At 40.1% G+C, this 46,267-nt stretch carries 40 protein-coding genes and 3 tRNA genes; 17 read left to right on the top strand and 26 right to left on the bottom strand.

Going from position 1 to position 46,267, the window contains the following annotated elements:
- The 6 genes from HP439_RS03290 to HP439_RS03265 form a co-directional block, all read left to right on the top strand.
- A partial coding sequence (locus HP439_RS03290) for an L-arabinose isomerase family protein (RefSeq protein ID WP_425501304.1) occupies positions 1 to 922 on the top strand: 922 nt, incomplete at its 5' end.
- Between the two features lie 76 nt (positions 923 to 998).
- Positions 999 to 2,699 (top strand): sodium:solute symporter family transporter, encoded by a 1,701-nt coding sequence (locus HP439_RS03285; RefSeq protein ID WP_172388923.1) that lies wholly within the window; start codon positions 999 to 1,001, stop codon positions 2,697 to 2,699.
- Between the two features lie 31 nt (positions 2,700 to 2,730).
- Entirely contained in the window at positions 2,731 to 3,882 is a 1,152-nt protein-coding gene (locus tag HP439_RS03280) for an aldose epimerase family protein (RefSeq protein ID WP_172388922.1), read from the top strand.
- A gap of 22 nt (positions 3,883 to 3,904) precedes the next feature.
- Positions 3,905 to 5,449 (top strand): alpha-N-arabinofuranosidase, encoded by a 1,545-nt coding sequence (locus HP439_RS03275; protein ID WP_172388921.1) that lies wholly within the window; start codon positions 3,905 to 3,907, stop codon positions 5,447 to 5,449.
- A gap of 11 nt (positions 5,450 to 5,460) precedes the next feature.
- Positions 5,461 to 7,419 (top strand): alpha-L-arabinofuranosidase C-terminal domain-containing protein, encoded by a 1,959-nt coding sequence (locus HP439_RS03270; RefSeq protein WP_172388920.1) that lies wholly within the window; start codon positions 5,461 to 5,463, stop codon positions 7,417 to 7,419.
- A gap of 177 nt (positions 7,420 to 7,596) precedes the next feature.
- Positions 7,597 to 10,152, top strand: coding sequence for an alpha-L-arabinofuranosidase C-terminal domain-containing protein (locus HP439_RS03265; protein ID WP_172388919.1), 2,556 nt, complete (start codon positions 7,597 to 7,599; stop codon positions 10,150 to 10,152).
- Between the two features lie 146 nt (positions 10,153 to 10,298).
- On the opposite strand, the gene HP439_RS03260 is transcribed toward HP439_RS03265, so the two are convergent.
- Positions 10,299 to 12,689, bottom strand: a complete 2,391-nt coding sequence (locus HP439_RS03260) for a glycoside hydrolase family 127 protein (protein ID WP_172388918.1) — start codon at positions 12,687 to 12,689, stop codon at positions 10,299 to 10,301.
- A 287-nt stretch (positions 12,690 to 12,976) separates the two neighbouring features.
- Here HP439_RS03260 and HP439_RS03255 point away from each other — a divergent pair, with 287 nt between their 5' ends.
- Entirely contained in the window at positions 12,977 to 14,218 is a 1,242-nt protein-coding gene (locus tag HP439_RS03255) for a DUF2264 domain-containing protein (RefSeq protein ID WP_172388917.1), read from the top strand.
- A gap of 134 nt (positions 14,219 to 14,352) precedes the next feature.
- On the opposite strand, the gene HP439_RS03250 is transcribed toward HP439_RS03255, so the two are convergent.
- The 9 genes from HP439_RS03250 to panC all read right to left on the bottom strand — a co-directional run bounded on the left by HP439_RS03250 (position 14,353) and on the right by panC (position 23,111).
- Positions 14,353 to 14,916 (bottom strand): DUF4136 domain-containing protein, encoded by a 564-nt coding sequence (locus HP439_RS03250; RefSeq protein WP_172388916.1) that lies wholly within the window; start codon positions 14,914 to 14,916, stop codon positions 14,353 to 14,355.
- 52 nt (positions 14,917 to 14,968) lie between these two features.
- Entirely contained in the window at positions 14,969 to 16,603 is a 1,635-nt protein-coding gene (locus HP439_RS03245) for an NAD+ synthase (protein ID WP_172388915.1), read from the bottom strand.
- A 210-nt stretch (positions 16,604 to 16,813) separates the two neighbouring features.
- Complete coding sequence (locus HP439_RS03240; protein WP_172388914.1) at positions 16,814 to 17,461, bottom strand: FKBP-type peptidyl-prolyl cis-trans isomerase; 648 nt, start codon at positions 17,459 to 17,461, stop codon at positions 16,814 to 16,816.
- 111 nt (positions 17,462 to 17,572) lie between these two features.
- Positions 17,573 to 18,211, bottom strand: coding sequence for an FKBP-type peptidyl-prolyl cis-trans isomerase (locus HP439_RS03235; protein WP_172388913.1), 639 nt, complete (start codon positions 18,209 to 18,211; stop codon positions 17,573 to 17,575).
- A gap of 113 nt (positions 18,212 to 18,324) precedes the next feature.
- Positions 18,325 to 18,795, bottom strand: coding sequence for a thioredoxin family protein (locus HP439_RS03230; protein ID WP_172388912.1), 471 nt, complete (start codon positions 18,793 to 18,795; stop codon positions 18,325 to 18,327).
- A gap of 54 nt (positions 18,796 to 18,849) precedes the next feature.
- Positions 18,850 to 21,195 (bottom strand): TonB-dependent receptor, encoded by a 2,346-nt coding sequence (locus HP439_RS03225; protein ID WP_172388911.1) that lies wholly within the window; start codon positions 21,193 to 21,195, stop codon positions 18,850 to 18,852.
- 240 nt (positions 21,196 to 21,435) lie between these two features.
- On the bottom strand, positions 21,436 to 21,801 hold the full coding sequence (locus tag HP439_RS03220) for a hypothetical protein (RefSeq protein ID WP_172388910.1): 366 nt from the start codon (positions 21,799 to 21,801) through the stop codon (positions 21,436 to 21,438).
- A gap of 55 nt (positions 21,802 to 21,856) precedes the next feature.
- Positions 21,857 to 22,207: an aspartate 1-decarboxylase gene (gene panD, locus HP439_RS03215; RefSeq protein ID WP_172388909.1), complete on the bottom strand. Its 351-nt coding sequence runs from the start codon at positions 22,205 to 22,207 to the stop codon at positions 21,857 to 21,859.
- Between the two features lie 58 nt (positions 22,208 to 22,265).
- On the bottom strand, positions 22,266 to 23,111 hold the full coding sequence (gene panC, locus HP439_RS03210) for a pantoate--beta-alanine ligase (protein WP_172388908.1): 846 nt from the start codon (positions 23,109 to 23,111) through the stop codon (positions 22,266 to 22,268).
- A 146-nt stretch (positions 23,112 to 23,257) separates the two neighbouring features.
- On the opposite strand from panC, the gene HP439_RS03205 reads away from it, so the two are divergent.
- From HP439_RS03205 to HP439_RS03175, 7 genes are all read left to right on the top strand, one after another.
- Positions 23,258 to 24,085, top strand: a complete 828-nt coding sequence (locus HP439_RS03205) for a glycogen/starch synthase (protein WP_172388907.1) — start codon at positions 23,258 to 23,260, stop codon at positions 24,083 to 24,085.
- Positions 24,086 to 24,199: 114 nt separating this feature from the next.
- Positions 24,200 to 24,529 (top strand): DMT family transporter, encoded by a 330-nt coding sequence (locus HP439_RS03200; RefSeq protein ID WP_172388906.1) that lies wholly within the window; start codon positions 24,200 to 24,202, stop codon positions 24,527 to 24,529.
- A 77-nt stretch (positions 24,530 to 24,606) separates the two neighbouring features.
- The gene (prfA, locus tag HP439_RS03195) at positions 24,607 to 25,680 is read left to right on the top strand and encodes a peptide chain release factor 1 (protein ID WP_172388905.1); all 1,074 of its coding nucleotides are present in this window, start codon (positions 24,607 to 24,609) and stop codon (positions 25,678 to 25,680) included.
- Positions 25,681 to 25,751: 71 nt separating this feature from the next.
- Positions 25,752 to 25,825, top strand: a tRNA-Asp gene (locus tag HP439_RS03190).
- 60 nt (positions 25,826 to 25,885) lie between these two features.
- Positions 25,886 to 25,959 (top strand) — tRNA-Asp (locus HP439_RS03185).
- A 51-nt stretch (positions 25,960 to 26,010) separates the two neighbouring features.
- Positions 26,011 to 26,084 (top strand) — tRNA-Asp (locus tag HP439_RS03180).
- A gap of 196 nt (positions 26,085 to 26,280) precedes the next feature.
- On the top strand, positions 26,281 to 27,258 hold the full coding sequence (locus HP439_RS03175) for an alpha/beta fold hydrolase (RefSeq protein ID WP_172388904.1): 978 nt from the start codon (positions 26,281 to 26,283) through the stop codon (positions 27,256 to 27,258).
- On the opposite strand, the gene HP439_RS03170 is transcribed toward HP439_RS03175, so the two are convergent.
- Positions 27,242 to 27,805 carry a Crp/Fnr family transcriptional regulator gene (locus HP439_RS03170; RefSeq protein WP_172388903.1) on the bottom strand — a complete coding sequence of 188 codons (564 nt, stop codon included), beginning with the start codon at positions 27,803 to 27,805 and terminating at the stop codon, positions 27,242 to 27,244. The genes HP439_RS03175 and HP439_RS03170 overlap by 17 nt on opposite strands.
- Entirely contained in the window at positions 27,793 to 28,536 is a 744-nt protein-coding gene (locus HP439_RS03165; protein WP_172388902.1) for a UDP-2,3-diacylglucosamine diphosphatase, read from the bottom strand. The genes HP439_RS03170 and HP439_RS03165 overlap by 13 nt, the downstream gene beginning before the upstream one ends.
- Positions 28,537 to 28,708: 172 nt before the next feature.
- On the opposite strand from HP439_RS03165, the gene HP439_RS03160 reads away from it, so the two are divergent.
- The 3 genes from HP439_RS03160 (at position 28,709) to HP439_RS03150 (ending at position 33,701) form a co-directional block, all read left to right on the top strand.
- The gene (locus tag HP439_RS03160; protein WP_172388901.1) at positions 28,709 to 30,856 is read left to right on the top strand and encodes a prolyl oligopeptidase family serine peptidase; all 2,148 of its coding nucleotides are present in this window, start codon (positions 28,709 to 28,711) and stop codon (positions 30,854 to 30,856) included.
- A gap of 310 nt (positions 30,857 to 31,166) precedes the next feature.
- Positions 31,167 to 32,351, top strand: a complete 1,185-nt coding sequence (locus HP439_RS03155; RefSeq protein ID WP_172388900.1) for a C1 family peptidase — start codon at positions 31,167 to 31,169, stop codon at positions 32,349 to 32,351.
- Positions 32,352 to 32,462: 111 nt separating this feature from the next.
- A complete protein-coding gene (locus HP439_RS03150; RefSeq protein ID WP_172388899.1) occupies positions 32,463 to 33,701 on the top strand; it encodes a thioredoxin family protein in 1,239 nt (412 codons plus the stop codon).
- A gap of 112 nt (positions 33,702 to 33,813) precedes the next feature.
- On the opposite strand, the gene HP439_RS03145 is transcribed toward HP439_RS03150, so the two are convergent.
- The 14 genes from HP439_RS03145 to HP439_RS03080 all read right to left on the bottom strand — a co-directional run.
- On the bottom strand, positions 33,814 to 34,866 hold the full coding sequence (locus HP439_RS03145) for a TerC/Alx family metal homeostasis membrane protein (protein WP_172388898.1): 1,053 nt from the start codon (positions 34,864 to 34,866) through the stop codon (positions 33,814 to 33,816).
- Positions 34,867 to 34,878: 12 nt separating this feature from the next.
- A complete protein-coding gene (locus HP439_RS03140) occupies positions 34,879 to 35,850 on the bottom strand; it encodes a polyprenyl synthetase family protein (protein WP_172388897.1) in 972 nt (323 codons plus the stop codon).
- Positions 35,851 to 35,914: 64 nt separating this feature from the next.
- Positions 35,915 to 36,478 carry a DUF3109 family protein gene (locus HP439_RS03135; protein WP_172388896.1) on the bottom strand — a complete coding sequence of 188 codons (564 nt, stop codon included), beginning with the start codon at positions 36,476 to 36,478 and terminating at the stop codon, positions 35,915 to 35,917.
- A gap of 9 nt (positions 36,479 to 36,487) precedes the next feature.
- On the bottom strand, positions 36,488 to 37,279 hold the full coding sequence (locus HP439_RS03130) for a DUF3108 domain-containing protein (protein WP_172388895.1): 792 nt from the start codon (positions 37,277 to 37,279) through the stop codon (positions 36,488 to 36,490).
- 31 nt (positions 37,280 to 37,310) lie between these two features.
- The gene (locus HP439_RS03125; protein WP_172388894.1) at positions 37,311 to 37,826 is read right to left on the bottom strand and encodes a DUF2480 family protein; all 516 of its coding nucleotides are present in this window, start codon (positions 37,824 to 37,826) and stop codon (positions 37,311 to 37,313) included.
- Between the two features lie 61 nt (positions 37,827 to 37,887).
- Positions 37,888 to 39,996, bottom strand: a complete 2,109-nt coding sequence (locus HP439_RS03120) for a peptidylprolyl isomerase (RefSeq protein ID WP_172388893.1) — start codon at positions 39,994 to 39,996, stop codon at positions 37,888 to 37,890.
- A 152-nt stretch (positions 39,997 to 40,148) separates the two neighbouring features.
- Positions 40,149 to 40,718, bottom strand: a complete 570-nt coding sequence (lptC, locus tag HP439_RS03115) for an LPS export ABC transporter periplasmic protein LptC (RefSeq protein WP_343043505.1) — start codon at positions 40,716 to 40,718, stop codon at positions 40,149 to 40,151.
- A gap of 33 nt (positions 40,719 to 40,751) precedes the next feature.
- Entirely contained in the window at positions 40,752 to 42,059 is a 1,308-nt protein-coding gene (bamG, locus tag HP439_RS03110; protein ID WP_172388891.1) for a BamG family beta-barrel-assembly machinery protein, read from the bottom strand.
- A gap of 259 nt (positions 42,060 to 42,318) precedes the next feature.
- Positions 42,319 to 43,302 carry a DUF6427 family protein gene (locus tag HP439_RS03105; protein ID WP_172388890.1) on the bottom strand — a complete coding sequence of 328 codons (984 nt, stop codon included), beginning with the start codon at positions 43,300 to 43,302 and terminating at the stop codon, positions 42,319 to 42,321.
- A 15-nt stretch (positions 43,303 to 43,317) separates the two neighbouring features.
- On the bottom strand, positions 43,318 to 43,518 hold the full coding sequence (locus HP439_RS03100) for a CcmD family protein (protein ID WP_172388889.1): 201 nt from the start codon (positions 43,516 to 43,518) through the stop codon (positions 43,318 to 43,320).
- Positions 43,519 to 43,528: 10 nt separating this feature from the next.
- The gene (ccsA, locus tag HP439_RS03095) at positions 43,529 to 44,194 is read right to left on the bottom strand and encodes a cytochrome c biogenesis protein (protein ID WP_172388888.1); all 666 of its coding nucleotides are present in this window, start codon (positions 44,192 to 44,194) and stop codon (positions 43,529 to 43,531) included.
- 16 nt (positions 44,195 to 44,210) lie between these two features.
- Positions 44,211 to 44,870: a heme exporter protein CcmB gene (locus HP439_RS03090; protein WP_172388887.1), complete on the bottom strand. Its 660-nt coding sequence runs from the start codon at positions 44,868 to 44,870 to the stop codon at positions 44,211 to 44,213.
- A 57-nt stretch (positions 44,871 to 44,927) separates the two neighbouring features.
- On the bottom strand, positions 44,928 to 45,302 hold the full coding sequence (locus tag HP439_RS03085; RefSeq protein ID WP_172388886.1) for a hypothetical protein: 375 nt from the start codon (positions 45,300 to 45,302) through the stop codon (positions 44,928 to 44,930).
- A gap of 107 nt (positions 45,303 to 45,409) precedes the next feature.
- The coding region (locus tag HP439_RS03080; protein ID WP_172388885.1) for an ABC transporter ATP-binding protein at positions 45,410 to 46,267 on the bottom strand (858 nt) is incomplete at its 5' end.

Below are 46,267 nucleotides of genomic sequence, written 5' to 3'. Positions count from 1 at the left end.
AGATAAAGTGTCTGCCGAAACGCAATTTGGTTTCTCGGTAAATACATATGCTGTCGGGGACCTTGTAGAGATTATCAATGAAGTAACATCACACGAGATCGATGAATTAATTCGCGAGTATGAACAAACTTATGAATTAGCTGACAATGTGAAAATTGATGGTGATAAACGAGATAGTCTGAAAGAAGCTGCCCGCATAGAGATTGGACTTCGTAAATTTCTTGTAGCGGGTAATTATAAAGGATTCACTGATACGTTTGAAGATCTTCATGGAATTGTTCAATTACCTGGACTCGCGGTCCAACGTCTGATGGCAGAGGGGTTTGGGTTTGCGGGAGAAGGAGATTGGAAAACACCTGCGTTAGTTCGCGCTTGTAAAGTGATGGGAGCCGGTCTACAGGGAGCCTCTGCATTCATGGAAGATTATACGTACAATTTCAACCCAGATAGTGCAATGGTACTTGGTTCTCATATGCTTGAGGTTGATGCGGCTCTAGCTGCGAGTACTCCACGTGTCGAAGTTCACCCGTTAGGGATCGGCGGTAAGGCGGATCCAGCGCGACTAGTCTTTAATGGTATCAGTGGGGCAGCGTTAAATGCATCCCTTGTGGATATGGGCACGCGGTTCCGACTCATTGTAAATAAAGTGGAGGGTATTCCAGTGACAAATGATCTACCGAAACTACCTGTAGCCCGTGTGTTATGGAAACCGCTACCTGATATGAAGACAGGCTGCAGTGCTTGGATTTTGGCTGGAGGAGCACACCATACCGCTTATAGCTTAGCTTTAACCCCTGAATATCTTGAGGATTTTGCTCGTATTGCAGGCGTTGAATATGTTGTTATCGATGAGAATACGACGCTACCGAATTTGGAAAATCAACTTAGATGGAACGAGCTGTATTATCTGCTCAAAAAATAAATAATAAAAGACTTTCCTTGTTGTTCAACTCAGGACAGATTGAGGAAAGTCTTTTTTCTAACCTTTATAAATAACGATGGAAAAATTCGCGACAGTAGACTACGTAATCTTTGTAATCTATTTTTTCTTGGTAGCCGGATACGGTTATTGGATATACCGTAAAAAAACAAACTCAGCAGGGGGGAGCAAGGATTATTTCCTTGCGGAAGGATCATTAACATGGTGGGCTATTGGAGCCTCTTTAATTGCTTCAAACATCTCGGCTGAACAGTTTATTGGAATGAGTGGTAATGGTTTTGAGGTGGGAATTGCTGTTGCCGCTTATGAATTAATAGCAGCGATCGCACTTATTGTTGTTGCAGTTTGGTTCATACCGGTATATCTGAAGAACAAGATCTTTACGATGCCACAGTTTTTAAATAACCGCTATAATGAAACAACTAGTTTAATTATGGCTGTATTTTGGCTGTTTTTGTACGTGTTTGTAAACTTGACATCCATTTTATATTTAGGTGCTATTGCTATTTCCAGTATGGCTGGTGGTGGAGATAGTTTCCATATTATCATGGTCGCCCTAGCAATTTTCGCCGTGATTATCACGCTGGGAGGAATGCGCGTTATTGGGTTTACCGATGTAATCCAGGTCGTGGTGCTTATAGTTGGCGGTATCGCTACTACCTATGTGGCATTGACTTTGGTGAGTGAGCATTTTGGTTTAGGAAAAGATGTTATAGCAGGATTCAATAAGTTGATGGAAGATTCGCCGAGTCACTTTAATATGATCGTTGAAAAACCTGGGCCCGGGGCCTCTCAAGAAGAGATTAATAAATACCTTATGCTACCTGGAATTGGGATGTATCTCGCAGGGATTTGGATCGTGAATTTAAATTATTGGGGATGTAATCAATATATCACGCAACGTGCGTTAGGGGCGAATCTTAAAACGGCTCGTTTAGGAATTTTGTTTGCAGGTTTTTTGAAGCTTTTGATGCCAATCATAGTTATGCTTCCGGGGATTGCAGCTTATGTGCTTTATAAGAATGGAGCATTACAAGAAGAGATGGCACCAGGTGGTGTTTTCCATGCGGATAATGCCTATTCCGCAATTTTGGGCTATCTGCCTAATGGTATGAAGGGACTGGCACTCGCGGCCCTTACTGCAGCCATCGTTGCAGGTCTCGCTGGTAAAGCCAATAGCATAGCAACGATTTTCACGCTTGATATCTATAAGAAATATATTCGTAAAGATGCGAGTGAAGCAAAAATGGTTTGGATAGGGAAAATAACGATTGTAGTTTCTATCTTAGTGTCTGTACTTTTCACATGGAACGATACCCTCGGTATTGGCGGAGCAGGCGGATTTACTTTCATACAAAAATACACTGGCTTTATTAGTCCCGGAGTTTTTGCGATGTTTTTATTGGGGATGTTTTGGAAACGTACAACGGGAGCGGCTGCGATTACAGGCCTTGTCACAGGGTTTGGACTATCAGTATTCTTTAACGAATTTGCTACCAAAGTGTTTGGACCGGAAACCTGGATCTATACGGCCTATATAAATAGAAGTGGGGAATATGAAATCCCCTTTCAAATTTGTATGGGTCTAGCCTTTGCATTTACTATTGCATTGATGATCATTGTCAGTTTATTTGGACCAAAAGAAAATCCAAAAGCGTTTACGTTGGACAGCAAGATGTTCCGGGTGGAACCATCCATATTGGTGCTGATTGTTGTAACATTGCTCTTAGTGACTGCAATATACGTGCGCTTCTGGTAAGTAACTTGTACAATATAAACACTTAATTGATATGAAAACTAATATTTTAACAGTTGCCTTAATAGCCTCCGCGCTAACCTTTGGTTGCCAACAAGGGACTAATGATCAAAAAAATAATGCAACCTCGGATACCGTAGATACGACCTCTACGGGTTTTGATGGTCTCATTGATAAAAAAAATGTAAAACTTTATTCATTACAAAATGGCGGCGTTTCCTTAACGCTAACTAATTATGGAGCACGGTTAGTAAGTTTGAATGTTCCTGATAAATCAGGGGCGAGTAAAGATGTTATTTTGGGTTATGAAACTGCACAGGAATATAAAGATAACGCGAATAATTTCTATGGCGCCATCGTTGGACGTTATGGAAATAGGATTGGTGATGCCACGTTTACTTTAGACGGAGAGAAATATGACCTGGAGAAAAATGATGGAAAAAATTCATTACATGGTGGAACTAATGGGGTGTTCAATAAAGTCTGGGATGCTGCATCTAGCAACGATACATCGGTTACACTAACCTATGTATCTCCAGATAAAGAAGCAGGTTATCCCGGAACGGTAAATATGAGCGTAACCTATTCGATTGATGGGCAGGGAGGTTTAAATATTCAGTACAATGCTACGACGGATAAAAAAACGGTTCTTAATTTGACCAATCACGCTTATTTTAATTTGAACGGTGCGGGTGCATCCACCATCTTGGACCATCAGTTACAGGTGGACGCTGATGCTATTACGGCAGTTGATCAGACATTAATCCCGACAGGTGAAAGTTTAAAAGTCGCTGGAACACCTTTCGATTTCAGAGAGCCACGTACTATTGGTGAGCGCATTAATCAGGATCATGCTCAGTTGAAAATTGGAGGGGGATACGATCATAATTTTGAGCTTAATAAAACGGATGATTATCAGAAAGTTGCAACTGTATATGCCCCCGAAACGGGCATTGAGATGCAGATTTTTACAACCGAGCCGGGCTTACAATTTTACAGTGGAAATTTTATGAAGCAGGAAGATCCAAAAGGAAAGAAAGGTTTATCATATCCGTTTCGCGCTGCTTTTTGTTTAGAAACGCAACATTATCCTGATGCTCCGAACCATCCTACGTTTGCATCGACGGTACTAGAACCAAGTCAAGAGTATTCATCGAAAACGACGTATAGATTTTCCGTACGTTAAAAAGAAATTTTAATCTTAAATTATGAGAAATAGAGGATTGAAATTAGGCGCTATGCTTTTATTGGCTAGCGCCTCTTTATGCGGTCAAAATAAAGTAACTCTTCGACCATCAATTGACACAGTCACTATAAGTAAGCATATATATGGACATTTTGCAGAGCATTTAGGTCGTTGTATATATGATGGGTTTTATGTTGGTGAAGCAAACGACAGCATTGCCCATACCGAAGGCATACGCAACGATGTTGTTCAGGCACTTAAAAAATTACAGATACCAAATTTACGTTGGCCCGGAGGATGTTTCGCTGATACTTACCATTGGAAAGATGGTATTGGACCGAAGGCGGAGAGACCTGCGATAGTGAATAGCTGGTGGGGGGGTGTCACCGAAGACAACTCATTTGGTACGCATGATTTCTTAAATATGTGCGAGCTTTTGGAGACGGAACCTTATCTGGCTGGAAATGTAGGGAGTGGCGAAGTACAGGAGTTGGCCGACTGGGTTCAATATGTTAATTTTAACGGAGAGAGCCCGATGTCCGATCTCCGTGTTAAAAACGGCCGAAAGGAGGCGTGGACCGTAAGATATTGGGGTGTCGGTAACGAGGCTTGGGGCTGCGGTGGAAATATGACCGCTGATTACTATGCCGACATTTATAAAAAATACGCAACTTTCATGTCTGCTTGGGGGAACAAAGAAGGCCTTTACCGTATAGCATCGGGTGCAAATTCGGCGGACTATAATTGGACCGAAACCTTGATGAAGAAAATTCCGCACAGTTTAATGAAAGGAGTTGCTCTACATCATTACGCTGTCATCGATTGGAATGCCAAAGGTCCTTCGACAAAGTTCTCCGAAGAACAGTATTTCAAAACAATGAAATCCGGATGGTTTATGAACGAGCTTATCGATAAGCATTCTGCGATTATGGATAAGTATGATCCAGAGGGACGTATCGATCTCATTGTTGATGAATGGGGGGGATGGTATGAGGTTGAACCTGGAACAAATCCAGGCTTTTTATACCAACAAAATACGATGCGTGATGCTATGCTCGCTGGTATGACTTTAAATATTTTTAATAATCACGCTAAAAGGGTGAAAATGGCTAACCTCGCGCAGGCAGTTAACGTACTGCAGTCGGTAATCCTAACGCGGGGAAACCAGATAATATTAACTCCCACATATCATGTGATGGAAATGTATAAAGTTCATCAAGATGCGCGACAGATTCCTTTGGATATTTCTACAGATAGCTTCACTTTTGCAGGGGATAGTATTCCCGCGCTATCGGCCTCGGCCTCTAAAGATGAAATGGGAAAGATTCACGTGTCGCTGGTGAATATTGATCCTACCAATAATAAGAAGATATCAATCGGTCTCGGTGGGATAAAAGCTTCAAATGTTGAAGGTCGTATATTGAAATCGCAAAACCTTCGCGATTATAATACATTTGAGAAACCGGAAACTATTGTTCCGGCTCTTTATAAAGAAGCAAAACTTCGTGACGGGACGATCGAAGTTGATATTCCTGCCTTTTCTGTGATTGTATTAGAATTAACTTAAAAAGATCGGTGATGAAAAAAATAAATCTATTTACTGCTCTTATATTACTTTCGTCTAGTTTATTTTCTCAAGCCCCTATCGAGATGAAAATCGCCCTAGATCAACCAGCAGGAGAAATCTCTTCAACAATGTGGGGGGTGTTCTTTGAAGATATTAATTTAGGTGCGGATGGGGGCATCTATGCGGAGTTAGTAAAGAACCGATCTTTTGAATTTGATGCACCCTTGATGGGGTGGAATCAGTTAGGTGAGTTACCTGAAGGATCGATATTGGTGGTTAACGATAGCAAGCGGAAAGGAAATAGACGCTCACTGCGAATCAATAAGAAAGTAGATTTTGCTGCCGGATTGCAAAATGAGGGTTTCCGTGGGATGGGCATTAAACAAGGGGAACGCTATGAGTTTTCGCTGTTATATAAGCAAATTTCCGAAGGTGTGAAATTGAAATTGGAGCTGGTCGACTCTAGCGGTCACGTGCTGGCCGAAGGCCAGCTACCGCTCACGGGTAATGGGGAGTGGCAGACGGCCGCTGTGAATCTCACTGCCAATGCCACTACAGCTGGAGGGAAGTTAAATATATGGTTTCAGGGGACAGGAGAAGTAGTGGTTGATATGCTTTCGCTTTTTCCTGAGGATACATGGAAAGGACGTAAAAAAGGGCTGCGAAAAGATATGGTGCAGATACTTGACGAAATGAAACCTGGGTTCATACGTTTTCCTGGTGGATGTATTGTCGAGGGACGCGATTTGGCAAACCGTTTTCAGTGGAAGAACACAGTCGGACCGATTGAACAACGCGAACTAATAATAAACCGTTGGAATACCGAGTTTTCTCAACGATTAACCCCCGATTATTTTCAAAGTTTTGGCCTTGGCTTTTTCGAGTATTTTTTACTCTCCGAGGATATCGGTGCGGAGCCAGTACCTATTCTGAATTGTGGTATGGCATGCCAGTTTAATACGGCAGAGGTAGTACCTATGGATGAACTTGATGAATATGTTCAAGACGCGTTAGATCTTATAGAATTTGCAAATGGACCGGTGGATTCCCCATGGGGGAAAATCCGTGCTGAGATGGGACACCCTGCGCCGTTTCATTTGAAATTGCTTGGGGTTGGAAACGAAAACTGGGGACCTCAATATGTTGAACGATTAGAAGCTTTCCAAAATATATTGAAGCAAAAGCATCCTGAAATTGCACTTATTGCAAGCTCGGGCACAGGACCCGATGGGGAGCGATTTGAGTATTTGGATGATAAATTAAGGTCAATGAAAATTGATATTATTGATGAGCATTATTATCGTCCGCCAGCATGGTTTTTATCCGGAGCAGCACGTTATGATGATTATGATCGGAGGGGAGCGAAAATTTTTGCGGGTGAATACGCTTCACATACCACTCGACCGAACGGCCCCGGACGTAGCACTTGGGAGGCAGCTCTTTCAGAGGCCGCGTTTATGACCGGGCTTGAGCGAAATGGCGACGTTGTGCGGATGGCGTCTTACGCACCACTATTTGGGCATGTCGAGGGTTGGCAATGGTCTCCCGATTTGATCTGGGTGGATAATTTAAATGTTTATGGAACGCCGAGTTACCATGTTCAAAAGCTTTACTCTTTACATAAAGGAAGTACTATTATTCCAATCAAATACGAAGGAAAGAACGTTACAGGTGCTGACAGTCTATATGCCTCAACGGTATTTGATAGGGATTCAGGAGAGCTGATTATAAAGTTTGTGAATTACAATAATTCATCCACCTCGGTTAATTTTCAGCTTAACTCAAAAAATAAAATTGTCGGGACGGCTTCTAAAATAACGCTAGCAAACCCTGATCTTAACATTGCCAATAGTATTGAACAGCCATTAGCGATACAGCCGGTTACTGACCAGATGAGGTACAACGGAAATGTAGTTAAAGAAACTTTTGCTCCATACTCCTTTACCGTGATAAGAATTCCCGTTCGATAAGAGCTGACGTATTTTAATGGGAAGATATTGAGCCTAAAAAAGCAGGTGTAACACTTGTTTTTTGCAAGAATATAGCAACCATAATCTTTAACGAACGTAGCGATGCCGCCGCTCTCTGACCGATTTTTTTTTGGTTGAAGTTTTTCAGAGGAGGTGATGAAAACTAAACTTTAATTTATGAGAAGCATTATCCTTTTACTTCTGTTTGTAAACTTGTTTCCACAAGCTAAAGCGAGTGAACCTGATTCCGCTTATATCTTCGCGTACAGTACGAGCGCGAATAACCACCATAACGGACTTCACTTCGCTTGGAGCATAGACAAGAAACATTGGCAGGCGATGGGTCCTGAGCGTTCCTATCTGTCATCAGACTACGGCCGCTGGGGGTCACAAAAGATGATGTTTAATCCTTATTTATTTAGATCCCCCGATGGAACTTGGCATTGCGTCTGGGGGCTGAACGAGCATGATGGCGCATTTGCATACACATCCTCAAAAGATCTAATTTATTGGAAGAGTCAGTCTTACCCGTTGGTCTATTCGGAAGGAAATGTTAAGACTCCCGTACTTTCTTTTGACAGTCATTCGAGCGAATATACCGTAAGATGGCAATCTGATAGTACTGATAGCTACGGTGTTTATACAAAAGACTTCAAAACGTTTTCTACACCTCGAAAAGTACGTTATCTAAGTCAGGAGACTAAAATAAATCTCGCTGGGGAAACATTAACCGGCACAATGCACAAAGTAGAATGGGCACAGATAGAAAAACTATTGAGGGCTAATAAATTGGGACAACTTAAACAAACATTGTATAGTGAAAGAGCGATCGACGATTCGGTTCGTTTTCCCACTTTGAAACCTGTGGAGGGAAAACTTTCATTATTAGATTATACGCCAAGAAAAATCAGTGATCTTTTCATGGGAATTTTTTTTGAAGATATCAATTATGCTGCGGATGGAGGACTCTACGCAGAGCTTGTTCAAAACAGAGGTTTTGAATATTCTTCGACGGATAAGGAGGGGTGGAATAACCTAACTTCCTGGAAGGGGAGCCGCGATGATGTCCGATTGCTGATTGATTCCATGTCTCCTGTTCATGAAAATAACAAACATTTCCTAAACCTAAAAGCTCCAAAAGGTCAGGGAGTGATCAATGAGGGTTTTGATGGGTACGCTTTATTATCCGGCCAACCTTACGACTTTACGGTGTATGCGCGTTCAAAAGACAAGAATGTTGATCGTTTAGTCGTACGTATATTGGACAGTCTCGGGCAGGTTGTTGCAGAAGGAAAAACAAAGCGGGTGAGTGAGAAGTGGGCTAAGTATGATGTTACCATACAGGTAAAATCTACAGTACCAAATGCCCGACTATTACTGATGACCGAAGAGGGGACTGTGGTGGACTTAGACATGGTGTCTTTATTTCCTCGAAACACTTTTCGCAATCGTAAAAATGGAATGCGGGCCGATATAGCAAATGCGATTGCTGAAATGAAACCTCGCTTCGTTCGTTTCCCCGGTGGATGTGTTGCCCATGGTGATGGATTGGAAAATATCTATCACTGGAAAAATACAATCGGTCCGTTGGAAGCCCGCCTGGGGCAACGTAACTTGTGGGGTTATCATCAATCGTACGGTTTAGGTTATTATGAATATTTCCAGTTCTGTGAAGATCTAGGTGCTGAACCGATACCTGTTGTTGCCGCGGGTGTTCCTTGTCAAAACTCAGGGCACCATGGTCATCCGATTGGCGGACAGCAATGTGGTATTGCGATGGAGAATATGGGAGCATACATTCAAGATGTCCTTGATTTAATTGAATATGCGAACGGAGATAACAACAGTACCTGGGGGAGAAAGCGTGTTGAGGCAGGTCATCCAGAGCCATTTGGATTAAAATATATCGGTATCGGTAATGAAGACATGATAACCGATATTTTCGTCGAGCGTTTTACGATGATATACCAGGCTGTGAAGCAGAAGTATCCCGAAATACAGGTTATCGGTACGTCGGGGCCCTTTTACGAAGGTACAGATTATGTCGAAGGCTGGAACCTTGCCGATAAATTAAAAATTCCTCTTGTCGATGAACATTATTATACGTCTCCGGGATGGTTTCTTCATAACCAAGATTTTTATGATAAATATGACAGAACGAAGTCTAAAGTTTATTTAGGGGAGTATGCAGCTCACATCTCAGGTCGTGCGAGCACCATTGAAACAGCGCTTGCTGAAGCGCTACATTTATGTAATTTAGAACGAAATGGTGATATAGTTGCAATGACTTCTTATGCTCCATTATTAGCTAAAACGGGGAATACGCAATGGAATCCAGATTTGATCTATTTCGATAACCAGACAGTTAGACCCACTGTTGGTTATTTTGTGCAGCAGCTATTTGGAAGCAACTCGGGAGATGAATATTTTTTTTCATCATTGAAACTTGCAAATAAGGATGAAAGGGTAACAAAACGGGTTGCAAAATCTGTTGTTAGGGATAGCAAAACGGGTGACCTTATTGTGAAATTAGTGAACATGCTACCCGTAGTGGTGAGTCTTGAAACCGATTTTTCCTCGCTTGGTGTAAAAGCAACTACTGCGGAGGCTACCGTGCTTACCGGTGCTCTTGAAGACAAGCATGCAAGGCCAAAGCAATTTCAGCTAGATTTAGAAAACCTTGTCCTTGAACCGTATTCGTTCAGTGTCTTGCGTCTTAAGACGGAGCAATAATTTTCGCTCAAAGATGGTGTAAATAAGAATGTGACTTTTCAAAAACGAGACCCACAATTGATCAAGGGGTATCATTAGTTTTTCATTCAAGAGGTGCTTATTTTGTTGCTCAAGTGATGGAGTCATTATTTCGAATAATATAGTTGTCAGATTGGCGTTTTTGAACTGTCTAATAATCGAACTTCTAAAATTTTGTGACTAGGTTTTCCTCCCTTTGCTTGTATTTTAATTTCGTATTCGTTTTTAATGCTGAGGTTATTTGGCCAATTGAATATTATAGATTGAACACCATCTGTATTTGTTCCTTTTAATGAACCAACGATTATTCCCTCAACTATAATTTCTGTTTGTTGGAGAGCAGGTTCGGTTAAAAACTTGACATATAATTGTGCTTTATCCACATTTTTTTTCATTCTATAACTAAACCATGCCTTGGTTTGTCTCCACCTAATATCGCCGTTTACACCGGCAGTGCTGTTATCCTCTTTTATGAAATGATCCGACTCTGGTTGCTGTTCCCCGCAAACAACCCTGTCTACAGTACGTGAGTTCAGACGCAATTCCTCTCGTTCGCTTTCTGCTAAATGTTTTTGAATGGCAATTCGTTCAACTTCGGTGGCCTGCGGCCAATACAAGATGTAGCGGGAATCATGAATTCCGTAAAAAGGCTCTAATTCCATTTGGATTTTCTTGTCTCCTATATATAAGTTCGTTAATGAAAAATGTAAGGGTTTATTCGGTATTGGTGTCGCCAACTTCGTAAGGTTTTTTGGTTCAGCAGTTAATAGAGGAATGTTTGCCATCGGTATTTGTTTTCCTCTGGCTACGTGTCCCATTCGACTATCATCCGCTTGCAAACCCTTAAGATCGTCGGTTCCGCTACGAGCCGCTAAGACGATCGGTCCATAAAGGAAACTGTAGAAATTACTCTTATCAGGTAGCTGCTCAATATTTATCGCCATAGGAAACCTTATTTCAATGGTATCCCCTTTCTCCCAAACGCGTTCAATGCGAATATAGTCCCCAATAGATTTGTCCGTGCTCCCGCTTTTTCCATTGACTATGACAATAGGTTCTCCGGCAATCCAACTCGGTCTTCTAATGTTTAGAGCAAAAGATGTCGGTTTTTCAGTGTTTACGGTAATACGAGTACTAGGATTTTCAGGGAATTTATTCTCCTGAACGATTTCAACATTCTTTTGTTTCCAATTTAGCGTTGACGGGATAAATAGGTTGACATACAATTCGCTCCCGTTTGACGCATATATCATCTCGCCGTACTTCGCATGATTTTCCATGCCAGACCCTACGCAGCACCACATACTGGTATGGGGTCTGGAATATACTCGGTAATGAGAAGGCCGGATTTGGGTAAAATAAACAAAGCCGCCGTGCTCAGGATGTTGTGTTGACAATATGTGGTTGTAAAGACTTCGCTCGTAATAATCTAAATATTTTCCTTGTGGGGAAGTTTGATATAACATTTTCGTAAGCCTTAACATATTGTAAGTGTTACATGTTTCCGGCCCTTCCACGCTGTACATCATCTTTGAAAAATCATCGATTGGGTTAAAATGTTCGCTGACACTATTGCCACCGATCGAAATTGTTCGTTGTTGTACTACGTTTTCCCAAAAGAAGCTTGCCGCATTCGCCCACTCCGTGTTTTGATCGACATCGGCAATTCGTTTGAATCCTAATACTTTTGGAATTTGCGTATTAGCATGGAGTCCCGTTAGGCTATCTGTGTGCTGTAATAAAGGCTCAAGAATGAGACGTTGCGAGAATTTTTTAGCTAGGTTTATGTATGCAGGGTTACCGGTAATTACGGCAACGTCTGCGAAAATTTCATTCAATCCGCCATGTTCACTTTCTAGCATTTGCTGAATTTGTTCGTCAGATAACTGTTCAACTAGTGCTAGTGCCCAATTTGCCATATTAACAAGCATGGACTTAGCAGATTGATTATCCGTTAATAAATAGGCATCGCGGAGTCCGGCATATGTTTTGTGGATATTATACAGCGGCACCCATTTTTCATTAAGACTAAATCCACTTGCGTTTATTCGCCCATTTTTAATCTCTTCCCATATCTTTTCTCCACCGGGAACCCCTCCTATATAGCCGTTGCCGTTCGCTTTTTGACATCGTTCTAAACCGGAAAGCATATAATCTAAACGTTCTTTTATTCGTGAGTCTCCGGTTGCAGCATACATATAAGAAAGCGCAGATATATAATGTCCACCAATGTGTCCATCGAGTCCTGTATTTTCCCAATTCCCATAAGATGGCCGCACTAATGGTAATTCTGATTCACGTAAAAATGGCGCGAGAAGTCTGTCGGCGTCCATTTCAAGCAAATAATTTAAGTCGACATCTTGGGCGTGCTTGAACGGGCTTGATAGTAGGCGGATATCTCTTATATCGAAATAGTCGACTTTTTTTGTTGTCTGAGCAAATAAAGCGGAGCCGGAACAAGTAGTTATGCAAAATAATATGAAGAAAAGATTTTTTAGAGCCATGTTAGTATTATTCATAGTTAGCTGATATTGTCCTATTGGTTAGCGCGGCGGTGTCGAAAAGGCCTTACTCAAATATAGTTAATATTAGTATTGTTTTTAAGTGTTTTTTTAACATTTATAAAAACGATTATAAAAATGAATGGTTTTTCTACAATTAGCTTTAAATTGTATCTTGTGATCAATGGACGCTAAGTGAATATGAGTATGTGTAGGAGTGTCCACTATTTTGGTAAGTTAATATAAGATTTTTAAGTACTATGAAAGGTTTACAGAAGGTATATCACTCTTATAAATTATTATCGATGCATCAAAGTGTATTTTATTCGTTTTCAGTAGTTTTGATATTGAGTCATGTTTTTTTGAGTTTAAATGCAAGGACATCGGAACCAATTCCTAAATTGAATGATAGAACGTATTGGTTGAAAGAAATGGACCGGATGGCACGACCGGTAATGCGGAGTCTTGCGCATGATAGCCTGCGGATAAATATGCCGAAAATTACGGCACCTAACGTCGATAATAAAGAGCATCGAATTCAGGTACAGTACGTCGAGGTCTTAGGTCGTGTTCTCTCTGGTATTTCTCCTTGGTTGGCACTGGAGGGAGGAGATGAAAAAGAAGTGGCGTTGCGTGATCAATATCGTGCATGGACAATAGCGGGCATAAAAAATGCATTGGATACCGGGGCCCGTGATTTTATGGCTTTTAATTTAGGTGGACAACAACTTGTGGATGCCTCCTTCATAGCATTAGCTTTCTTGCGTTGCCCTTGGCTGTGGGAAAATCTCGATCAGATGGATCGAGATAAATTGGTTCGTAGTATTCAAACTACGCGACAATTCCGACCTTCGTTTTCAAACTGGCTACTTTTCTCGGCTTTGAATGAAGTTTTCTTCGCGAAATTCGGTTATCAATGGGATAATATGCGAATTGACTATGCACTGCGCCAGATGGATCAATGGTATGTAGGCGATGGTATGTATAAGGATGGTCCGCATTTCGCCTACGATTATTATAATAGCTACGTTATACATCCATATCTTAGTGCAATAAAAGACGTTATTAAAGACAAGACGACTAGTTATGATGTTATGTTCAACAAAATTGCTGTACGTAATGAGCGTTATGCAGTTATTTTAGAACGGTTGATTAATAAGGACGGCTCGTTTCCGCCGTCCGGACGATCTATTATTTATCGCGCAGGAGCTTTTCACCATTTAGCGGATATGGCTTTCAAAAAGCGGTTGCCCGAGGAATTAGCGCCCGGGCAAGTGAGAGCTGCGTTAACGGCCGTATTGCGAAAAATTACGGAAAGTCCATACACTTATAAATCCGGTTGGTTGACGATTGGTCTTTATGGAGAACAATTAGGACTTGGTGATTCTTATAATAATCAAGGGAGCCCATATTTAACTTCTCAGATTTTTTTACCATTAGGTCTTTCCGAAGATGATCCCTTTTGGAGTACTCCAGAGGTTCCCTGGAGTGCAAAGAAAATTTGGTCGGGGGGGCAGGCGAAGCAAGACCATAAAATGGTCGATTAGAAATTAACAGTGATGTTATTGTTAAGAATCACTCCGGATCCTTTGGCTGATCAGCTTAGAGTCTTTAAATAAAAATACCCTCCACTTCATTTTTGACGTCGAGGGTATTTTTTTATATTTTTAAATGAAAAATGTTATCTCTTTTTAGTGGGGTACTCTTTGAAGATACCGTGAAGGACATTTGAAACGTTGTTTATCGCTTTTTCAGGAGTAGAGATTGCGGATGACCCACGAGCTTGCCAGATCACAGAATTAGTTGCTCGATCGAGCGCCTCAACGATAATATGCGCGTAGCGATATTTTTCGCTACCGACAGGGTAGGTATAGCCATAGCCGTATCCCCATCCCCACGGTCTGCCCCAACCCCAAGGACCTCCCCATCCGTAGGATGTGTTATATACAGGACGACTTTTGTTATTGACAATTGTAATATATCGGAATAATATATCGGGATTTTCTTTACTGTATTGTAATCCCAAACCCTCTATTTCTTTGTTCGCCGCGTTTAAGATATTAGTTTTGGCGATATCATTGGAAAAATAATCTTTTGATAAAGAGTCTACTGGGGGAAGCCATCCATATGTCTTGTACTGTCCGAAATCAAGGCTCTCCACCTTGGTTGTGTTGTACTGTACAGAAGCACAGGAACTAAGAAGTGCGATGACTCCGAGAATGAATATATAATTTAGCTTTTTCATAAGACTTAAACATTAGTATTTGTTAGACTTCATCTTGTATAATAGGTTTAATTTAAAATGGATATTTCGCAACTAATGGCATTACACGACCGCTGCCAAATGCTTTTGGGCTTACTCGTAAGATCGGAGGGCACTGATACCGCTTAAATTCTGCATTGTTTAGAAGGTTTGAGACCCGTTGTACGGTCGTTTCTTGAAAACCAGCGTTAATGATTTCTGAGGCTGGTTTCTCAAGTTCGATGAGTTGGTACAAGATACTATCTAAAATATCGTACGGTGGCAGAGAGTCGGAGTCTTTTTGGTCGGGGCGTAGCTCCGCAGACGGCGGTTTTACAATCGTATTGATTGGGATAATTTCTCGCTCCCGGTTTATATATTTTGCTAAACTATATGCCTGCGTTTTATAAACATCCCCTATAACACTAAGCGAACCTGCCATATCGCCATACAACGTGCCATATCCCACTGCTGCTTCGCTTTTGTTCGAAGTATTGAGTAGTATATTTCCGAATTTGTTAGATATCGCCATCAAGAGCGTCCCACGAATACGTGCTTGTATATTTTCTTCGGTTAAGTCCGCTGGATATCCTGAAAAGGCTTCTGAGAGAGTGTTGTCAAAACTAGTAGCAACATCTTTTATAGGTATTATTAAGTGTTTACATCCTGTGTTTCCCACCAGATCAAGAGCGTCTTTCAGGGAGTGGTCTGAGGAATACATTGATGGCATGAGTACCGCTAAGACATTTTCAGGTCCCAGAGCTTCGCAAGCCAGGGCCGCAACTATAGCGGAGTCTAGTCCCCCCGAAAGACCCAAGACAGCTTTTTTGAATCCCGATTTTCGAAAATAATCTCGAAGTCCTAGTAGAAGAGCTTGATGAATCAGCGCTATTTCCGAATCAGGTTCATTTTCTTGGTTATTCACAGACATAGCTTGATCGGTGTCTACAATTTGAAAATCTTCTCGGAATCCCTCCAACTGGCATAATAGGTTGCCCATACGGTCGAGGGCGAGCGAACGTCCGTCGAAAATGATATCTGCATGTGCACCAATTTGGTTGACATACACGAGTGGACACCCTGCTTTAATTACGTTTCTTTTTAGAACGTTAATGCGACTTTCAAAGTGTACGTACGAGAATGGTGAAGCAGCAATATTGACAATAAGTGTCGGCTTTTCTTTCCTTAACTCGTCCATCAGGTCTCCGACATAGGAATTGGAGGCGTCATCATCCCATAAATCTTCACAGATTGTAAGAGCGACTTTTTCGCCTTTGATATCGATGCATGATACATGGCGGTTAGGTTCAAAGTAACGATATTCGTCAAAAACATCATAGTCTGGTAATAGACTTTTTTTGCAAATATTTTTAATTTTACCATCTTCGATATAGACAGCTGAATTGTATAACGCCTTGCCTTCTGGATCGTGATTTGGTACAGGCGCGCCAATGATACAGCTAATTCCTTGACTTACTGCAACTATTTTCTGTAAATTTTCATCACATAATGCCAGAAACCGTTTATTCCGGAGTAAGTCTTTGGCCGGGTAACCCCCAACGGCTAGTTCCGCAAAAACGATTAAATCAGCCTTTTCTGTTTTTGCTTTTTGGATCGCAGAAATTATGCGTGTTGTGTTTAGTTCAAAGTTTCCAATATGGTAGTTGAGTTGCGCTAGTGCTATTTTCATCCCATTCGATTTTGTCAGGTCTTCCCTAAGTTAATTTCGTAAATTTAATAATTTACTTTTGTGCTACGAGCAAAAAGAGAAGTATTGAATCGAAATAAATATGTTTTTGTTGAGCCATTTCTTGCGGATGTGCTTAATCGAAAACCTTATTAAACAAAAAATGTCTTTGGAAAGCTCCAAAGACATTTTTTTAGTATAGTCTAAGGAACCTTAGTCAATGTCTAATACTTCGAATTCATACACTAACGGTGTATTGGCAGGGATGTCACCCACATTTTGAGTGTCAAATGCCCAAACAGAAGGCGCGACAACTCTAATTTTGCTGCCTGTTTTCAAACCTTCTTTTGTTAATCCTTTAGGGTAGTAGGTTTGACCATTATAGTCAATAGAATAAGGGAAGAACGAAATTCCCCATATTTGATTGATAATATTTGCATTTGCATTAGAGCCTCCTAAAACGTAGGTACTCCCTGTTGCATCCTCTTTGTATGTTGTGCCTGTAAGGCTTTTTACAGAATATTTCACTTTTACACTAGGATAAACTAAGTTTTGACCAGATATCTCATACTCGTAACTATCGTCTGTTGGCTCGGAAGTAACTTCGTACCAAATGCCTCTTTCTACCGTTTTGTCAAGATACGATAGAGTGATTTTAATGGAGTCTTTGATGGGATTTTCGAATTCAGAATTTGCGAAAGCTTCGATTTGCGTTTTTTGTGAAGTAAGAACAGAGTCAACTCGCTCTTCTATTTTTCTGTATTGTTCGGTGTTGTCGATTGGATCATTATCTTTCATGCATGACGTGAAAGTTACAGCAGCTAGAGCTAGAGCAAAAAATGGTTTGATTAGATTTTTCATAAATTGTTTAATGTTTAACACTGCATAGAACGAGTTCTTTTGTCCCCGCGCTACACGTTTAGTTTATCTTTTTAAAAATAAATATATAAAATGAATTTTTTAGTAAACTAACTATTTGTATTTGATGTCAACGACTTCGACTTCAAAATATAACGGTGAGTTTGCGGGTATGGTTCCCAGTTCCTTAGTGTCATACGCCCACGGTGAGGGAGTAATGAAACGGATGATAGCTCCTTTCCGCAAGCCCTCTGTTGTAAGACCTGCCATTGGCACGGTGTATCCGTTATATTTAACCACTTTCGGAAGGAATGCACTTTGCCAAGCTTTAATAACTCCTCCTAAAGGCATTTCAGCAGTTTCAATTTTATCTTCTGTGTCCTTGTCGTCGGATTCATCGAATACGGTTCCATCGAGCAATGTGCCTTTATAGATTACAGTTATCGTTGGCGCCGTAACGCCTCCATTTGATATTCTATATTGAAATGCCTCGCCTTCGCCAGGATTAACTAAATCATACCAAATTCCTAGTGAATCGTGTAATACTGGGTTTTCGAAATTATCGGTTGCGAATTTCTTGAGTGCGGGGGCCTGCTCGGTAATAACTTTTTGGATGCGTATATTGTTCAGTGAATCTTCGATACGCTGCTGTTCTTGTGCTTTTTCATAATCGAAATCGTCACTCTTGGAACAAGACACAATGGTGAGGGCAGTAATAGCTAGTAGTAAAAATGGTTTAAATAAAGTTTTCATAAAAATTTCAATTCGTATTTCTGGCGTTATAACGCATTAGACAGGGTCAATGCGACAGCAAACATAAACAAAAGCCTTCGAATATTTGATTTTTGGTCATGGGTTTTTAATAATCAACGAGTTAGGGCTTCGATTATTTTTTTCGGCCCCATATAGGTAAAATATCGCTTTCTTATAGTAAAATCTGCGTTTAATAAAATGGTCGTTGGAAAAACAAATTGATTCTTTTTATGGGCGAGGAGTTTCGTGATATCATGATATGAACCCCGCGCTTTGTTCTTGGTTTGATTTTCTATCAGACGACCGTCGAAATAGAAACTCTCGGTACTTTCAGCATCAAATGATACCGCATAGTAGTTTTCGTTGATCGTTTTAATGACCCCTGGATTGAGAAAAACTTCATTTTGCATTTTTCTGCAGTATGCACACCAGTCTGTATGAAAAAAAAGTATTACTTTTTTGGGTTTTGTGTTAAGTGAGTCGGAGAGTTGCTCGAAAGTTATCCAGTTTATCACGGATTGCTGTTGAGCGGTAACCTGCGTGTAAACGAAAAATGTTAGGATGGTGAGGGCTATTCTTCTCATGGTTTTAATTTTTGGAGCAACCTAGCAGAAAGAATGCTAGGTTGCTCCGTGATTCTAATGAAAATGGCCAATTTTTATACCGAACGTAAATGTCCTAGGTTTGGTCGGGCCGTATACGTAGTCTGAATCGCGCAAGGGGCCTTTGTCGAAGTCCTTTTGAAAAGCATTAAACATATTCTGTACCCCGGTAAAGAGTTCAATATTGAAATCTTTTTTTACGACGAAAGTATATCCAAGCCTTAGATTCAATTCCATAAAATCGGGAGAAGTTTTTATAATCATCCCCCCGTCGCTTTGGTAATGCGGAACTTTCATTGCGCCCGTGTATACGCCCGTTAGATCAACAGTAAATGGTTTGCTTGCCTTAAAATTAGTGTTTAGGTACCCATACACATTCGGGGTACGCATGTACTGGTCAACAGTGATGTCATCCTGTGTCCCGTCTCCGTCGAAAATTAGTTGTCCTTCGGTGTATTTGGAACGTTGGATTGTGCCTCCTGCTTGCACAGTAAGGTTACTAGAAGGAGCGACGCTCAATTCGATATTGCTTCCGTACACTTTTGAATGGCTCCCGTTACGCATTTCTTGGATAATTACGTTTTCGTTTTGGGTAGTCATAACTGTCGTAAATGGATTTCGGAGATCTGTGTAGAATCCTTCAATGAGTAAACTTGTCTGCGTATTACCAAAGTTACGCGTATAATTGAACGAACCTGTGTACGCGTTTGAATATTCAGTTTTAAGGTTTTCACCCATCAACACAAACACTTGTTGGCCGCCGATGGAAGTGACATGCATATCTTCATTAAAGGCTTGTGGTGCACGGAACCCTCGTGCGTAACCGCCTCGGAACTGAAGTGATGCAGTGATGTCGTATAGCAACGTAAAACGAGGGCTAAAAGTGCCAAAGTTTTCAGCCGAAGTTCTGGTTTGATCTAAAAGGCGATAATCTCCGTCGATGTGCGTGTAATCATAGCGAGCTCCAATTAACGCTTTTAATGGGTCGATTACCTTCCATTCATATTGTGCGTAGCTGCCCACTGCCTGTGTTTTTTGATCAATGGAACGATCATATGAGGGGATGTTATCCGTCGTACGGTTAGCGTTATACTCTATCCCAGCGGTGAGCACGTCCTTTTCGAAGTTGTAAGTATACTGCGCTCCTCCAACCATAGCGAAATCTTTGGTGATACCGTAAGAATTTGCCGCAATAACGCTGTCCTTTGGACTTCTTGATCCACCTAGACCCCCGTAATAGCTGTCTCTGCTGCTTTTTTGTGCTGAGACATACATTGAAAATTTATGTTTCCAGTCATTGGAGTAGTGATCGTAGGTAATACCTCCGATTAGGGATCTAGTTTGTAGCTGCTCGGTGATGTCGGTAAAATGTGGGGCTAAATCTATTTGATCGCCACCGCGTCGAAACTCGTCCATTACACTTATATCGAGCGTGATTTTGTTATGTTCACTCGGTTTATAGAACATTTTGGAACCAAATGTGGTATTCTTGAGTTTAGTGATTTCGGAAAAACCATCATCATTTGCGTCCCAAGGTTGGCGCTCACGATGCATGCCATAAAAGGTAACACCGCTCATCAGATCCTGATCGACATAGGAGGTATTAAAGTCTATGGTATTGTCCCAAGAGGAGCCGCCAGTAATTGAATTTGTTGACTTAATTTGCCAGTCGTTTTCCACAGGGTCTTTTGTGATTATATTGATAGTCCCGGCGATTGCATTTGCGCCGAATAGGGCAGAGCCACCACTTCTTACAACTTCAATACGATCGATCATACTTGTTGGGATTTGATCCAATCCATACACGCTATTTAATGCGCTAAATACCGAGCGGCTATTAATCAAAATCTGTGAATAAGCACCTTCTAGTCCGTTTAATCTCACCTGTGAAAATCCGCAGTTTTGACAGTTATTCTCTACCCGTACTCCGGGCTGATAGGCGAGGGTTTCGGACATAGCCACGGACTGGGTTGCATTAAATAGTTTCGGTCCAAGTATATTGACGACCACTGGGGCTTCCCGACGATCTAATCCATATCGTGTGGCGCTTACAACGACCTCGTTAATACTGAGATTGTCTTCAAGTAAAGTAATTGTGATTGGTGTTTTATCGGATAGATTATCAAAGGTTTCCTTTTTTGTTTGATAGCCCACGGCTCTTGTGATTAGGGTGAACCGGGAGTCAGGGATATTGACTAATTTAAAATTTCCGTCTTGATCAGAGGATGCGCCAACGGAGCTACCCTGGGCAAGTATTGTTGCATAAGCCACTGGGTCACCAGAGGTATTTTTAACTGATCCATAAATAGTGATTTGAGCGAAAATGGTTAAAGGTATTAAATGGAGTAGGGCGATTAATAACGCCTTATAAGTCGTGGACATATAAAATATTATATTGTTCGTTGATCTTAACGAATACATGAATTAGTAATAACGGATTTTTCTTCTAACATTATGGGCTAGCTGCCATATATTTAAATATCGGAGCGTTCTGCTGATTTTAGTTCTGTTTTATACATTGTATAAAACAGAACTAAAATCAGGGAAGGGCTATTTACGATAAAAAAGCACGAGGCACTACTGCTTTAGTAGATAGAAATAAGAAAAAGTAATTTAGAAGTGTTACCTGTAAGTCGGAGGCCCCCGTAGGTGATAATGGAGAAGAGCTTGAGTAAGTGAACGTTGTGTTAACGACGCGTATTCGACGTAGCTTATGAATGTTCGCAGGGGTGTCTGAAAAATAAACATCTCGGACAACAAGAAATTGCCCGCAAATACTACGTTGAGATATTGGATCTCTCCATCAGATTCATGATGATGGGAAGTGCCTTTTTTTGTAAAATCGTAAGGGTGAACGTGGGTGATGATTTCTCCAGAGGAGGTAACTTCCTTGTGCATAAATACAACACCGCTGACAATAATTATCATCATCCACAGGCTTAATAACCCCGCGACATAGGAACGATATGTAGTGCTAATCTTATGCATAAAAAAAGGCGTTACCGATGAGGTAACGCCGTAAAAATATGGAATGTTTTTGAGATTAGTGGATTAATTTATTGTTATCATCAGGGAAAATTAGAGCCGGTTTATGTACACGTGCTTCATCTTGTGTCATACTTGCATAGGATATAATTATGACAATATCGCCTACCTGTACTAATCTTGCTGCTGCACCATTTAGGCATATTGTGCCTGAACCACGCTCTCCTGGAATAACGTAAGTCTCCAATCGCGCACCGTTATTATTATTTACGATTTGTACTCGTTCATTAGCGACAATGTTTGCTGCATCCATTAGATCCTCGTCAATTGTGATGCTTCCCACATAGTTTAATTCAGCCTGCGTTACACGAACACGGTGAATCTTTGACTTCATTACTTCAATTAACATACTACAAAATTACCGCATTTAGAATAAAAAGGTGAATATTGATGCCGTAAAATGACATTTAGTTTAAAATCATGTTGTCAATTAGGCGTACGCCCTCTATCCATACAACGAGTAAAACAACATGGGAAACTTCAAAATCAATTACTTCAATTTCTTTTAATGTATGACTTTGACATATCGCGATGTATTCTATTTTTATTTCCGGCTCTTCCGCCAAAATGGAGATCGCTTTTTCTTTAAGAAGCAGTGGATCTTCCTCGTAAAAATGTGCTTTTATGTAACTGAGCGCGCGGAATATAGTCAAAGCCTTGACCTTTCCTTGCTCGCTTAATCGCGAGTTTCTTGAACTTAAAGCGAGCCCTTGCTCACTGCGAACGGTTGGACAGATTTCAATATCGATGGGTAGCTTTTTTATTTCAACCATGCGTTTTATAACCATGACTTGCTGAAAGTCTTTTTGTCCGAAACATGCGATATCAGGACTAACTAAAGTAAATAGTTTATAAACTACTTGTGTAACACCTTGAAAATGTCCAGGACGTTCCTTTCCTTCCCATATCTTATCGAGTTCACCCAAATTAATGCGCCAAACAGGTTCGTCCTCTGGGTACATTTCTTTGACCGAGGGTATAAATACAACATCGCAATGTGCATCATTGAGCAGTTGCAAGTCTTTCTCAATCGGTCGAGGATACTTTTCTAGATCTTTAGGGTCATTAAATTGAGTGGGATTAACAAAAATGCTACAGACAACGAGATCTGCAATTTCTTTGGCTCTCTCAATCAATGCTAAATGCCCCGCGTGAAGCGCTCCCATCGTCGGTACAAGCGCTATTTGAAGCCCTTTGGTACGTTGTTGTGCTATATAGGATTGTAGATCCTTTTTGGTTTTAAATGTTTTCACCTTAAAACGTTAAATAAAGGCGCAAAATTGCATAAATAAATTGGTATTATAAAGCCATGAAAACGAACTAATTGTAAAATTCATAAATTTTTCATACCTTTGTATACCGATTTTACGATTCGATTAACAAAAAAAAACAATTGGAGATGGCAAAAACGAAAATATTGTTTGTAACCCATGAGATGTCGCCTTTCCTTGAAATAAGTAAAATTTCTGAAATTACACGCCAGTTGCCGCAAGCTATGCAGGAGAAAGGATTTGAAATCCGTATTCTTATGCCTCGTTTTGGTAATATTAATGAGCGCAGAAATCGTCTTCATGAAGTGATAAGGTTGTCGGGAATGAACATCGTGGTGGATAGCAATGATAATCCGCTAATTATTAAAGTGGCATCATTGCCTACTGCTCGCATGCAGGTGTACTTTTTAGATAATGAAGAGTATTTTCAGCGGAAAAAAGTTTTTCGTGACGACAAGGGAGTGTTTTTTCAAGACAACAACGAAAGATCGCTGTTTTTCTGTAAGGGAGCACTAGAGACTGTGAAAAAATTAGGTTGGGCTCCTGACGTGGTACATTGCCACGGATGGTTTTCTGCAATGGTCCCGGCCTACTTGAAGACAGCCTATAAGGATGACCCGACGTTCAAAGACGCGAAAGTAATTTATTCGTTGTATGCCAACGAAGACTTTGATTCTGTTGGCGCTGAATATGCTACATTGGCAGCTAAAGATGATATGACTGCTGAGGAAGCCGCTCCATACGGTGATGGATCATATACTGATCTATACAAAGGAGCATTGTCATATACTGATATTGCTGTGCTTGCAGACGAAGGAATTGATCCATCATTGAAGTCATTTATCGAGGAAAAGGGGATTCGTAGCTTTACGCCGTCGGGCGATGCGGATTATGACGGATTCTCTGATTTATTTGATGAGTTTTCCACGGTTGACGCGGAAGTCGCAACCGCATAATATCTTTTTTAAAATAGAAATTTATAGAGACTGCTTCAGGCAGTCTTTTTTTTTAGCATTTGTAAAAAGAATATGGATTTTGTTTCTCGATCTTTGTCATATAATAAATAGAATATGAATTGGTTAATATTAATTGTTGCGGGTTTATTTGAAGTTGGTTTCACCTCTTGTCTGGGAAAAGCAAAGGAAACAACTGGAACGGAGATGTATTTTTGGTATGGTGGATTTGTTATTTGCCTTATTATAAGCATGCTTGGCTTGATGAAGGCTACACAGGCATTGCCATTAGGTACTGCATATGCGGTTTGGACTGGAATCGGTGCAGTTGGGACGGTGCTTGTTGGGATTTTGATTTTTAAGGAGCCGGCAGATTTCTGGCGTGTTTTTTTTATATTTACGCTCATCGCTTCGATTATCGGTCTCAAAGTGGTTTCCTCTCATTAATAACAAAAAAAACTGTATTTTTGTCGCTACGAAATTGATTAACAGCATACGGCTGTTATGACGATGTATAAAATATTATGTTAGAAAAACTTCAAGCGATAAAAGAAAGATGGGAAGAGGTTGAAGCTGAATTAAGCAAACCCGAGACTATCAACGATATGAAACGTTTTGCCAAACTCAATAAAGAGTATAAAGATCTCGGTAAAATCGTTGAGCAGTATCATATCTATAGAAATATTGTCAGTAACATTGATACAAATAAGGATATTTTAGCGAACGAGAAGGATCAAGAGCTCCGTGAAATGGCAAAAGAAGAACAGGATCTTCTTATCGGGCAAAAAGCGGAGAAAGAGGAGGAGATTCGTTTGATGCTTATTCCAAAAGATCCCGAAGATGCTAAGAATGCGATCATTGAAATTCGAGGTGGTTCTGGTGGTGACGAAGCTGCCTTGTTTGCGGGAGATCTATACCGGATGTATACGCGTTATTTTGAGACTAAAGGATGGCGTAATGAAGTAATGGACGTAACGGAAGGTACTTCTGGTGGGTATAAAGAGGTAGTCCTAAAAGTTATTGGCGAAGATGCGTACGGCCAGTTAAAGTACGAATCGGGAGTGCATCGTGTGCAACGCGTACCGGATACGGAGACTCAAGGTCGGGTACATACTTCAGCTGCTTCTGTGGCGGTTCTGCCTGAAGCGGAAGAAGTCGATGTAGAATTGAATCCAGGAGATATCGAACTACAAACCTCGCGTTCAGGTGGCGCTGGCGGGCAGAACGTAAATAAGGTCGAGACAAAAGTTCAATTGACTCACAAGCCATCGGGTATCGTGGTCGTATGCCAAGTTGAAAGATCTCAGTTGGCAAATCGTGAATTGGCTATGGAAATGCTTCGTAACAAATTATATGAGTTGGAAGTTCAGAAAAAACACGGAGATGTAGCAGCGAAACGTAAGACGATGGTGTCAACAGGAGACCGTTCAGCTAAAGTTCGCACATACAATTACCCACAGGGTCGAGTAACTGAACATCGGATAGGGTTAACAATGTATAATCTACCTGCAATTATGGATGGTGATATTCAGGGGATTATCGATGCTTTGCAATTTGCCGAGAATGCAGAAAAGATGAAAGACGGTGCTGTAGAGTAGATTTTTTCAAAAAAGTTTAGCGGAATTCGAAATAAACGCTATATTTGCACACCTTCTAGAAAGAAGGAAATGGTCTGGTAGTTCAGCTGGTTAGAATACATGCCTGTCACGCATGGGGTCGCGGGTTCGAGTCCCGTCCAGACCGCTAAAAAGAGAGTTCAACTTTCGAAAACGTTCTTTACATAAGTATACAATAAGAGATTTAGGTCTGGTAGTTCAGCTGGTTAGAATACATGCCTGTCACGCATGGGGTCGCGGGTTCGAGTCCCGTCCAGACCGCTAAAAAGAGAGTTCAACTTTCGAAATCTTAAGTATACTTTAAAAGTTTGAGGTCTGGTAGTTCAGCTGGTTAGAATACATGCCTGTCACGCATGGGGTCGCGGGTTCGAGTCCCGTCCAGACCGCTCAAAAAAGAAAATCCCCTTGGTAGATTAAACTATCAAGGGGATTCTTCGTTTCTGACGGAGGAGTGCTCGCCTGTGTATAATATGATTTTGAATGTAATTCCTTGAAAAACAATACTGTTTTTGGTTTTAAACTTGTTTTTTACTTCAGGATTTAATTATAAAATAGTTTCTTTGTCAGATATTAAGTCCCGCTATGAAAAAATATACTATACTATTGCTTTTTTTTGTTTTGGGGGTAACTAACTTGTTTGCACAAGGAGATGCGCCTCTAAGCTACCAAGAGGAGGAAATACTTTACAAAGTTACAGAAAATGGCGATTCGTTAAAACTGGATGTCTTTTTGCCTTCTAACCCGTTACCAAACGAAAAAATACCTGTTCTCCTGATGATTCATGGCGGAGCATGGGTTGGTGGAAATCGGTCGTTAGATCGCGAGTATTTTAAAACTAGTATTAGAGACAGACTCACGGCAAAGGGTATTGCTGTCATTTCGATAAGTTATACACTGGTTCACGATAGCTTACATTTTCCAGGACCTATTGAAGATTGTAAGGACGCTTTACGCTGGGTTAGAGCACACGCCGACAATTACAGCTTCGACACAACGAATGTCGGGCTATGGGGCGAGTCCGCTGGTGCTCATCTAGCATTGTTGGCCGCTTACTCTACGGAAAATGATTGGCCCAGTAATGCTTCTTATTCCACCTATCCGGCATCTGTATCGTATGTGATTGATAATTTCGGACCTACAGATTTAAATGCCTTGTTGCAAACTGAGGCCGGTTGGTTTAAACTTCTTATGGCACGTATATTCATGCGTAAGTTGCTGCCGTTGAGAGAGCGGTTAGCTGTTGCCATAACTGGATATAGTCTAGAGTCTCAAAAGAATGATGTGGTAGAAAATGCTAGTATATATTCACCTATATCGTATATTGATTCCTTGGAAGTTCCTACGTTAATTTTACATGGGACTAAGGATAGAATTGTTCCCTTTAAAGAATCCCAAGAGTTAAAAAATGTTCTTGATGAAAGAGGTATCGAAAACGAATTGATTATCGTGGAAGGAGGAGATCACGGGTTTCGAAATATTTCTCATCAACGAATTGATTCGCTAGTCGGGAAAACGATTGACTTTATTCTCAAGCAACTTGCTGCTAAGCCTTCGCTCTAATTCGGCTTAAGGTCACCTGTGAAATTCCGAGATAGGATGCGATATATCCTAGTTTGATTTTCTGTACAACCCTCGGTGCCCGCTGAAGTAATTCGTCGTAACTTTCGCTCGCTGTTTTAAAAAGTTTGCTCATCAATCGAGATTCTATCTTAATCGTCTCTCGTTCGGCAAGCTTACGCCCCCAATTTGCGACTGCAATAGAATTGCTGTACAAAGAATGTAGCGATTCGGTCGAGATTTGGTACAGCTCGCAACGTTCAAGTGTTTGGATCGTTTCGTATCCGGGTTGTTTGTGGATGTAACTATTTAGAGAGATCAATGCATCCCCTGGAAAGCAAAAATCTAATATGACTTCGCGCTCTTGCTTATGGTAGTATATTCTGCAGGAACCACTTTTTACAAAATAGAGGTGACGTTCAATTTTGCCGCTGCTAATGAGGGTTGTATTTTTTTCAACAGTGACAAGCCGGAAAAGTTCTGATAGGGAGTTCAAGTCATCGCTTTCTGATAGGTAAGCGATTTGGTTTATGACAGTTACGATGTCCATGATCGGAGTGTCAATTCGGAACCGTCCCATTCAGCATAAGTGTAATGATGAATCCATTCTCCTAAGTTGATGATACGACTTCCATTAGAAAGAACAACATCATAAGGCAGATGACGGTGTCCAAATATAAAGAAGTCGTAATGCTTTTTACGAAGTTCCAGTTCTGCGAATTGTATGAGCCACTCATTGGCATTTCCAAGGAATTTTTCTTCTTCTGTACTTGCGGCTCTACTATGTTTGGACCATCTTTGAGCAATTCCGATTCCCAAATTAGGATGCAGGCGCGCAAATAGCCATTGGCATGTGCGGCTTCTAAAGAACGATTTTAAAAATTTATATTTTCTATCCCCTGGCCCAAGGCCGTCGCCATGATGGATATAAAATCGTTTTCCATTTATATGGAGAATTAACTCATTGTCGATAATCCGCGCGTTTAACTCGTTTTTTAAGTAGCTAAACATCCACATGTCGTGGTTACCTTTAAACAGTATTATTTTTACTCCTAGATCGCTAAGCTCTGCTAGTTTGCCTAAAAAACGAATATACCCTTTAGGAACTACCGTGCTATATTCAAACCAAAAATCGAAAACATCGCCAACGAGATAGAGTTCCTTAGCATCGTGTTTAATCGCTTCTAACCAAGATACAATGAGTCGCTCTCGTTCGTTGGAGGTTGATTTAGGTAGTACACCCAGATGGAAATCCGAAGCAAAATATATCTTGTCTCTCATGCGATTGAATAGTTTCAAAGCTAGAAAAATATTGTAGCATATACAAGGCTCTAAAGAAACAGGATTGATGAATTGCGAATCAATCCCAAGTGGATCTGAAAGGCCTGTAGGGCTAGTCAGTTTGCTATTCACGCTGCATTTTGTATCTTGCGGCGTAACTAAATTGTTGATTATGAATAAAAGTTTGGGAATCATTCTGCTGGCTGTTGGTTTTACCGCGTGTCAACAACAAAAAGTGATAGAATCAAATAAAAAAATGGAAATAAAAACGTATCCTAGATCTGAAAAAACTGCACAGAAGGATGAATATTTTGGAACAGAGGTCGAAGACCCTTATCGTTGGTTGGAGGATGATCTAGCGGAGAATACCAAGAAATGGGTTACCGCGCAGAATGAAGTAACGAATGACTATTTAAATCAAATTCCATTTCGAGAATCTATACGTAAGCGATTAGAAAGTTTATGGAATTACGAGAAGGAAGGTGCCCCGTTTAAGGAGGGTGACTATATATATTATTCCAAAAATGATGGTCTTCAAAATCAGTTTGTTATTTATCGTAAGAAAGGGGAAGACGGTAAGGAGGAGGTATTCCTTGACCCGAATAAATTCTCCGAGGACGGTACGACTTCTCTAGCAGGGCTTTCGTTCAGTAAAGATGGTTCCTTGGTAGCGTATCAAATTTCTGAAGGAGGTTCAGATTGGCGCAAAGTGATTGTTTTGAATGCGGAAGATAAAACTGTTGTCGGTGATACACTTATTGACGTCAAATTTTCTGGATTAGCTTGGAGAGGAAATGAAGGGTTTTATTACAGCAGTTATGACAAACCAAAAGAAGGATCGGCATTGTCGGCAATGACGGATCAACATAAACTGTATTTTCACAATTTAAAAGAATCGCAATCTTCTGATGAGCTGATTTTTGGGGGTAAGGAATTACCTCGGCGTTACATCGGCGCCGGCCTCACAGATGACGAACGATTTTTGGTAATTTCTGCGGCGAACGCAACTTCGGGGAACGAGCTTTATATTAAAGATCTCGCTGATCCCAATGCCAAGTTTATCACTGTGGTTGATAATATGGAGAAGAATCATAGTATTATTGATAATCAAGGGGATAAACTATTTATCTACACGGAACTCCATGCTCCCAATGGAAAGTTAGTAACAGTTGATTTTAAAAATCCCCAAGCAGGCAATTGGGTAGACTTAATTAAAGAAACTGAGCAAGTGCTTTCTCCTTCGACCGGTGGCGGGAAGATTTTTGCTAACTATCTTAAAGATGCTACTTCGCTTGTGAAGCAATATGATAAAGACGGAAATCTAGAGCGAGAAATAGAACTTCCCGGAGTCGGATCGGCCTCAGGTTTTGGGGCTAAAGATGAGGATAGCACTCTATATTATTCCTTCACAAACTATGTGAATCCAGGGACAATTTATAAATATGAAATATCTACTGGAAAATCAGAAGTATATAAGAAACCTAAGATAAACTTTGATCCAACTCAATATGAATCAAAGCAAGTATTTTATACTTCTGCCGACGGTACCAAAGTACCCATGATTATCACCTATAAAAAAGGCATTACGTTAGATGGTACGAATCCAACAATGCTCTATGGGTATGGTGGTTTTAACATTAGTTTAACCCCGTCGTTCTCCATTAGTAACGTGATTTTACTAGAGCAAGGAGGTGTGTATGCGGTTGCAAATCTTCGCGGGGGAGGTGAGTATGGTGAAAGTTGGCATGTTGCCGGAACAAAGTTGCAGAAACAAAATGTATTCGATGATTTTATTGCAGCCGCGGAATATTTGATTTCGGAAAAATATACATCTGCAGACAAGTTAGCGATAGCAGGGGGATCAAATGGAGGCTTATTGGTGGGAGCAACAATGACTCAACGCCCCGAACTTTTTAAAGTTGCATTTCCGGCCGTAGGTGTTCTAGATATGTTGCGCTACCATAAGTTTACAGCGGGTGCTGGTTGGGCCTTTGATTACGGCACTTCTGATGATAATAAGGAAATGTTTGAATATTTACACAAATATTCCCCATACCATGCCTTAAAAAAAGATATAGCTTATCCTGCGACAATGGTCACGACGGCTGATCATGACGACCGTGTTGTGCCAGCACACTCATTTAAGTTTGCAGCCCGTCTTCAAGAATACCACAAGGGAGATAATCCGGTTTTAATACGCATCGATACGAAAGCTGGTCACGGTGCCGGTAAATCTACCGAAATGGTGATCGCTGAGCAAACGGATAAATGGTCTTTCATGTTCCAAAATATGGGATTAGGATATAGAGAAATCAAATAAAATCAAGCGTTAAAAGCTAGATCAATTGGCTATATTTTGTTGCTCAATTTGAATAGATTTTTGAGACTTCCAGTGTTTGTAGTGTATCTGCATACTGGAAGTTTTTTTATGTGGGAACATGTGCACCCTGTCATCCTACGAAGTGGTGTAGGACATCTCTCAGGTTTAACGTTATTTATGTCCGTTTGAACCGAATATTATTCGGTAAATTAGGTGATATACTTGTTGATTTTTCATGTGATATGATTTTTACAAGAATAAGTCGTTGAGATTGTTAGAAAATTATAAATTCGTAAAATTTTCTAACACAATGAACTGGAATAAATCGATAATTCTGGCAGGGGCGTTGTTAACAGCCGCTATGCAGACAAATGCGCAAGATAACCTTATCAATGCGTTAAAGAACAATGTAAGTGATAATAGCAAAGAGGGCTTTAAATTCACGGAAGTTATTAATTTGGGGAATACGTCTATTAAAGACCAAGGCTCCTCAGGTACATGTTGGTCTTATTCCGGTAACTCTTTTCTAGAGTCGGAAATGATCAGGATGGGAAAAGAACCTGTTGAGATTTCGCAAATTTTCACGGCGAGGAATACCTACATTGAAAAAGCGAAGAACTTTGTGAGACTCCATGGCAAACAGGCGCAGGGAGATGGGGGACAGCTACATGATGTGTTGACAATCTTTCGTAAATATGGAGCAGTACCGCGGGAGGTTTACACCGGCCTTCCCGAGGGCCAAACACGGAATAACTTCTCTGAAATGAGCCCGATTCTTCAAGGAATAACAGAAAACATAGCCAATAGCAAAAAGCCATCGAACAATTGGTTAGAAGCTTTTACAGCAACTATGGATTCTTATTTAGGTCAGGCACCTGAATCGTTTCAGTACAAAGGTAAGGAATATACACCGCGTAGTTTTGCCGATGATGTAATTGGTATTAACCCTGATGACTATGTTGGTATTTCTTCTTTTGATGAACATGTATACTATAAGCCGTTTGTATTATTAATCCCAGATAACTGGTCATTTGAGCGTTTCTACAACGTGCAAATTAGCGATCTTACGGATATCATCGACAATGCATTGGAAAACGGTTATACTGTCGCTTGGGCTACAGACGTTTCTGAGAAAACATTCAGCTGGAAAAATGGAGTAGCATTTGTGCCGGAGAAACCGATTGAGCAGATGAGTGCAGATGAGGTTAACAACTTGTTTAACGGTCCTAAGGCTGAACCTGCTGTTACCGCTGAGCAACGTCAAGAAGCATTTGATAACTACACTACGACGGACGATCATGGAATGCACATTGTTGGCTTAGTAAAAGATCAACAAGGTAAAGAATACTATATTGTTAAAAATTCTTGGGGTGAATCCAATGATTACAAAGGTTATATGTATGCGACAAAAGAATACGTTCGTTATAAAACTATATCAATTTTGTTACACAAGAAAGCGTTAACGAAAAATATGCAGTCGAAATTGGGGGTCTAAGAACCTATAGAATGCGAAATATCAAAATCCCAAGAAATCTTTTTGGGATTTTTTTTGTTTTTTTTGTAGCTTGATTTATATTAAATACAGCTCCAATTAAAAACGCGCATTATGAAAAAACTAATAATTCTATTATTTGTAATGCCTTTTATCTCATTTTCTCAAGATAAAGGTGTTTCTTTTGAACATGGTTTGAACTGGGAACAAGTGAAAACCAAAGCTAAAACTGAAAATAAATTTATCTTTGTCGATTGCTTTACAACCTGGTGTCAGCCATGTAAATATATGACCTCGACAATATTTCCACAGGCCAAAGTCGGCGAATTTTTTAATACTAATTTTGTCAACCTAAAGGTTCAAATGGATCAAACTGATCAAGATTCACCAAAAATAAAATCTTGGTATAAAGAAGCAGCCCGTTTTGCATCCGAATACAGCGTGGTCGCGTATCCAACCTTCCTCATTTTTAACCCACAGGGTGAATTAGTTCATCGTATTGTTGGCGGTGGGGAAGCTGAAGATTTTATAGTGAGAGCGAAAGAAGGTTTAAATCCCAAGACGCAATATGTAACCTTAGTGAAAAAATATCGCGCTAATCCAAATGATGCGGTTATAGCGAAGGATATGGCGACAGCTGCGTCGCACGCGTATGATAGGGAGCTTGAACAGGAGGCTACTAATCGATATGTTGAACTTGTTGGTGGAGAGACTTTATTAACGCCTGAAAATATTGGTCTTTTACTTCGCGGTGCAACAAGTAGTAAGTCTCCCTCATTCGTGATCATCAAAAATAATAAAGCAAAGGTAGATACGCTTCTATTAGCTAAAAACCGTACCGCTAACGACGTGCTTTCCTCCGTACTCTCTTCTGAGTTAGTGATGCCAAAAATTCGAAATAAGGAAGAAAATATAGATTTCCCAACTCTACAGCTTCAAATCGAGAAAGATCATCCTTATGTAAATATGAGTGCCTCGATGGCCCGTGCCAAAGCTCAATATTATCAAGGACAGAAGAACTGGCCTGCATTTAAAGACGCTGTAGAGGAGTATATAGCAGCTAGCGAAACAGAAGTATTTTCAGGAATGTTAAATTCGTACGCTTGGTCTATTTTTGAAAATTGTGATGATGCGGCTTGTTTGCAAGCTGCTTTGGCATGGAGTAAAAAATCAATTGCAGAAAGGGAGGAGCCGGTGTTCGTTGATACGTATGCAAATTTATTATATAAGTCCGGAGATAAACAGAATGCCTTGATCTGGCAACAGAAAGCAGTTGATAACTCTACAGGGCGAAATCAAGAAGCATTCAGAGCTAACTTGCTGAAAATGCAAAATGGCCAACCTACTTGGTAGCCTGTCAAAGAGAAATCCTATAAACTAAAAGAGCCGTTAATTTCGATTGTTAACGGCTCTTTGTTGAAATATAAAGTATGATTCGTCTAAATCGAGTGACGAAAGTATTTAATTAGTTAGAGAGATTTTCTTTTTTCGGAAACATCAATGAGGCGACTACGCTCACAACCAAAATACCAATTATAATGATTAAAGAGTGGATCGTTTGAAAGCCTAATACTTCGAGCCAGCTGTGAAGTAACATTTTTGCACCAATGAATACTAATAAAAGCGCTAGTCCGACTTTAAGATAATGGAATTTATGGATGATGTTAACCAATAGGAAGAACATAGAACGTAAGCCTAACACCGCGAAAATATTTGAGAAAAATACAATGTAAGGGTCTTTTGTCACTGAAAATATCGCAGGAATAGAATCAACTGCAAAAATAAGGTCTGTGAACTCAATTACTAATAAAACCAAAAATAACGGAGTGACATAACGGACACCATTTTCAATGTGAAAGAATTTTCCGTCGGAAAGATTTGGTGTGACTTTGAAGATTTTAGAAGCAAATTTTACGACGGGGTGTCCTTCAGGATCAACTTCTTCTTCTTTGTTTCGATTGACAAACATCATGAAGCCTGTATAGACCAAAAACGCTCCGAACACATAGAGAATCCATCCGAATTTAGCGATAAGAGCTGCCCCGATAAAGATAAATATACAGCGTAAGACGATAGCACCGATGATTCCCCAAACGAGTACCTTATGGTAATATTTCTCAGGAATACCGAAGGAGGAAAATACGAGAACCATAACGAAGATATTATCGACTGATAACGCGTATTCAACGACGTATCCCGTTAAATATTCTATCGTTAATGTTTTGTTGTATAGTTGTATGCTCGCAGCCAGGTCATTTTCATTGACCACAATGTTATGGTAATGTCGGCTGATTATTTCCCTTAACGCTGCAAAGTCATGTATATTATGGAGTTCATTTCCCCAAATATATAATACCAAGCTAAAGGCCAGCGCAAAAAACACCCATACGCCGCTCATAATAGCAGCAACTTTTAGCGTGACGGGTTTATCACCTTTGGAAAACATCCCAAGGTCGATAGCCAGCATGACAACGATGAAAACGATAAAGCCTGCAAAAAACAGTAGTTCGTGACTCATAATAATATATTCTTATTTATTTCTTTCTGTTGTAAACCTAACCAGCTGTTCTAGAGCTTTGCGATAGGTGTTTTCAGGGAATTGCATCAAAATATCGAATGCTTCCTGTTGATACTGATGCATCTTCTGCGTTGCGTACTCCATCCCCCCGCTGCTGCGCACAAATTCAATGACCTCAGCTACTTTTTCCTTATTGTCATTGTGGTTTTTCACCATATTGATAATGCGCCTTTTTTCTGAGATGGATGTCATTTTAAGAGCGTGGATCAGTGGTAATGTCAGTTTTTTTTCTTTTATATCATTTCCCAACGGTTTTCCAACGTCATCCAATCCGAAATCAAACAAATCATCTTTAATCTGAAAAGCAATTCCAACTTTTTCGCCGAAACTATGTAACAATTTTACTTTATCCTCATCGGCGCCAGCAGAAAGAGACCCACATGCGCAACATGATGCAATTAATGATGCTGTTTTCTTGCGAATGATTTCAAAATAGATGTCCTCCTGGATATCTAGTTTACGTGCCTTTTCGATTTGGAGGAGTTCCCCCTCGCTCATCTGTTCGACAGCTTCAGAAACTATTTTTAAAAGGCCATGCTCATTGTGTTTCACCGATAGAAGCAAACCTTGTGATAACAGATAGTCCCCAACGAGTACCGCAACTTTGTTTTTCCACAAAGCGTTAATTGAAAAAAGTCCGCGGCGTTCATTCGCGTTATCCACAACGTCGTCATGAACTAACGAGGCCGTATGTAATAATTCAACTAATGATGCTCCTCGATATGTAGAATCAGTAATAGTTCCGCATAGTCCCGCTGAAAGAAAAACAAACATCGGACGCATCTGTTTTCCTTTTTGCTTAATTATATATTGTGTGATTCTATTCAGCAGTGGAACCGAGCTTTTCATCGAATCTTTGAACCGGCGTTCGAAGACTTCAAGTTCTTCTGCTATAGGGGTTTGTATATTTTTTAATTTCAGCATGAAAAATGGTTAGTAAACCATGTCAATTAAACGGTTAAAATTGCAATAAATATAAGAAATAGATTTAATACACTTGGGCTGCTAATTCCAATTCTTTATACCATTCTTCACCATATTTGCGAGTTAGCGGATCTTTTAAAAACTGGTAAACTGGAACACCGAGCTCTTTTCCGAATGTGCATGCATCATGACAGATATGCCAGCGATCGTAATGCAACACTTCAAATTCCGGATATTGCGTCGTCCTAATGGGATATAGGTGGCAGGAGATTGGTTTCTTCCAATCTACTTCGCCTTGTTCAAACGCTTTTTCAATGGCACATTTCGTAATTCCGTTTTCCCAGGTTACATATGCACACTCTTTATTTCCATCCACACAAGTAGTTGTGAGGTCACCATCTGCATCAACGACATGAGTGCCCTGCTGTTCGATCGCTTTGATTCCAGCTTCCGTCATGTACGGTTTTACTTTTGGAAGTATCTCTTTAAGGATATCTGTTTCATTGGCTGCGAGCGGAGCGCCAGCATCGCCTTCGACACAGCAAATCCCTTTACACTTGGTTAGGTTACATACGAAATCGTTCTTTATTAGATCTTCGTGAACTAAAACATGACCTACTTCAATCATTTTACTGTATTATTTTGAATAACTTACCCGTTCTCCGAGTGGATGTTTTAAACCACTCGCCTTTACGAGTTCCATTGTTACTGAGCCAATTAATATTTCTACCTGTGCCTTTACAGGAATTCGGTTTCCATCGTTCGTCACCCAGAGATATAATCGGCTGTCTTTTTTGAAAATACGTCCCGGACTGATTTCTGGACTAAGCTTTATACATTCAAGTGTGCCTAAAGACGTCTTTATTTTCTCAACGCCGACATATTCAACTCCCAGTTGAGCAACCTCGTCGTTTAGAAAATACGTTAGCTTAAACTTATCGCCTTTATCAAGCGATGAAAGATCTAAATTGCGGGAGAAATAATACGCAGATAGCAAGTCGAAAAATTGGCTGTTAGGACTTTTAAATGTCCCTTTCTTCCCAGAAACTTTTTTATTTCGATGGTCGAAGGTCGCGTATTCTTTTCGAGTATAACTTCCTTCATGGATATCTTCGGTATATAAATAGGGGAGAAATGTCTTGCCGTCGATATACGAGTCATATTGATTTTTCACCGTATAGAAGACAGAGAACGCTCCTGAAGTTTCCCCAAAAGCCGAAAGATGAAATGCATTCGGATTACTAAATCGCAGCTTAGATTTTTCCACTTTTAAGGTTCCCGTTGCTGCAGAAATAACACCATATCTCAGCTTGTAAGTTAATTTTTCCCCTTCTTTATAGGTTGGGTTAGGAAGGTACGGTAAAGTTTGAGCAATACCTGCACAGGCCGTTCCTAAAATGAAAATCAGTACTAAGTATATATTTCTCATATAAATATGGACGGCGACACCCGTGAAAAGTTTAAGGTTTACGTTTGAAAACTGGTACAGTCGAACATGGCTCACCGTACATCATGCTTTTAGCGACTTTACTAAGACCTAAGGTAAATCTAATAAAAGCAGTTTCCGGAATGTATATATCTCCGCATCCTTTCACGACAACGCGCTCATCTTGAAACTTGCTATAATCGACCTTCTCTAGGGCTTGCAAGAACAGATTCTCTACGACTGTATCCTTGTCTCCAAAATGAACAGATATAGCATAAGGCTCAAGCTTATTCGCTAAGAGCATATAAGCCCACGTAGGTACAATTGCATCCGTTGAGCAGATTATTCCAATATGTAGGCCTTCATATTGGCTCCAATCGTGATCTTTAATAAAGGCACGAAAGTCCTTCTCTTTTAGTAGCAGGCCATGGAAGAGGTTGTCCTTGATATCATATATTTGTATATCCTCTTTTGGTGCATAAGTCGCCAAATCAATGGTCAATAAGCCGCTTTGTGCTACTTTGTTAACGATGTTTTCTTGGATATCCATTACTTAAATAATAAAAAAAGCCGGGCATAAATTGCCCGGCTGTAAAGTTAATCATAATATCTTAATAGAATCTAATTCGATTGTCATCAATCTTTGCGTTCGATTGTAACGCTTGGAAGATAGATGACCACGCACGTTGTGTCTTATTTGTTTGTATTTGCTGTTTTTGCGTCTTAAGTTCGCTAGCAACAAGTTCTTTTGGATTTGTAAATCCGGTAACTTGTAAGGCGTAAACACCTTGCATCCCTTTAATTGGAGTCGATAGTTTATTGGGTTGTAATCCGAATGCAGTTCCAACCACAGCAGGCTCTAGTGCTACACCAGGAAGGACAGGATTGGCTAAAACAATATTTTCTACGCTTACAGCTGATTTAGAAAGCTTTTGTGCCGCTTGATCGATAGTTGATGCGCCATTGAGCGCGTTGCTTAATTTCTCGGTTAGCATTTTAGCTTTTACTTCGTTTCTTACTTGCGCTTCAATATTCGGTTTAACAGCATCTAAAGATAAAAGTCCTTTTGGTTGGATGTTTACCACTTTTGCAACGATGAAGTTTTCGTCAGTTTCATACACTTTGTCGGAAATTGCTCCTTTTTCGCCTTCAAATACCCAACGAACTAGTTCGCGGGAAACCTCAACACCGTTAAAGTTGTTATCCATCGCGACTACGCGATCAACTTTTCCAATTTTTAGACCTTGTTTGTTTGCGACCTCAGTAAAGTTTGCGCTATTCGCGTCAGCAAAGAAGTTATTAGCTTTAGCATAAGCCGCATCTGTAGTTGCTTTACCTGCATTGATTGTTTTGTCAACAATCGCTGCTTTCACAATTTTGGAGTTGCCCACCTGTCTTTCTATTTTGATAATGTGAGTACCGAAACGACTATTTACAATTTTAACTTCTCCCGGTTTTCCGGAAAATACTGCTTCGTCAAACTCTGGAACCATTTGTCCTCGTGCGAATGTCCCTAAATCACCGCCGTTTACTTTACTACCCTGATCCGTGCTGAATTGAATGGCTAGACCTCCGAAATTTTCTCCGGCTAATATAAGTCCTTTGATCGAGTCGGCTTTAGCAGTCGCTTTATCCACGCCACCTTCAGCCGTTGCATTTAGTAAAATATGTGAAGCCTGTACTGAATCGGGACTGAATTTCGAATCAACAACTTTAGCAATTTCAAAGGCACCGTTTGATAGGAATGGTCCCACAGTAGTTCCTACAGGCACATCAAATAACACGGAATCCAATGCAGGGCTTACTTGTCCTTTACGGAGGAAAGTGAACGGATACTTGTTATCTGAATTGATGGATGCAAATAGCGAATCCGTTTTAGAATTAGTTAATTCAGATTTTAGCTGATCAATAGTTGATTTTGTTGCAGCGGTATCATTAGCCGTCGGACGCGCATCGAAAAGTACGTATTCTACGGTTCTGGACTCTTCTGGATTTTTGAATCCGTTTTTATGAGCGTCGTAATATGCTTTATAGTCCGCGTCGGTCAACTTTATTTCCGCGTCTTTAACCGATGAGTAATCAAGCATCAAGTATTTGAAGTTCGCAAGTTTGTTCCGTTGTGTGTATTCGTCTTCTGCTTCTAACGATGTAACGTACACGCTGTTAGCGAGCAAGTTTGAATACTTTTGATTCAACCTTTCTGCTTTAATATTTTCTAAGAGCATTTCCCATTGCTGAACCATCTCTGGCGTGCCTTGGGTGTTAATTTGAGCGATGAAATTGTTCAATTGATTTTTGTCAAATACACCAGTTTCGGGATTGGTGAACGCTTGAACAATCTGTGGAGAAGGTGTACTTCCAGTTACTAGACTGTTTAATTCGTCTTTACTGACACTCAATCCAATGCTTTCAATTTCCTGTTTCAACAATTCCTGTGATATGAACTGGTTCCATACTTGTTGAACCGCATAATTACGAATTTGTGGAGTTGCTGCGCCACCCATTTGTTGTTGATACATTGCTGTGGTTTGGTCCACTTGTGCATTGAATTCTTGGTAATCCATTGATTCCCCGTTGACACTCCCCACTTGATTTTGATTCTTCATCCAAAAAGGAGTACCATAATTTATGATATCTCCCAATAAAAACGCAACAATTGCTAAACCGATGACGGTAACAACTAGTCCAGCCCGGTTACGCAAAAAGCTCATTAATCCCATAGTCTATATACTGTGTTTATTGTAAATGCTTGTTTCAGTTATTTAATTGACCTTCATTTAAAATCAAGGCGAAGATACAACTTTTATGAAAAATAATATAAAAAAATGAGAAGCTACCAAACATAATTTGGTATTTTTTGTTATGCGAAGTCTTACTGACCGAAGGAAGGGAGTTGTTGTTCGCCCGAAGGAATATAATACCCTGTCATGTTTTGTCCGTCGATTTTGTTGAAATCGGTATCGGAGATAAACGAAGTAGCCTGTAGACTGCCTCTATCGTCTTTAAAATCAAATGTAATCGGGACGGTATTGTAGTATATTTCTTTCTTTTCGTCGTAATAGAGTTCTTCGGTTTTGATGATAGAACCGTTTGCCATATGGATAACAACGTTGTTACGAAATTCAGTTAGACCTTCCTTAATTTTCTGGATGGCATAATCAGATTTTATTCGTTGCGCTTCAGCACCCTGATCATCGAAAAAACGGATTACCACACCTTTTTTAAATTCGTAAGCTCCGATGCTATCGGGATACTCCCGTAACTCCTGTGCTTTTAATTCTGCTTTGACGGTCGCTGAATCACTGTATACGACTGTAACCTCCTTTGAGACGTTAACATTCTCCTCCTGTTGAATGTTGGCAATCTTCTCAACATCGCGAAGGTCATTTTCACAAGCCATAAAGAAACTTGCCCCGAGTAATAGCGTAATTATTCGGGGCACATGTTTTACTATATTGTTCTGCTTGTAATGCATTTAGTCTAAACTACGACGGATAAACCAGGAATCATTAATAGTAAATCCGATATTAAAATTAATATACCGTTCTCTGATAAGATTGTTTTTGAGTGTTCCTTGCTGGCCAAATTCAGCAGAAAAATTGATTTGAGAAAACGTACGCCCAAAATTCGTTTCAGGAAGAGGAAAGCCCATTCCGAAGGTGATTGCCATATCATTAATTTTTTGACTATGGAAACTAACTGGAGTTTGTGCATAACGAAAGCCAAGACGATAATCTACCTGATTCCAATAACGTACCGAAGTAGCATCAGGTTTAATTTGACCGCCGATTGCTACACCATAGCTTTTTCCTAGATTGTTTTCGCCTTCACGAACTTGGAAGTTTGACCAATCCGCATATTTGAAGTCGGCACCGACCATCCAGTTGTAACCTTTGGACAACGTGAAACCAACACTATGTTTCAATGGTAAATTGATCTTACGCGTACCTATTTGATTATTACTAGTTGTGTCTAATGGGGGGGAGTTGGGTTGGTCAGTTAGGGTGATTAATCGATCAGTTTTTTCTGTTATTGTATTGTTTAACGAACCGTTATATCCTACTGTAAGGTTTAGTTTCTTTCCCAATGATTTGCTGTACTGCACACCGTAATCAACAGTAGTTCCTCGTATATTACGAGTTTCTTTTAATTGCGTGTAGTAGGAATTAATGGTGTTTGGAAATTCAACCCGAGTAATATCATATAGATTTCCGAACAGGAAACCTATATTAGCTCCCACGCTCAAGCCCTTGATGGGAGATACACCGTATCCAACAAAAGCTTTGTTTACGCCACCTTCACCGTTTGCTGTTTTGTTAAAATGCAAGGAATCGATTGATTCTGATGAGGCTGCCGAATAACCTACGTCGGAAAATGGGATTAACCCAAAAGCCAATCCTCCATATTTGCTCAATGGTACAGCAATTCCCAAATGACTAAATGCGAAATCGGCTGTTTGATCCGTGTTGTTATTTTTCGAAAGTTGTGTAAAGTTACCATACATGCCAGCTTCCAGAATGGTTCGGTTTAATGCCGAATAAGAGGCCGGGTTAGCAATATTGAATGTTGGGAGACCCGATAAATAGCGCACCCCGCTGGAAATCCCGCCCATAGCACGTGTTTGCGGCAAGAGATCTTCTCGCATTTGTCCGAGCCCGAATTGCGAATATGGGGAGTGTGACGTCGATTTCTGAGCGAATCCGTGTTGTATTCCCAATAAACATATCCCTAAAACTAGATTAAGTGCTATTTTAGTAAAACTTCCTATTGAATGTTTGCGCATATTTGTATGTGTTGCATTTTCGCGAATTGAGCTTAATACTATTCATTTTAGGCTTCTTTTCTTCGCTAGGCCCGTACCCCCATATCTTATAATGAAAGTGTACAAACCCTAAAATTTTGTTACAAAACTATCTAATTTTTAATTATTCCGTTAGTTCTATTTGTTAAAAAAGGTTAATGACTTAAGCTGTAGTTTGTTATGATTTCAAGGTCCGCACCAGAAATTCTGAACGATGATTGAACCCACACTGTTTTCAGTTTTAGAAAAATTGAAAATATACAATTGTTAGTATAATAATCGCGTAGAGGGATTCATAAACCCATTTTGTTTGTGCATGTGTGAAATAGTAAGCTAAATATATGGCTATCGGGGGAGCGCACAGCAAAAAATGATTTATTGTTATATGTTCATTCATATAGAAAGAGCATAACGTCAATAGAACCATGAAGAAAAGTAATTGGAAAGCTTTACGTAGGTGTACAACACTTTTGAAAAAATGATCCTTCAATACGATAATAAAGTAAAGCAAAACGACTATGACCGGGATAACAACTATGTAATCATAGATGTTTAAAGAGAATTCGGTCGGAAATGAATAGCTGAGAGGTTTAAAGATAGCATAGAACTCATCAATGCGACCGCCCCAATAATATATGACCCCAAGAAGGAAGTATACCGTAATGAATCCGAGTAGAGGGGTTGTCCACTCTCTCCAGTTGAAAGGTCGGAAAATTATTAAACTTATCCACAGCAAAACGAGCATTACAATAAACGGGAAATAGATTAGGCTACCCAACGCCACAATCATTCCTAAGTCAAACATTAGACTTTTTACTTCGTGCTGTTTATAGATATCAAAAAGCTTCCATAGCATCCATATAGTAATGAAATTACAGATAACAGGGGGGGAAAGGACTAAAAACGGCGTAAACATGCTCACTAGGGTCATGTACATAAGAGCCACCAAAAAATTTGGTTTTCCTAGAAAGTTGAATGCGTTAACAATTCGGTTTAGGAAAAAAGCTTGTCCAAGTGTTAAAATAAGGGTGATTAAGACATTCACACCTGGCGAGAAGTTTTCACCAATACGAATTCCAATAAAATTATGAACCGCAGGCTCTAATAATATCGGGGTTATTTGTTCTGGTAGATGCAGAAAGATGCCTAAGCATAGCACTAGACCAATAAACGATACCGACAGCATGTTTATTGGTGTGAACTTCCGGTGATGGTTGATGAGCATCTTATGCGAGTTGATTTACTTTTCTAACTTTTTTACACGTCGTTCGATAGTGAAAAGGAAGGCGCCCAATATTGCGAAAATTGTGAGGAGTACAAGTACTACTACATAGATTTTGCCAGAGCTACGTAATCCGGTTGCCATATCAATATCACCTTGCGCGAACGTGCTCGAGGCTGATAGTAAAACGAAAAGCAAAGCTGTAGTTATCTTTTTCATAAACAGTTTCTTAGTCTATTTGATTTCTTTTTAATTCAATAAGGCGAATGCGGTAGCGTAAAGAGCAAATCCATGCTCCGATCAGCACCCAACCGATTACCGCTGTATAAAAAATGGGACGGATCTGATCATTCATGTCTAAATCGCTAAATGTGCCATTACCTCCACTCCCGGGGTGTAAGGAATCGGTCATTTTCGGAAGAATATAAAGAAGCACGACCATTACAGGAAAAGCGAAAATGTTATAAATAGCGGAAATTTTCGCTCTTTTTTGTTCTTCTTCTAATGCATTGCGTAATACCAAATAAGCAAGGTACATTAATGTGGCAATAGCCGAGCCGTTCAATTTTGGATCGTTAGGCCAAGGCTCTCCCCAAGTGATGTTCGCCCAAAGCATACCTGTGCATAACCCCATCGCACAAAAGATGATCCCGGTATTAACAGCTTCAACCGCCAATAGATCATCCTCAATTTTTCCGGAGTTAAGATATTTTATACTGTAAATAACGGAAATCAAATACAAAGTAATCATTGCAAACCACATGGGAACGTGGAAATAGATATTCCTTATTGTTTCGTGTAATATGGGTAATACTGGTACAGGCCCCAACAGGCCGGCGACAATCGATATCGCGACCATAGCAAGTCCTAAAATTTTCCACCAAGATTTTCTCATGTCTGAAATTGAAGAATTAATCACGCCAAAGGTACGGAAATAACAATAAAGAAATTGTAATAGTAATTACATTAATTGCCAGAAGAACAAAAATTTCTCCGTTACTAATTGCCCTGTCAAGGCCGCTGAGCGCATTTTGTGACAGCTTTATCAGAACGATCAAAAGAGGAATGATAACAGGGAAACTGAGGATCGCCATTAAAGTACTATTGTTTCCAGCTTTTGCGGAAATTCCTGATACCATTGTGAATACAGAGGCAAAGCTTAAACTCCCTAAGAAGACAGCCAAAATATAGAGCAAGGGGTCCCCAACGGGATTTTTGAATGTTATAGAATACGCGGCGTAAGCGATCGTCGAGAGAACCACCATCACCAAGCTATTATAAATTATTTTCGCGAGAATGATAGCCCGTGGGTTGACGATTGTATAATAATACAATTGACGGTAGGAACTTTCTTGAATAAAGCTTCGGCTAATCGCGTTGATACTGGCAAATAACAAAATTATCCAGAACAAAGCGTTCCAAACAAGCGTATCTACAGACTTGAATGCTTGATAGCAAACAAAAACTGTAGATACGACATATAATAAAATACCGTTAATAGCATGTTTTGAACGCCATTCAAGTACTATATCTTTATATACTAATGTTCTAACTTGTTGGAGAATGTTCATTTTCAAGGCAAAGATACAAATACTTCACTTTGAAAATGTGATTTCCATCAATTTGAATTAGGATTTAGCTATTTCAGATTTAGCATCAGTGATTGTTTCTTGGGCTTTGTCTCCAACGTTGTTCGCTGCGTTAGATGCTTGACTAGCCCATTGGCTCGCCTTCTCCGAAGCGACATCAAGCGCATGCTTACCTGCGTCTTTAGCTTTGTTTTTCAGAGATTTTAATTCCGATTTAGCAGATTTTGCTAATTTCGCTGCTTTTTTGGATTCTTTCTCTGATAAATCTTTAAGCGAATTGGTCAGGCCTTTAATTCCTTCATTAGCACGATCTAATTGACGTTTTCCATCCTCTGTTCCTAGTAAATAGTAAGCTGCAGTTCCAACTGCTAAACCTAATAGTGCAAATGCGACTAATCCGTTTTTATTTTCCATGATTTATAACTTTAATTTTGTTCGTAAACTAATATAGTAAAATAACAGGGGAATATGGAAAAGGTTTTTTTAAAGTTTCTTTTAACAAAAAATTAACGAGAAACTATTTAGCTTTCAATTTTTTGTGCCGATTGCAAGGAATAGAGATGTCGGTAAAGTCCCGTTTCATTGGTTATTAGTTCGAAGTGACTGCCAGATTCCGAAACCGCTCCGTTCTCGATAACGACAATTTGATCTGCATCTTTTATCGTGCTTAAACGGTGGGCAATAATTATCGACGTACGCTCACGCATAAGCTCCTCTAATGCAAGTTGAACCAGACGCTCTGATTCAGAATCTAATGACGAAGTCGCTTCGTCAAGTATAAGGATGGAGGGATCTTTAAGTAATGCCCTTGCAATTGCAATACGTTGACGTTGCCCTCCTGAAAGTTTGACGCCCCGTTCGCCAACCAAGGTGTCATAACCTTGTGGAAAGCTCATAATAAACTCATGTGCATTAGCTCGTTCCGCAGCGTGCACAATATCTTGAGCATCGGCTTCTAGTCGACCGTATCCAATATTTTCACGGATAGTCCCTCCAAAGAGCAGGACATCTTGAGGTACTATAGCTACTTGGTTGCGGATGTCAGTAATTGAAAAGCTCTCGCTTGGTTTTCCGTCGTAGTGTATTGTTCCCGATGTCGGGTTATAGAATTGAAGTATCAAAGACGCGATTGTGGATTTGCCGGTGCCACTTGGACCGACGATGGCAAGTTTTTTTCCCGCTTCGATCGTAAAGGAAACATCTTTGAGTATTTGTATATCTGGTCGAGAGGGGTAGTTGAAGCCAACGTGTTTGAATTCCAAACTGCCATATATCGGCGTATTAATTGTTTTGTTTTCTTCAGATATCTCGATGTTTTCAGTTTGCTCATCTAATATTTCTATAACACGTTCACTAGCACCTAAAGAGCGTTGTACATT

The organism is Sphingobacterium shayense, from assembly GCF_013179575.1.
Taxonomy (GTDB): domain Bacteria; phylum Bacteroidota; class Bacteroidia; order Sphingobacteriales; family Sphingobacteriaceae; genus Sphingobacterium; species Sphingobacterium shayense.
Note: the sequence above shows the minus strand (reverse complement) of the source record. Positions and strands in the feature narration are given on the sequence as shown.

What these genes read in the sequence shown, in the direction of transcription:
- HP439_RS03285 (WP_172388923.1), top strand. Translation starts at nt 999, where the DNA reads ATGGAAAAATTCGCGACAGTAGACTACGTAATCTTTGTAATCTATTTT.
- HP439_RS03280 (WP_172388922.1), top strand. Translation starts at nt 2,731, where the DNA reads ATGAAAACTAATATTTTAACAGTTGCCTTAATAGCCTCCGCGCTAACC.
- HP439_RS03275 (WP_172388921.1), top strand. Translation starts at nt 3,905, where the DNA reads ATGAGAAATAGAGGATTGAAATTAGGCGCTATGCTTTTATTGGCTAGC.
- HP439_RS03270 (WP_172388920.1), top strand. Translation starts at nt 5,461, where the DNA reads ATGAAAAAAATAAATCTATTTACTGCTCTTATATTACTTTCGTCTAGT.
- HP439_RS03265 (WP_172388919.1), top strand. Translation starts at nt 7,597, where the DNA reads ATGAGAAGCATTATCCTTTTACTTCTGTTTGTAAACTTGTTTCCACAA.
- HP439_RS03260 (WP_172388918.1), bottom strand. Translation starts at nt 12,689, where the DNA reads ATGAATAATACTAACATGGCTCTAAAAAATCTTTTCTTCATATTATTT.
- HP439_RS03255 (WP_172388917.1), top strand. Translation starts at nt 12,977, where the DNA reads ATGCATCAAAGTGTATTTTATTCGTTTTCAGTAGTTTTGATATTGAGT.
- HP439_RS03250 (WP_172388916.1), bottom strand. Translation starts at nt 14,916, where the DNA reads ATGAAAAAGCTAAATTATATATTCATTCTCGGAGTCATCGCACTTCTT.
- HP439_RS03245 (WP_172388915.1), bottom strand. Translation starts at nt 16,603, where the DNA reads ATGAAAATAGCACTAGCGCAACTCAACTACCATATTGGAAACTTTGAA.
- HP439_RS03240 (WP_172388914.1), bottom strand. Translation starts at nt 17,461, where the DNA reads ATGAAAAATCTAATCAAACCATTTTTTGCTCTAGCTCTAGCTGCTGTA.
- HP439_RS03235 (WP_172388913.1), bottom strand. Translation starts at nt 18,211, where the DNA reads ATGAAAACTTTATTTAAACCATTTTTACTACTAGCTATTACTGCCCTC.
- HP439_RS03230 (WP_172388912.1), bottom strand. Translation starts at nt 18,795, where the DNA reads ATGAGAAGAATAGCCCTCACCATCCTAACATTTTTCGTTTACACGCAG.
- HP439_RS03225 (WP_172388911.1), bottom strand. Translation starts at nt 21,195, where the DNA reads ATGTCCACGACTTATAAGGCGTTATTAATCGCCCTACTCCATTTAATA.
- HP439_RS03220 (WP_172388910.1), bottom strand. Translation starts at nt 21,801, where the DNA reads ATGCATAAGATTAGCACTACATATCGTTCCTATGTCGCGGGGTTATTA.
- panD (WP_172388909.1), bottom strand. Translation starts at nt 22,207, where the DNA reads ATGTTAATTGAAGTAATGAAGTCAAAGATTCACCGTGTTCGTGTAACG.
- HP439_RS03205 (WP_172388907.1), top strand. Translation starts at nt 23,258, where the DNA reads ATGGCAAAAACGAAAATATTGTTTGTAACCCATGAGATGTCGCCTTTC.
- HP439_RS03200 (WP_172388906.1), top strand. Translation starts at nt 24,200, where the DNA reads ATGAATTGGTTAATATTAATTGTTGCGGGTTTATTTGAAGTTGGTTTC.
- prfA (WP_172388905.1), top strand. Translation starts at nt 24,607, where the DNA reads ATGTTAGAAAAACTTCAAGCGATAAAAGAAAGATGGGAAGAGGTTGAA.
- HP439_RS03175 (WP_172388904.1), top strand. Translation starts at nt 26,281, where the DNA reads ATGAAAAAATATACTATACTATTGCTTTTTTTTGTTTTGGGGGTAACT.
- HP439_RS03170 (WP_172388903.1), bottom strand. Translation starts at nt 27,805, where the DNA reads ATGGACATCGTAACTGTCATAAACCAAATCGCTTACCTATCAGAAAGC.
- HP439_RS03165 (WP_172388902.1), bottom strand. Translation starts at nt 28,536, where the DNA reads ATGAGAGACAAGATATATTTTGCTTCGGATTTCCATCTGGGTGTACTA.
- HP439_RS03160 (WP_172388901.1), top strand. Translation starts at nt 28,709, where the DNA reads ATGAATAAAAGTTTGGGAATCATTCTGCTGGCTGTTGGTTTTACCGCG.
- HP439_RS03155 (WP_172388900.1), top strand. Translation starts at nt 31,167, where the DNA reads ATGAACTGGAATAAATCGATAATTCTGGCAGGGGCGTTGTTAACAGCC.
- HP439_RS03150 (WP_172388899.1), top strand. Translation starts at nt 32,463, where the DNA reads ATGAAAAAACTAATAATTCTATTATTTGTAATGCCTTTTATCTCATTT.
- HP439_RS03145 (WP_172388898.1), bottom strand. Translation starts at nt 34,866, where the DNA reads ATGAGTCACGAACTACTGTTTTTTGCAGGCTTTATCGTTTTCATCGTT.
- HP439_RS03140 (WP_172388897.1), bottom strand. Translation starts at nt 35,850, where the DNA reads ATGCTGAAATTAAAAAATATACAAACCCCTATAGCAGAAGAACTTGAA.
- HP439_RS03135 (WP_172388896.1), bottom strand. Translation starts at nt 36,478, where the DNA reads ATGATTGAAGTAGGTCATGTTTTAGTTCACGAAGATCTAATAAAGAAC.
- HP439_RS03130 (WP_172388895.1), bottom strand. Translation starts at nt 37,279, where the DNA reads ATGAGAAATATATACTTAGTACTGATTTTCATTTTAGGAACGGCCTGT.
- HP439_RS03125 (WP_172388894.1), bottom strand. Translation starts at nt 37,826, where the DNA reads ATGGATATCCAAGAAAACATCGTTAACAAAGTAGCACAAAGCGGCTTA.
- HP439_RS03120 (WP_172388893.1), bottom strand. Translation starts at nt 39,996, where the DNA reads ATGGGATTAATGAGCTTTTTGCGTAACCGGGCTGGACTAGTTGTTACC.
- bamG (WP_172388891.1), bottom strand. Translation starts at nt 42,059, where the DNA reads ATGCGCAAACATTCAATAGGAAGTTTTACTAAAATAGCACTTAATCTA.
- HP439_RS03105 (WP_172388890.1), bottom strand. Translation starts at nt 43,302, where the DNA reads ATGCTCATCAACCATCACCGGAAGTTCACACCAATAAACATGCTGTCG.
- HP439_RS03100 (WP_172388889.1), bottom strand. Translation starts at nt 43,518, where the DNA reads ATGAAAAAGATAACTACAGCTTTGCTTTTCGTTTTACTATCAGCCTCG.
- ccsA (WP_172388888.1), bottom strand. Translation starts at nt 44,194, where the DNA reads ATGAGAAAATCTTGGTGGAAAATTTTAGGACTTGCTATGGTCGCGATA.
- HP439_RS03090 (WP_172388887.1), bottom strand. Translation starts at nt 44,870, where the DNA reads ATGAACATTCTCCAACAAGTTAGAACATTAGTATATAAAGATATAGTA.
- HP439_RS03085 (WP_172388886.1), bottom strand. Translation starts at nt 45,302, where the DNA reads ATGGAAAATAAAAACGGATTAGTCGCATTTGCACTATTAGGTTTAGCA.